Below are 57671 nucleotides of genomic sequence, written 5' to 3'. Positions count from 1 at the left end.
TTCTCCATGGACCTCATCTACTACAAGAATGGTGTTGTGTTTTTTACAGAGTTCTGCTGCCCTGTACAATTCCTCTTTACACCATATTCTGCCCGATGGATTATGGGGTGAACATAAGAAATAGAGCCGCGGTTTTTCTTCTTTCAGCTGCATTTCTAATCGTTCAAAATCTATATAGTATCGATTCGCTGCGATAGATAAAGGATTGTATATACACACTACGCCTTGCTTATCAGCCGCTTTATGAAAAGGGTCATAAACTGGCGTATTCAGTAATATCTTGTCATCCTCACTGCAAAAAGCTTGAATGACGTAATGTATTGTCGACACAGTGCCATAGGTAAGGGTGATAGCCTCCCTGCCCACCTCCACATGGTGCATATGTCTTTGCCAATCTATAACCGCCTCATAAAATTCATCATACACATAGGTATAACCAAAAGTCCCTCTTTGCACTGCTCTAAGAAAAGTATTGGCTATAGTTCCAGGCACTTTGAAATCCATATCTGCAATCCAAAGAGGAATAAAATTATCAGGTACTTTTCCAAAATGTTCTTCTATGATACTTCTATCCCATTTGCGGCAGTGCTCACTTATCCGATCTACTTTTTCATTAAAATCATACATGTGCATTACCCCTTTACGATCATCAGATCTCTACTGCTTTTCGTTAAGACAACACAGGAATTTTTATTTACTAACACATCATCCTCGATTCTTACGCCTCCAATGGATGGAATATAAACTCCGGGCTCCACTGTAACAACCATTCCTTCTTCAAGGACCACTGGGGAACCTGGTGACAAGTCAGGATGTTCATGGACCATGATTCCGATGCCATGGCCTAAATTATGTCCGAAGTATTCTCCCCATCCTGCTTCTTTAATTATATTTCTAGCAATTGCATCTATTTCTCCTGCCGTAACCCCTGCTCTAATATTCTGAACAGCTGCCTCCTGGGCCTTTCGGACGACTTCATAAATTTCTTTTAGCTGACGATCTTTAACATATCCCATGGCAAAAGTCCTTGTCATGTCAGAACAATAATTGTTGAAATTTACGCCAAAGTCAATCGTTACAAATTCACCTGTTTGGATTATTTTGTCAGACGCCTTCCCATGGGGAAATGCGCCTCTCTCTCCAGATGCAACGATGATATCAAAGGACTCCTTTTTTCCTCCACATTCTTTTATCATTCTTACAAGTTCGTTCTCTACCTGACGCTCTGACATGCCAGGTTCTATATATTCAAGAATATGGGAATACACTTTGTCCCCTATCAGTGCCGCTTCCTCTATCATTTTGATTTCTGCTTCACTTTTTAAACTTCTTAAAGACTTTAAAGAAATGGAGATCATCAAAGCTTGCAACTGCATATTTAAACAAAAAAATGTATCAAAAGTGATGTGCTCCCCTTCAAATCCTAATTTTTGAATATCTTCTTCCCTGATAATCCTATTTAATATATTTTCAAGGGTGTTTATTTTTGAAGTTTCAATCACTATAAAATCTTTTGCATTTTCTTTGACTTGGGCATAGTATCTAGCATCCACTATAACATATTGAGATTTGTTGGTTACAAACACATATCCTGATCCACTATAGAGGTTTGCTAAATAAAATTTATTATATGGAGAAGCTATAAGTATGGCATCCAGCTCATTGATTTCTAGTAGTTTCCTTAGATTTGAAAGTTTCGTCATAAGAGCACCTTCTTTTTATTGAAGGGTTGACTATGCTAGTCAACCCTTCATCCATGTATTTCTATTAATCTTCTATGACCTCTAATTTACCGTCTTTGATTAACTTATTTCTATAGAATACATTCACGACGGCAATAAATGATGCGCCAACGATGAGTCCAGCTATGTACACACCTAAATTGCTCACCAAAGGCCACGCCCATATTGCAGATTCTGGGAACCATTGAACAGCTCCTAATAGAACAGCTGTTAAAGCACCGATTACAGATCCCACTACATAAAGTGGAATTGTAAAACCTGGTCTTTCCAAAGCAAAAGGTATTGAACCTTCCGAAATCCCCATAAAGCCTAAGAAAATAGCTGTTTTCCCAGCCTCATGGAATTGTTTGTCATATACCCTTCTGCCAACTAATCTTTTATCAATGATTGCTGATAATCCAAGACCAAAGGATGGTGTTACGATGGCGATACATCTCGCTGTTATTGGAAGTACTTTTTCTGTTGTAAAGCCTAGGGCTACAAAGCCTGCTGCCTTATTAACAGGTCCTCCAAGGTCAAAGGCTGTAGTCGCTGCTAGGGCAATGGAATATGCGATTTGGCCCGCACTTCCAGCTGCTTGTAGTCCTGATCGAATAAGGGTGTTGATCCAACCTCCAAATGGTGTTACGATAAATACCATTGCGATCATACAAAACAAAGCGGATAATAACGGAACTAGAAAAGTAGCTTTGAAAGCCAGCCAATTGTGAGGCAGTACAATCTTCTTATTCAACCATTTCACAAAATACCCAATAGCAAAAGCAATAATGATTGCACCAAGGAACCCTGAAGGTACTGGCGCTTTTGCTGCCCATTGTCCCCCGTCTAAAGCCAATAATGCAATGGGCTTATTCGCAACATAACCGCCGATAAAACCTGCTGCTAAGGCCGTTTTTCCACCTATGGAATTTGCTGTAAATGCTGCAAACATAGGAATTGCAAAACCAAACAAAGTAAACCCGAAGCTTTCCATTGCAGATGCCAATTTTAGCATGCTTAAGGATGTATCTGTAAATTGCCCTGAGTTCATGGCATCTACAATAGATTGTGATGCATCAATTTTTAAGAATACGTAGGGAATCATCTGAGAAAATGCACCTATAAGTCCTCCCATGATAAGAATAGGAATCATATAAGAAATACCTGTCATAACATGCTTGCTAAATTCTCTCCAAATAGAAGTACCGGGTTTTTTTACACTGATTGTCATATAAATCCCTCACTTTATTTTTTGATTCTCATATTGTACTTATGAACATAATGGGTTATATTCTATTATAGGTAGTGCTTAAACCTCCTCATTTGAATGGCTGTTCAGAGGGGGTCTTTTTTTATTTCTCTGCTTCAATTCTTTGAATCACGCCTTTCGCGTCTTTGATCGCTTCTTGAAGTGTAATTTCATAAACTTCAACGTTATCAAATCTTTCAACATCCATTGGTGTAATCGCTATGGCGTGAATGATAAGATCGGCTTCTCTTATCTCCTTAACAGTTAGCTCATTTTGGGTCCCATCGGCTCCCTGGGTTTCTACCTTTGCCTCATAACCCAGCTCACTTGCAGCTTTGCTTATGGCTTGAGCTGCCATGAACGTATGAGCCAATCCCATAGGGCATGCGCATAGTGCTACTAATTTCTTACTCATTTTCATTCCCCCTTTACTTTTTATTCGTTTTCAAAAGCTACGAGAGCCTCTGTAACCATATGAAACAATTCCTCTTCATCAAAAGAAAGTATAAACTTTCTTTTGAAGTCCTCATCCATCAATTTTCTCGATAAGCTTGCCAGCAGTTTCAGATGAATAGCGCCATTATTTTCATTGGGAGTCAGTAGCCCGATGATAATGGATACAGGTCTTTCATCGATTGCCTTCCAATCAACAGAAGAACGCAGTTTTAATATAAATACAGCTGGTTTCTTAATACTGGCGCATTTTGTATGGGGTATAGCGAAACCATCCCCAAAGCCTGTTGAAAACTCATTTTCTCTTTTTAACATACTTTCATAGGTCTGCTCCGAATCATAAGATACGCCGGCTTTCTCAGCTAGCTTTGCTATATATCGCAACACTTGCTCCTTATTCACCATGTCAACATTTATTTGTATATAATTTCTTTCAAATATCGAAGTAACCATATCCATATGTATTTCTCCTTATCGATAATATATTAAAAGCTGTTTAAATACCGTCTTGAATGATGCGCATAAAACTTTGAAAGCTCTTACACTTTATGATGGATTTTACTAAATCAGCATCTTCTATCAAGTTATACATATATTTAAAGATTTGAAGATTTTTTCGCTCTGCCAGATTAAAACATATCATAAAGACTACTTGCACTTCGTATTTATCCCAAAGAATTGGTTTATCCAATACAGCTACCCCTATCACAGATTTATGTATCCCATTGATTGGCGAATGGGGTATGGCTACCATATGACCTATATCTGTAGCTGATATCTTCTCTCTATCTAAAACAGATGCCACCACACCCTCATCAATTAATCCAACTTGTGTCATTTTTTTGCCTATCTCGGCAATTATTTCTTCCTTTGCGTTGGCTTCAACACAATAAAAGGCGTTCTCATGAAACATATCATAGAGGATTTCTCGTTCTTTTATGGCTACAGATAGGGTTTCATCTATTTTTTTAATGGACTCATCGGATAACATATTTTCAACAATAATGACTGGGATATTGCCCTTTAAATTTTCAACATTTACGGTGGAAATGATATAGTTGACATTTTGGGTCAACGCCATATCTGCATACCTTACTGGATATATGCCAACGATCTCCACATTCTTTATACATCTTTTTATCCTCTCAGCAAATAATTGGGCGGTACCAATGCCATAATGGCATAAAATACATATCTTTTTGATATGATGAGTATTTATTCTTTCCTGAGCTGCACTAAAGTGCATTGCAATAAACCCGATTTCATCCTCATCCAACTTTACGTTAAATCGATCATTCATTTTCTTTGCCGTGAACATAGCAAAGTTCATCTCTACTGGATAATGGGACTTAATCTGCTGCAATAATGGGTTTTTAATATGCACTTCTGTTTTCGCTCTGTTTATCGCTATTTTTATATGAATAGAAAAGGCATCCATGAACTTCAAATCCTTTTCAAAATCGTTGCCCGTAATAATCTTTATTTCTTCCAGCAGTTCATGGATAAAATGATAAATATTGTCATCCATCACTTCATCAGGCTGAATATTCTTTTCCGTATAGTTATAGATCATAAATCCAGAGTAAAGCGCCACATATCTAAATTCCTTCTCATCAAATGGGATGCACAAACTTTCCTGTAGTTCGGTCATTATGTTATGAATCACCAAATAATTGTGCAGCGTGTAGCTGCTTGTTAAGAATAGATTTTCTATTGACTTCTTCTTTTTCGTCCTAGACATAGATACCAGTATTTTTGATAAAAGATTATTAAAATCCTTATCTGCAACAATAATATTTCTATTCTTCAAGTAGGTTGCCACCGTTTCTTCCGCTGTGACAATATCTTTATTTGTAATGTTGGAAAGGCCAACTCGAATGCTATTGTTATCATCGTATTTAATGCTATAATCTAAAATCAAGGATCGAATATTTAACTCATCCCCTTCAATACATGTACCTCGATAGGGTTTGGAAACTAACTTTAGATTGTACTTATCGAGGCATTCTTTTATTTGAGATGTCATCTTATGAACGCTGGATGTGCTTAGATTCAATCGATCTGCCAGTTCATCGGCACTCAAATAGTCATTGTTGATCAATAAGCATATGGCATTTTCAACTCTGCTTTCCATAGAATCATCTGATTCCAAGCCCTTAATGATTTTTAAAGCCTCTTTTAATATACTTTGAATGTACTTAGGCGGTCCGCTTAATTTATACCCTACCCCTTTTATTGAGACAATCTCTACTCTGGAATTCTTCATCTCATAATTGATATCTTCAATATATCGCTTAATTGTACGTGAGGATACGCCTATTCTCTGGGCTAACTCCTGGGATGTTAGGTATATATCTTTATCGCTAAGATAGTCAATTATTAAGTAATGCTTTTTGCTTAACACCCTAACCACCACCCCTGATTATATTGTAATACTTCTTGGACTAAAGTTATTGGTAAACAATGTCATTGCAAGTGACAATCTCCATGTTTGACAATTCAATCATTGCTTCCGTATAGATTGCCATGGCTTGCAGTAATCGTTCAATCTCCATATATTCGTTGGCGCCATGGACATTTCCTGAACTGCCATCGCCAAACTCAGCCCCAAAAACTACAGCGTTTTTCATTTCACTGGCATAAGTACCTGCACTCGTCACTCTAACCTTACGCTCGGTATCGCCAGTATGCTTAATAAAGATATGATGAAGCTTCTTCACCAAGTCATCTGACGGATCGACATAATGAGGCTTTTTTATGTTTTCCACCTTAAATTCCCATTGGTGAAGATCATTTTCGATGATGTACTTTTTTATTTTTTGATTAATACATTCCATCGTCACATTCTCAGGATACCGCATATTGAATATGATTGAAAATTCACCATTTGATAAACGGAGCATCGTGGGCACAATCGTTAGATCTCCACATTTCCCTACCGCACTTAAGGAAAACTTTTCTCCTCTTTCATTCCCATCCATGATCAGTTTTCCTAGTGCCTCTACCCATACGTCACTTACGTTTAAGGTTAAAAAACGCATTAATTTTGTTATGGGATTCCTTGCTTGATCCGGCTTTGATGAGTGTCCGCCAACGCCAATGAGTTCCATATATACACCTTCACCTGACCCTTCAAACGTTCCCCCAAGATTATTTTCTGTGATAAAATCATAGAAAGGTTCTTGTAGATATTTATATTGAGACGGCATCTTTACTTTGATAACGGACGGAATCGTATTCTGGGATACGCCTGCCATTATTTCTATATTTTCCCCATCTATTTCTCCTTTGAATTCCAAAGTCATTCCCCCCTTTTCTCCATGGATGACCGGAAATTTGGCATCGGGCGTAAATCCTAATTTAGGATGAGGTTCCTTTGAAAAATAATGTCGGATGCATCGAAAACCACTTTCTTCGTTTCCCCCTACGACTATCCGAATACGATTTTTCGTTTGTATATTTAACTCTTTTATGATTTTTAGTGCTAAATAACAACAAAGCACTGGCCCTTTATCATCCACCACACCTCTTCCATAGGCCGTATCGTTAATGATATGAAGCTTGTAGGGATCTGTTTTCCATCCTTCCCCGGCAGGTACCACATCACCATGACCAAACACACCTATGTATTCCTCACCCTGACCGTATTCTATATAGACAGCATGTTCATCAATATTTTTACTTACAAATCCATCTTTTCGCCCTAAATCCTCAAACCACTGTAACGCTTCTTTTATGCTTGTTCCGAAAGGCGCATCCTCCGTTGCTGTAGTCTGGTCATATACAGATGGTATAGCAACCCACTGAGCAAGAAGCTTGACCAGTTCATCTTTTTTCTTTTGTGCTTCCCCATAGAAATGAATCATATGGCTCCCTCCCATAAATTTGTTTTGTTCTTATAAAAACACTTTACAAGTAATTGGCATTGAATACTACAAAAGAACAAAATTGCCTATCGGCAATTTGTTTTCGCTAGGAAACCCTAGGTTTCCTTCGACGCCTGCAATGCAGGTTCCTGAGGACCTTCCTGAATACGGCAAAGGGGCATCCCCTCTGCACACCCCATATATAGGAAATTGAAAACCATAATTTCCTATATATAAATAAAGTCAAAAGAATTTACTCTTTTGACTCTACTCACAATTCATTTTTAATGGCCACAGTCATGCTGTGTACAACTATGACTGAGATCGAACCTTGCCAGTTCGTTTCTTTTTAATAACTCGATATTTTTCAGCACAGTTTCATTGGCAACTCTATATGCAGCTATGCCTTGATTGCTTAATTTCATCAATGCCCCTGCACCAATTCCACCAACCAAAATGGCATCTACCTTTTCTCCCCCCAGCGCTTTTAGAGGTTGGCACATTCCATGGGCATGATGCAAGTCTTCATTCTGAATGACCTTTATTTCTTCATTTTCTAAATCATAAATCAAGAAAAACGGTGCTGATCCAAAATGGTTATAAGCAATACTTTCTAATCCCCTGTTCTCTTTTACTGGAATACATACTTTCATATTTTTCTCCTTTCACCTTTTATTTATTTTTTTGACAGCATTTATTCTTATTGGCTTTACATGCTGCCATACAGTCCCCAGGTATATGTACACCCAATTTACAGCTGCCTAGGCTGTGATCATGGTTTATTTGCTCGACAAATCTTATGATTTCTGAAAGGATTGGCTCTTGCAAATCATATTGCACATAATACCCTATTTTTTCACCAGCAATGATTCCTGCCTCCTTGAGAACTTTTATGTGCTGTGATACCGCCGGTTCAGAAATGTCTAAATGTTTGGCAATTCCCTTGGCACAAATCCTCCTCCTGGAAAGTATGATCAATATTTTTAGCCTGGTTTCATCACCGAGAGCTTTAAAGATTTGTACGATTCTATCCATGATTCACCCCTTGTTTTAATTAAGTATTCACTTAACTAAATAATATTTTACTTAATCATATCTGTCAAGGGTAAAAGTAATTATATTTCATTTTTTATCTCTTGATTGCTTATTTTTTATAACTTGTAAATAGGTTGATTATCTTTTAGAATTTGGGGTATTTTAATAATGTTTTATGTACAAATCCATTTTCTTGTGCAATAATTGAAATCAATAGCACTTTTATTGATAAGGGAGGAAGTTTCTTTATGTTTAACTCTGTTTCAATTACAGATCAAATCTATTGGGTGGGCATAAATGATCGTAGAACTGCTTTATTTGAAAATCTTTGGCCCCTCGATCATGGCGTTGCCTATAACTCTTATCTGATCGTTGATGAAAAAATAGCCTTGGTAGACACCGTTGATGCTGGACAAACCAGTGAATATCTTGGGAAGATCAAGAAAATCATCGGCTCAGATAGAAAGATCGACTATCTTATTGTCAATCATATGGAGCCAGACCATTCTGGTACAATGCAAGCCATCGTTGAGTTGTATCCTGATATAAAAATTGTTGGTAATCCAAAGACCTTTGATATGATCCAAAACTTCTATGGAATTACAGAGAATCATTATTCCGTAAAAGAAGGGGACATCCTTGACCTTGGACAGCATAAGTTAAAATTCTATATGACGCCTATGGTTCACTGGCCAGAAACTATGATGGCTTATGAGGAAACCAATCACATCCTCTTTTCCGGAGATGCCTTTGGCAGCTTTGGCGCTTTAGATGGAGGGATCTTCAATGATGAAGTAGATATGCACTTCTTCGAAGAAGAAATGCGCCGATACTATTCCAATATTGTTGGTAAATATGGTGCAACCGTTCAAGCTGCCTTAAAGAAGTTGAGCAGCCTGGAGATTAGAACCATTTGTTCTACCCATGGTCCCATCTGGCGTAATGATATTGCAACAATTGTATCCCTTTATGATCAATGGAGTAAATATGAAGCGGAGGAAGGAGTAGTCATCGTCTATGGTACCATGTATGGCAATACTGGTAAAATGGCTGAGACGATTGGCAGAACCTTATCTGAGGAAGGAATCAAAAATATCAAGATATACGATGCATCTAAAACCCATGCATCCTTCATTCTGCGAGATATTTGGAAGTATAAAGGATTGATTATTGGCAGTTGTGCATACAATACGGCTATGTTTCCACCTGTACAGAATTTGACCGACAAACTGATTCATGTGGGCTTAAAAAATAGAATTTTAGGGATTTTTGGTACCTATAGCTGGAATGGTGGCGGAGTAAGTAATCTCATGAAATTTGCTGAACAAATCAAACTTCCTGTGGTTACTGAACCAGTAGAAGCCAAATGTGCTGCTTGCGGCAACGATATCGATGGCTGCATGGAAATGGCAAAACAAATGGCAAAAAAGCTTAGAGAGCAAGCATAATTATGTTGAAGTCATCCAAGAGTCAAAGAGGAACACTCCCTCTTTGACTCTTTTTATTATGCTTCATGCTGATATTTAATTCTTTTCATTTAAACCCTTAGATTGAATGGAAACTTGTTCATGATATAATAGAATCAATATTCTGAATAGGAAGGGAGGGATCTCTATCCCTATGGTAGATTTGATTTTTAAAATAGATCTTGAGCATCGACTCACTGAAATACGATGTCTAGGTAAAGCCAACGAATGGTTTGATGAACAGACGTGGTCAGAGTCCCTTGGACAAAAGATTGATTACATTCTGGGGACTCCTGTTCATCCTTCGGGAGGCATATTAGAAATTCAAAGTAAATTTTTCAAGTATCAGTGGATGGACGAACCACAAGGTGTAACCCTTTTTCTCAGCCGTGATGGAATTTTACTTGACCTTTATGAACAGACCATTCAGCAGGTAGCAGAGGGAATCCAAATCTATGATCGCAACGGTTACTTTTTGCATGGCAATCCTGCCAGCGAGGCTTTAGAACAATATAAAAATGTAGATTTTAAGGGAAAGCACATCATGGATCTTTATGATTTGAAGGAAGAATTCAGTACCGTTCTAACAGTTTTAAGGACACAAAAGCCTGTTCTCAATCGCTGTGATAACTTCAGAATGACAACTGGAAAGACATTAACCACCATTAATTCTGGGTATCCCTTAAAAATTAATGGTACGCTGTATGGTGCCTGCGTCTTCGAAAGTGATTTATCTGGATTAAAGCGAATGAAGAATCGCACCTTTGACCTGGAAGCCTATGTTGAGAGTCAGTACCCCATGCATCAAGAGCCCCTGTATACCTTTGATGATATCGTCCATGAATCTGAAAGCATGAGAGAGGCCATTCACTTTGCCAAAAAGGTTTCTCTTACGGATTCAAGCATTCTGCTTGTGGGTGATACGGGTACAGGGAAGGAACTCATGGCTCAAAGTATACATTCCTTTAGCCCCAGGAGACATAAACCCTTTATCGATGTGAACTGCAGCGCTGTCCCAAGCAACCTCTTTGAGAGTATGTTTTTTGGAACAGAAAAAGGTGCTTTCACCGGCAGCATTACAAAACAAGGTTTTTTTGAAATGGCAGAAGGTGGCACACTCTTTCTGGATGAAGTGAATTCTATTACGCCTGAGATGCAGTCCAAACTGCTAAGAGTATTACAAGAAAAGCGCTTTCAACGAATAGGAGGAAGTAAATATATCCACAGTGACGTGAGAATTATTACAGCCGCCAATGAAGACTTTTTTGAGCTTATGCAGCAACAAAAGATTCGGAAGGATTTCTACTATAGAATCTCTACGATCAAAATCGACATCCCCACCTTGCAAGAGCGAAAAGAAGATATACCTGCTTTGGCGAAATATTTCCTGGATGTGTTTTGTAAACACTACCACAAACCCAGTATGACCCTATCAGAAAAAGTTTTAGATCTATTTCTTCAATATGAGTGGCCGGGCAACGTACGAGAATTTCAACATACCATCGAGTATGCCTTTAACCGTGCTCCCGAGGATACCATAGTATTAGAGTTTAAACATTTGCCCGCTTATTTGCAAACAATAGAAAGTGTACAACATAAGACCAACCAACATACTGCCGCTCCTCTATGCAAGGCTGGTACTTTCGATATGCAAATGGAGACCTTTGAAAAAGAACTGATAGAAAATATACTATCAATCTATGGCAGTAACATCTCCAGAAGTGCGAAAGCATTGGGAATGAGCCGACAAAGCCTTCAGTACAGAATGAGAAAACTAGGTATCTAACCTGACGAGTGCAAAATTTTTTTGCTGCAATGCAAAATTAATTTGCATCTCTTTTTTTGTTGATTTCCCCCTTTTCAGTTTCCATATGCAAATTTTTTTTGCACAATCAGATCAGAATACATAGAATAATCTGAATAATATCCCCTAATTTTATTGTTTATTTTTCCTCCGCGCAAAACCGTATAAGCATTTGCAGTGGTTTCATCTTTTTTTCAAAAGCAGATCTGTTCTGGCACGGTAGTTGCTATAAATACATGCAAGTACTATCTCATTTTTAAATGGTGGTTCTTTGGAACACCATCTCTTATCCATTTCTAAAAACTTTCAGAAAAAACAGGAGGTGAACATAGTAAACATTTTCGAACTGTGGCAAAAAAATAAAAAAGGGAGGATATTACATGATCAAAGTAAACGAATCAAATCCGCAGAAGATTCGAAGCGGCGTCTTCTGGCCATCCTTTCTTGTAGTGGGTGGCGCAGCTTTACTAGGAATTTTCAATAACAAAATGCTGGCCGACGTAGCCATGAATTCTTTCCTAGGGTCTTTACGAAGTTTAGGATGGCTTTATCAAATCATATCTATTGTAGCTCTCATTCTTGTTACTATCATTACGTTTTCAAAGCTTGGGAATATTCGCTTTGGTGGAGATGATGCAAAACCAAAGTATCCTTTCATTACCTGGTTCGCCATGGCACTGACTGGTGGTATTGCCACAGGGGTAATCACCTACGGTGTAAATGAACCTATTATTTATTTTGGCAATATCTATGGCGAGATGGCCCAAACGGGTGTGGAAACAGGCACTCCTATGGCAGCAATCTATGCCCTTGCCCGTTGTTTCTACAATTGGACCTTTATCCCATATGCCATGTACTCACTCTGTGGTCTGGTTGTTGCGTACATGTATTTCAACAAGAAGAAGCCATTGTCTGTTACCTCTACCCTCATTCCCCTTTTCGGTGAAAAAGTAACCGATGGTATCTGGGCAAACATCATTGATACGTTGGCGCTTCTTGCTATCGCCCTCGGGTTAGCTTCTTCTCTCGGTGCTGGCCTTGCTCTGGTAAGCTCTGGTATCGAAGCAGCCTATGGTATACCTCAAGGCATCATGGTTTGGTTGATCTTAGCGATCATCACAACAGCAACCTTTACATTATCCTCTTTAATGGGAATTGATAAAGGCATTAAATGGCTGTCAGATTTAAACTCTAAAGTTTTTTATCTACTTCTCATCTTTTTATTTCTCATCGGCCCAACACTGTACATCTTGAGAATGTCAACCGCTGGAATGGCTTACTGGCTGCAGAATTTCTGGATATGGGGATTAGATCCAATCGATATGGGCGGCGAAGCATTGGTTATGTGGTGGACTTTATATGACTGGGCCATTTGGATCGCATATGCGCCATTGATGGGCTTGTTCCTAGCCATCATTTCTTACGGAAGAACTATTCGACAGTTTATGGTGATCAACTGGATTCTGCCCTCTATTTTCAGTATTATTTGGTTCGGTGTATGGGGTGCTACAGCCCTTCAATGGCAGCAACAAGGAAGTGTGGATTTGATTAAAACCATTACAGATAGTGGCGCAGTTGCTGGCTTGTGGGCTTTCCTGGGCAATCTGCCGCTAGGTGCTGTGATTATCCCGATCATTATGCTGACATTGATTCTATCCTTCTCAACAGCGGCGGATTCCATGACAAGGACCATTGCTTCCCTTTGTACTGCCAATATGAAACACGATGAAGAACCTCCAAGATGGCAGAAACTTCTTTGGGGTCTTTCCATCGGTGTTATCGCCTTTGTTATGGTAGCCTATGCCGGCGGGTCTCAAGGCGTTGATGGTGTTAAATATCTCGCTGCCGCCGGTGGTTCTTTGGTGCTATTCGTGTTTGTATTACAAGTGATTTCAGCTATTAAAATGTTTTTCTTTGATAAGATTGAAAGATAACTCTTTGAAATCATTATAGGCAAAGATGGGAATACATACTCTCCTTCAGGTAGGATCATGGAATTGGTAGAAGAAAAATTTAAGAGGCTGCTATAAATTTAATATAAGGAGGCAGTAACATTGATTGAAAAAAAATTTGAGAAAGCTATAGAAAAAGTTGTTCTTGGGAACAAGATTAGCATAGAAGAATTCGTTGCTGTTGCTCGTCATGGTGCCAAAGTAGAATTTTCTGATGCCTATGCGCAGCGTGTGAAAAATTCACGAAACCTCGTGGAGAAATGGATCAAAGAAGGACGTATCATGTATGGGATCACCACAGGCTTTGGCGCACTTTGTACCCAGACCATATCTCCTGAAGAAACCACCCAGCTACAGAGAAATATTGTTCTATCCCACGCTACCTCCATCGGTAACCCTCTTTCTATAGAGGAAGTACGAGGAACGATGCTGATGGTCCTCCAAAATGCAGGACAAGGTTATAGCGGGATTCGCATGGAAACCCTTGAGATGTATAGACAGTTCTTAAATCTAGGCCTAACCCCCTTCGCCCCAAAAGAAGGGTCCGTCGGTTATCTCTCTCCAGAAGCCCATATGGCCTTGGTTTTAATAGGTGAGGGCAACGCATACGTAGATGGAGAATTGATACCTGCCAAAGAGGCACTACACAAAATTGGCCTGAAGCCTACGACATTGTCTTCCAAAGAAGGCCTGATATTGGTATCAGGCACTACCAGTGTTACCGCCCTTGGAGCGCTGGCCCTCTATGATATGCTGCAAGCCTCCAAGACTGCTGATATTATCGGCGCCATGACCCTGGAGGTACTAAAAGGAACTACCAAGGCCTTTGATGATCGATTGATGGTTGTACGCCCCCATGAGGATCAAGGGAATACGGCATATAATGTTCGAAACATATTAAAGGATTCACAAATTGCAAAGCATCATGAAGATTACCGCCTTCAAGATGCCCTATCAATCCGATGTATCCCTCAGCTCCATGGAGCTGCAAAGAAAACCCTAAAGGATGCTTTAAAAACCATTGAAATTGAGATGAATTCCTGTTGTGACAATCCTATCCTATGGCCCGATGGCGATGATGGAGAGGCTATCTCAGGTGGGAATCCTGATTCCTCCTATATAGGCATTGAGATGGATTCAGCTTGTATTGCTGCCACCATGATCGGAAAAATGTCAGAGCGTAGAAATAATCGATTGATAGATGGAAATCTCTCAGAATATCCATGGTTTCTTGTGAAGAACCCGGGCCTTAACTCTGGTTTGATGATTCCCCAGTATTCTCAGGCAGGTTTATTAAATGATATGAAGATTTTATCCCATCCAGCCACGATAGACAGCATACCTACCTGCGGCAACCAAGAAGATTACGTAGCCATGGGATATAACGCTTCGAAGAAAGCCAGACAGGTCGTAGAGAAGCTTGAGTATATTTTAGCCATCGAACTATTGTCTGTATTTCAAGCTTACCAGCTAATGGATCATACTTTACAGCCAGGCACTGCTTCCAAGGCAGTTTTGGAAGAAATAGGCCTTACGGTGCCTATCATGGAAGAAGATCTATACCTATATCCTCATATCAATACTTTAAGGGAGTTGATCCATTCAGGCAGAATCATCGCATTGGTAGAAGAAAAAATTGGGAAGTTGGTGTGAGTATGAAAGTAAAAATCGATATCTTTAAAATTTTTACAAATCCACCCTCCACAATGTTTGAACGTATCACGTTATTTTTGATGTTGGTAATTAGCTTTATTATATTTTTCAGTCCGTTAAGATTCTCAAAAATATCTCCTTTTGAAGCTGCATGGATAGCAGCGCTTCCTTCCCTATCTATTTCTTGGGGATGGATTGTACTCCTCCGTTCTATCTTTAGAAAAAAGGATTTCTCAATAAAAACAAAATGAGGCATTTTCCTGTCCAAAACATAGTGGGTCTATATGCAATTTAAAGGAGAAATCAAAATGGTTTCTCCTTTTTTGATTGAACCTCATATGATGTATAAATACCAAAAATATGAGGTGAATCAATGATGTTTCCGTACTATCAATACTCCTATATTCCCATGTACAAAAATATGTATCCTTATAGGCTGGCATGTATTTTTCCTCAAGGCCTATATCGATCGACAGAAGATGTTTATGATACCCATCATAGAAGCATGTTCTCTTCAGCCTTTCCAGATCATCCATCGTCAACGAAAAACAATCATTCCAGCAATAAGGACTATTATGTATCCTTAAATTCCTTAGACAACCTGCATCCTTTCGATGAAATGAACTCCCACGGTGAAGCTTACAACATAGCAGCGTCATTTCATGAACTGATGAAAACTGATCAAGAAAAAGCAATAAGCCTAATCAATGGGGAAAACCTGCCCTTTTCCAGCCTGTTTTTGCTGAAACATGATATTGAAAAATATGAGATTTTTGATCAATTAAATCTACGGAATCGCGTGGCACTATCCATTGCTGACGAGATCATCATAGGCAGAAAAGATACTTCAGCCATTCAATGTTCATCCTGCGACTATATACAAACTGTTCATTCCGTTTTGAAATGGATGCTGGAAACAGGATCCATAGCTGACGGACTGTCTAATGAATATGATGAGATATTGGACATCACAGCAACACTGCTCATAAAAGTATACCGAGACAAAACCATTCTGCCAATGACCATAGATATGATTTTTAAACGATATGCCAAAGGGCTTTTTATCAATCATTTGGTTTGGACTTTTTTTCAGTCCCATGATCCTAACAGTTTGATTTCGATCGCAGCTCGATTAAAATCAGAAAACGCAAAGGATGTGGATCTAGCTCGCAAACTTCTAAGTTTTTGTCCCCTAATAGATATAAGGGACAATGCACCCGGAGAAAAACAATATGCAGCATTTGTTGATTGGATGAAAGAAAACTGCCTATTCTTGCATTTTACAGGCGAAACTTTTCAGCAATCAACGTATCCAATTCCATACGTTATTGTTTTAGAAGCTAAATATCTATACAAATCCATTGATCTTCTCACTGGCAAAACATTTGAAGCCTTTTCTGAAAAAGAATCGCAGCTTTTAGATGTATATACAAAGCTAGATATGGATACCAAGATATTGCTTGCAAACTTCTCCTATTTGCTCCATCAAAAGAATATATCTTCGTGGAAAACATGGATTCAATATCCAATCGCCCACCAAATAGCCATTGCTGGAGCAGCTATGGGGGTGAAACAATGATTATCATCTTTGATCGCGTGATTCTCCTTGATGACTTTGCCAATCAGTACCCGTTAGATCCTTTACAAAGAAAAATGATGGAGATATTAACCGCAAGTGAATATATTTATTCCTATTCGTCTTTGGATCAGCTCAAGTTTGAACTGGATTTACGAACAAATATCATTCAGGCAGCTAGAGAGCTTTATAACAGTAAGATACATTTTAAGACTTTTCGTAAATCCATCTGCAACCCTGATTATTGGGACCGCAGCGAAGAAGGAGGTTTCTCCCTGAAGAATGGTGTACACCCATCGGATGCAATTCTGGATATTTTCATAAACGGTCCAAAATATGGTACTGAATGCGCCACGGCCATCATCATTATTTATTACAAGGCTCTCCTCAACATACTTCCCAAGAAGCTTTTCGATGAAATGTTTTCTGAAATATATTTGATGAACTGGAAGGCGCTTGATAAAGATCTGGGCGTTACCACTTACAAAAAAAGACCTGATTACTTACCTGGCGATTGTAGATATATCGATAATCCCGATGTGGATCCATTAACTCCCCAATGGCAAGGAGAGAATATTATCGATTTAGGCAACGACACCTATTATGGTCATGGTATCGGCATAGGATCGGTTGATAAAATCATTCAGGTTCTCGAAAAATATCGAAAAAATGAGGCAACCGAACCAGCCAAATTGTTAGATTCCGTAACCCTTCCAGATTTTAAATATTTAGCCTACAGATATTTAAACTTTGTAGGCTCCTAATCCCGATTCAAACCATACAACAGTATCTTTCACAGTGAAAACAACAAAAGAGTCTGCTTTTTTCATGCAGGCTCTTTTGCATAATATTAAAATGATGTTTGATAATCAGGCGGAAAACCCCACCCTTATCATTATGACCACTATTTCGCAGAGATCGGTGCATCGTTCCCTACGCAAAACATGATTTTCTGTGATTTTGTAGGGATGGACGCCCCTGTCCATCCGTTGGTCTGATCACTATATGCCTATATTTTTAAATGCCTCTGCCTGTTGTTTGATTCCAACCTCCGTGGCAAATCTTTCAATACTGGATGCTCCAAAGAAACCTACCACTCCCTTTGTTCTGGAAAGCACATATTCGACATCTTCCGGCTCAGCAATTGGACCACCATGGCAAATAACCAATATGTCAGGATTTACGGATCTGCCTGCATCATGGATCGCTTGGACTCTCGCTACACAATCATCTAGTGTTAAAGCTGTTTTGGCTCCTATGGTTCCCTTTGTGGTTAAACCCATATGGGCAACCAAAATATCAGCCCCTGCCTCTGCCATTTTTCTGGCTTGCGCTTCATCGAAAACATAAGGTGTTGTCAATAGATCCAGCCCATGGGCCTGTCTGATCATCTCTACTTCCAGGTCATACCCCATGCCAGTTTCCTCAAGATTGGCTCTAAATATGCCATCGATCAATCCCACCGTTGGGAAATTCTGAACACCTACAAATCCCGCATCCTTTAACTGTTTTAAGAAAACATCCATCAGCCTAAAAGGATCAGTTCCACACACCCCTGCCAGCACCGGGGTTTTCTTCACCACTGGCAATACTTCATTCCCCATATCCATAACGATTTGATTTGCATCCCCATAGGGTAACAATCCTGCTAGAGAACCCCTCCCCGCCATTCTATATCTACCCGAGTTATATATGATGATCATATCTACTCCGCCAGCTTCTCCACTCTTTGCTGAAATACCTGTACCAGCACCCGCTCCAAGGATCATTTTCCCTTCAGCAATCTGTGCCCTTAAATTTTTTAATATTTCACTCCGTCCTAATCTCATTTTCAATCCCCCTTAAACTTTTCTATCTTCCCATCAACGCGATGAGCTCTTTTGCCATAAACAACGCTACTTCTTCATTATTGATATCTTTCTCAAGCGCTACAACCGTTACCTTCTCTCGATCAATATTCTCCCTTAAGGCATCAAACAGCGCTTGATCTTCCTCTGGTCCATAAAAGCTTTGTCCCTCCACATCTATTAAAGAGACCCCCTTCAGTGGCAGTACCAAAGTCGTTGGTGAATTTGTCATATTTAATTTACCAGCTATGATTCTGCCCAATTCTCTACATTCTTCCACAGTCGTTCTCATCAATGTGATGGATGGGTTATGCTTATATAGATTCCTGTGTTTGAACTTCTCTGGTACAGACTCATAGGGACCAAAGTTCACCATATCTAGGGCACCGGTAGATACCACTTGGGGCACCCCACACTTTCCAGCGGCTTCTAATCGACGGGGTCCTGCTGCCAGTATACCGCCCACCAGTTCATCACACCATTCCGTGGTGGTGATATCTAATACGCCTTTGATAAACCCTGCTTCTACGAGGCTTTCCATTGCCTGACCGCCTATGCCTGTGGCATGGAAAACAAGGACTTCATACCCTTCATTCTCTAAGTATTCCCTTGCCTTCGTGACACAAGGGGTGGTAACCCCAAACATGGTAGCTCCAATCAGAGGCTTTTCATTCTCCAGCTTAACCGTTTCATGGACAGTCATACCGACGATCGCATGGGCAGCATTTGAAAGGATGCTTGCTGAAATACTGTTAATCCCTGAGATATCCACTACAGAATGCATCATCGTCAAATCTGAGACACCCACGTAAGCCCTTGTATCGCCAGAAGCTACCGTAGAGACCATAAGTTTAGGAACGCCAATAGGCAATGCTCGCATTGCCCCACATGCGATGCTGGTACCACCAGTTCCACCTAAGCTGATGATACTGGAAAACTTACCTTGCCCATATAACTTCTTTACAATTTCAGCGGCACCTTTAGCCATGACCTCCATGGCATAGCCTCTGTCTTTCTTTACTTGCAGTTCTTCAACGGACACCCCGACAGCTTGGGCAACTTCTTCATTTGAAACATCCGGTGTAAAAGGTGCATCCCATACACCAACATGGATAACAAAAGTATTGACTCCAGCTTTTTCTATAGTATCCTTAATGAACTTAAACTCTGCTCCCTTTGAGTCTAAGGTACCTAGAATCGCGATCGTTTTCATAAATACACGCTCCTTTCCATTGTTAATGGGCTTTGTCTTTGTCCTTTGAGCCATATTTATGCCATCACATGAAGACTTATGTCTGTATATAAATATCTACTTTATATATGTCACTATAGCTTCAATGTTTTTTTTTCAAAAAAATAAAAGCAGGACTTCTCCTACTTATTGCATATTTCAGTTTCTTATAACTTGTGCATGGGCAGCTATATGGAAAAGCTATCCAAGCTTATTCATCCAATAGCTTTCCCATGAGCAAAGTATTAAGATATATTCCATCTCCGATATGATGATCTTTTATCTTCTTCCCTTCTATTTGAAATCCATACTTTTTATACAGCGCAATCCCTCGAACATTGTCTTCGATGACATTAAGTTCTATTCTCTTCAGCGTTGACAACCTAAACCATGACGTCACTTCATCCATCAATAACTTTGCAATGCCATATCCCCAATATGCCTTCTCTATTCCTATTACAAATCCAGCCATATGTTTCATTCTCTCAAATTTCTCGGGTAGGATTCCTAACTGACCGACAATTGCTCCATCAACAGACGCTACCAACAATAACCCATTTTCATGGTCGTTCAAATCCTTAATCCTGTTTTCCTGGTTCGTAATATCAATATCTATTTCATGAAGTTCTCTTACCATATACTTCGTTTCTACCGCCAGCTTTTTATTTAATTCTATTAATTGTGCTGCATCACTGGGGATAGCACTTCGTATTTCTACAGTTCTTTCATTTATAATATACTCCTTTGAATAGATAATAGCCAATTCAATTTCCCCCTTATTTTTCTTTCATCACATAAAATAAAAAATGCAACATAATGAATCACGTAAGCTAAGGTTAGAAAAAATCGTAGGGGCGAACATTGTTCGCCTGTATTTGTCGTATATGCGTCAATCCCTAGATCGTGTCATGTTGAGCACAGTGAAGCATCTAAGAACCTAAATGCAGATCCTTCACGATGTTCAGGATGACAGTTGAGGTGATATCTGTGGTCAAAGGGCGATTCATGAATCGCCCCTACCAATGTGTTCAGTATCTCGTAGGGATCGACGCCATTCCTTGGTTTTTAGCTGTATCCTACGGAACGACAGGGTCGTCGTTCCCTACACAAAACCATGATTTATTGATCTACCGTAGGGTCGGACGATCCTGTCCAACCGATGTTATTATGTCACATTTTTCTACTACTACGAACTGGTATAAAAACGTTGTTACTGCTCCAAATCGACTCCTAAGAAAATGTCTCTACCTATTTCTATGTAACTTCTCTATTCCACCGCTGGATCATATCTATTCCTATTTTGTATCCCAGATGATAATCTTGTCTTAAAATAGAAATATCCTTTGTTAACCTCTTCGTTTGGAATTCCTTAGGCGGGTTTACTTCTAAAATCTTTACGTCCTTCGGTGGATTACGCATAAATTCAATGGATTGATGATATACCTTCGGTCTATTTTTAATCGTGTTAAATAATTGGGGATGATTCTTAAAATACTACTTGCTTAAGAAATTATTAGAATTAGACTTCATCGTATAATCATAGGGCCTCGAACGAATAACCATAATATTTTTAGCATTACGCTTATACGCTTCCATCACTGGTATCGGATCTGCCAATCCCCCATCTGCAAAATCGATGTTATTAATTCTTAAAAAGTTTCTATAAAATACTGGAATAGAACTGGAGGCTTTCATGATCTCTTCCAAATTATTTTTATCAGGCTTTAAATAGACTGCTTTACCTGTTTTTACTTCAGTCACACCGACAAAAAATTGTTTTTTTGTGCTGAATATCCTTTCTAAGTCCAGCCTGATCTCCCTAATGGTAGCATCCCAGAGCCAATCCAAATCAACCAAATGTCCACCCTTCATAAATTTTATCCAATTTATAAAGTCAGGGCGAATGGAATAATCCGTATAAACTTTATAGTTTCTTTGGTACATTTCTGCCAAGTAAGATGCAATATTTGTTGCTCCTGCAGAAACGCCTATACATATATCAAAGGGATTAAATCCATTTTCTAAAAAAGCATCAAGGACTCCCGTGGAAAATATCCCCCTCATTGCACCGCCTTCCACGACTAAGGCATTGTATCCCCTATTGTCGAATACCGTTTCTTTATCCATGCCATCACCTCTGTTTTCACTGTACGTATATACTATTTTTATCTTGCGGACTTGTCCTTTAGATAGATGGGATTGGCTTGATGAGGAAGCATTGTGATATCCGCTTCAAAAATATAGCCCACACTCCTCACAGATTTTATATATCCCTGATCATTTTCATCACTTTTCAGTTTTTCTCTCAATCTCTTCACATAAGTAGTAACCGTATTTTCATCATAATGTTGGCTTTCCCATACATCCATCAATATCTGCTTTCTTGTCATGGCCATATAAGCATGATCAATAAAGTAAAGCAACAGTTTGAATTCTGTAGACGATAGATAAATTTCTTCTCCATTTTTTATAACTTTATGTGCGTTTCGATGAATACAAAATTCATCGAAACCAATTACCATGCTCGTTAGGCTGTTTTTATTATATTCTTCACGTCTTCGAATATGCGCTTTTACTCTTGCAACCAACTCTAATGGATCAAAGGGTTTTGTAATATAATCATCCGCGCCTACCCCCAGACCTAATACCTTATCATGTTGTGCAGTGTTTGCACTGAGAAAAAGGATCGGGACATTATAGTTTTGCCGAATCATTTTGCATACCTCAATCCCATTAAGCGCATTCATATTGATATCCAGGATAACAAGTTGAATAGATTCATCTAATAATTCGATCGCTTCCTTTCCATTAAAGGCCTGTATCGCTTTCATATCATGAATTTTCAAGAATTCAGTAATCATCAATACAATATTCTTATCATCATCTACAACCAATATTTTGTGCATCCCTAATCTTCCTTTCTCCTCATGCAAGAAGATAACGAGTTTCTTTGCAGTTCTCATCATAGATTTCCTACAATCTTTTTTTATCATATCATACGTATATTTCATTTACTCAATTCCCAAAAAATTATTTATGACAGTTTGGTGACATTTTTATTTAACTATTGTGAATTTTCAAATATATAATGCGGTTGATGCTATACTGAAACAAGATTGCAATAAACATATACGATATAAGGAGGTAATCATATGGAGAAAAATGCTGTTCAAACCCAAGCAGAATTTAAAACAACTGAAAATCTGCTAAAACTATTATTTTTTAGTGCAATTGGTATTTTTATGTTCTTTATTCCTGTCAGTATCGGCGGAAAGTCTACGATCCTGCTGGATCATCTCGTAACAGCAACTAGAAATCTGCTTGGCAGTACTGCTCCCTTTGTTGCACTTATTGTCATCATTCTAGGTGGTATACGCCCCTTTATTGTAAAGACATGGAATAAGGATAAAGTAACTGTTATTTTTTCTATTTTTAAACTTTTAGGAATCATTGTTGCATTTATGGCTTGCTTTCAATATGGCCCAAGCTTCCTCTTTGAAGCAGATATGATTCCTTTCCTGTTTGATAAACTCGTTATTCCTGTAGGGTTGATTGTACCCATTGGTTCCGTCTTTTTATCATTCCTAGTCGGATATGGATTGCTGGAATTTATCGGTGTCTTGGTACGCCCAGTAATGAGACCTATCTGGAAAACGCCTGGTAGATCTGCTGTAGATGCCGTGGCTTCTTTTGTTGGAAGTTATTCCATTGGTTTATTAATCACCAATAGAGTGTTCAAAGAAGGTAAGTATACAATTAAAGAAGCCGCTATTATTGCTACTGGTTTCTCTACTGTATCTGCAACATTTATGGTTATTGTTGCGAAAACCCTTGGCATTATGGATTATTGGAATATTTATTTCTGGTCTACCCTAGTTATTACCTTTATCGTTACAGCAATTACCGTCCGCATTTATCCATTAAGAAAAAAAAGTGACGCCTATATCACAGAAGTTGGCGACCCTGAACCTGAATTGAAAGGAAACATTTTTAAAAATGCCCTTTATGAAGGTCTCAAAGCTACATCCCATTCCCTTCCATTATTGAAAAACATAAAAGATAATCTGAAAGATGGTTTCATTATGGCGATGGGCATACTGCCTACAATACTCTCCGTAGGTCTATTCGGTTTATTACTTGCAAAATATACGCCAGTATTTGATGTCATAGGGTATATCTTCTACCCATTCACATTATTATTAAGAATCCCTGAACCTATGTTAGCAGCAAAGGCGTCTGCGTTAGAAGTCGCTGAAATGTTCCTACCTGCACTGTTGGCAGCAAGTGCGCCAATCATTACAAAGTTTATTATTGCTGTAGTCTCTGTATCTTCTATATTGTTTTTCTCAGCTTCTATCCCATGTATCCTGTCAACGGAGATACCTATTACCCTTACAGAAATCATTATCATCTGGATCGAGAGAACGATTCTAACATTGATTTTAACCACACCTATTGCATTCTTAATTTTCTAAGTAATTTCAATCAAACAATCATTGAAGAACTAAAACTATTCATTTTACATTATGGTAAAATAAAAGAGTCAATATCTATAATGACTTTTCGATTATAGATATTGACTCTTTTTAAATCTTACAAGTCGGGTGATGTCTATGAGTCTAAAGAGAAGAATTACTTTAACAATTTGCTCAATGATTATATTATTATTGACTCTGATCAGTTATATCATCTACAATAAGTCTGCCTCTATTATTAATAAAGATGCAGAAGCATATATGGAATCCCAGTTAGATAGAGCGCAAGAAAACATCGATCTACTCATAAAGATCAATCAATTAGAAACAGAAAAACTGTCATTAGATTTAAATGTTAAAAGTTTTTTAGATCATAAAATGAGTGTCCGCGCCTTAAATAACCATCTCACTGCAATGATGCAGGAGAAGAATAATTCGAGCAATTATTATATGGATCTATTTATCATCAATAAGGAAGGTCATATCGTTGCAACGACGATGCCCAGCGCAATGGATTTAGATTTATCTACCAGAAAATACTTTCAAGAAGCAAAAGATTTCAAAAAAACCGTTACAAGCGACATACTGACTGCTAAATCTGATGGTTCTTTAATCATCATTACTGTTAGTCCTATCATAAATGACGCCAAACAAGTAATTGCCTATGCTGGCACTGCAATTTATGCTGAGTTTCTTTCAAACTTTATTAAGACTTTTGAATTAGGTAAAATAGGATATTATGTGATTATTGATTCAAACAACTTAATTTTGTCTCATCCAAATGAAAAGCTTATTGCAACACAGGCAACCAACATAAATTATGATATTCCCGATGAATTTAGATTGAATAGACAAACAAAAGTTATAAGTACCATCAATAAAAAACATTTTTTCAATAACAATGGTTCAAAAGAACTACAAATGTATAAGCTCATAGAGAGCAACAACTGGGTACTCACCGCTGTATTACCTGAATCGGAATTGCGAGAAAAATCCTTGAGTCTGCTCATCTATGTCATCGTCATAGGTATTCTTGTAACCATATTGGCCGTATTTATTGGAACCTATATTTCTGATAAAATCTCTATTCCTATTGTTGCGATTACAAGATATATTAATCATGCAGCCCGTAGTAGTTTATTAATTTCCAAATCGATTTCAGATTCTATAAACGGTTTTAAAGATCCTGAAGAACATTTCGTCCATGATCATCATGAGAATCATGTTAAGCCTGACGATGAGATTGGTAATTTGACAAGGTCTTTTAAGAATTTAAAGGAATACCTTGCTTCTGCTGTACATCAATTTAATGATGAAAGCGAGCAGCTTATTAAAACTTCACAGGAGTTATCATATACCATCGAAGCAACAAGTGGTAGAACTGCAAAATTTATCTCTGTCTTATCCCATGATCTGAAAACTTCCATTACATTGATCAAAGGGTATGCTAAAGGTATTCTTTCGGGAATCATAGACAGCGACGAGGTCAAAAGCAGATTTTTAGAAGGAATTTATAACAGCGCGGAAGATATTGAAAGAATCACTTGCGATATTCTTGATTCTGCATATGAAGCTCAGAATATTCCAAAGCTTTACACTGAGAAAGTAGATATGAAAAAGTTCGCATCAAAATTATTTGAAACTGCAAAACAATATGCAAAAGATTCTCAAAGACAATTTGAAGGTCTATTGCTTTGTGAGGAGGGAATGCTCCTAATTGACTCAATCAAAATTAGCCGTGTATGGAATAACCTATTAAATAATGCAGTCAAGTTTTCCCATGAGGGAAGTAAGATCCAGGTACATATTATTCAAGAAAATAACAAAATAACCTTTAAGATCATAGATGAAGGTATCGGCATTGCTACAGATGATATGGATAAAATTTTTGATATATTTTACACAGGGCAGTATGATGATAAAAAAGGATATGGACTAGGCCTATTTATCGCCAAATCATTCATTGAAGCCCATGATTCTAAGCTCTATTTCACTTCACAGCTGCAGAAAGGGTCGACATTTTGGTTTAGTTTAGACATTAGAGAGGATATTTAGATGTATTCGACTGCAATTTTTTCATATTAAACGAAGTAGGTCTCAGGGACTTATAATAATGGTATGAGATTTTTTTGACAAATGCGTCAGTTCTTAATCCTATTTGGTTTATATAAAGAATAAATATTGATAAATACAAAAGCCTCAACAATAGCTTTCTGCATATCCTCATATTCCTCAACCAGAAGTTTAATATAATCCAGCAGTACAATCCCATTGTTAACAACAACCCCCATCAAACTGATTGCACCTAAAAGGGCCATAAAACCTACGGGATATCCCATCCATTTTAGTCCCCATATGATAACTATGAAAGATAAAGGAAGGTAGGCTTGACGAATTAGCGTAGTTTTCTAAATGCTTCTGTCAATTTGGCAAGCCTGGTCCTATTGCTTCTACTTAAATGGAAAGCACTTGAGATAATGCATATAATTCCCGATTAAACTTCTTTTTCGCTGAGAGGGCTTCATCGATTGAAAGATGAATTAATTGATTGCCTTTTACACCGATGGCTCTTCCTGATTGCTTATTCAACAATAATTCTACTGCTTTTGCACCCATTCTACTGGCTAATATTCTGTCCGAAGCCGTAGGATTCCCTCCTCTTTGCGTATACCCTAAAGTGGTAATTCTAGCTTCAATACCCGTTTTATCGAATACTTCTTTTTGCAGTTCACTGGCATTTCCTATTCCTTCAGCTAGAACGATGATGTGATATAATTTTCCCCTTGCTTTCCCTTTTATTAGCTTTTCACAGATTTTTTTCAAACCCGATTTTTCTTCAGGTATTAAAATATTTTCTGCACCCCCAGCCAGGCCTGCATATAAAGCAATATCTCCACAATGCCTTCCCATGACCTCAATGATACTCACTTTCTCATGGGACATGCATGTGTCTCGTATTTTATTGATAGCGTCTAACACTGTGTTAACCGCCGTATCAAAACCAATCGTATAATCTGTATATGGCATATCATTATCAATCGTTCCTGGAATGCCTATGGTCGGAACACCTTCATGGCAAAGCTTTTGCGCGCCAAGGAAAGAGCCATCTCCCCCAATAACCACAAGCCCCTCTATGCCAAATCCTTTCAATACGTTATGTCCTTTATTTCTCCCATCGACAGTTTTGAATTCTTCACATCTCGCTGTCTTAAGGATGGTTCCTCCTCTGTGAATAATATCGCCTACAGAGGATAGATTCATTTCTTTTATCTCGCCATTTATGAGCCCACTAAATCCCCGCTCTATCCCCATTACCTTGATCTTGCTGTTAATGCCGGCTCTTACTACAGCCCTTATGGCCGCATTCATTCCCGGCGCATCTCCGCCGCTAGTCAAAACAGCTATTTTCTTCAATGGTATTCACCTCTTCATACTACTTCTACAAAACACATCCTTTATTTTTTTATATTTGTTGCTACAAACAAACGCACGATATTCTCAGATGCATTTTTAACCAGCTCATCGGTATGATCCATGGCTTCTTTAAGACTCATATCTTTATTCACAGCGCTGAAAAGGGCTGTGATTCCATGATCGTACAGTTTCTCTGCGCCTTCCGTCAAAGCTCCCGAAAGGCAAACCACTGGTACATTGTACTTCTTAGCGATCTGAGCCACACCAAAAGGAACCTTCCCAAAGGCTGTTTGCTCATCGGTTTTACCTTCACCAGTCATCACGAGATCCGCGTTTTTAATTTTCTCTTCAAGCTTGCTGGATCTTATCACCATCTGAACACCACTTTCTAATCTCGCATTCAGAAAAGCTACTAATCCACCGCCTAGACCTCCGGCAGCACCGGCACCGGGTAAATCTGCTATTTCCTTGCCTAATTCCTTTTGAATTACAGAAGAAAGGTGCTTTAGTCCTTTATCAAGCCTTTCAACGATTTCAGGGTTGGCTCCTTTTTGGGGTCCAAAGACGTAAGCGGCTCCCCTCTCCCCCCATAGCGGATTTGTTACATCACAAGCAACCTTTATTTCTACATCCGCTATATTGGGATGAATGCCTGACATATCAATTTGTTGTATTTTCTCAAGCTCTTTTCCACCAAGCGCCAATTTGTTGCCTTCTTTGTCAAAAAATCTGACGCCCAATGCCTGTGCCATTCCCATGCCACCATCATTTGTGGCGCTGCCTCCAATCCCCATCATCACCTTTGTGCATTTATTCTCAATGGCATGCTTTATCAGCTCTCCTGTTCCATAGGTTGTTGTATAGAGAGGGTTTCTTTGGTCAATAGGAACTAAGGGGAGTCCAGAAGCAGCAGCCATTTCTATTACTGCCGTTTCTCCATCTCCGAGAATACCATAAAAAGAATGAACTGTATCCCCCAAAGGTCCTGTTACATCAGTATATACCATTCGGCCTCCCGTAGCTTCAACCATAGCCTCTACAGTACCCTCACCTCCGTCAGCCATTGGTACTTTTATGATCTCCACATCTACTAATGTCCTTTTTATACCTTCTTCCATGGCATTGGCTATCTTTATGGAAGATAATGCCCCTTTAAAAGAGTCTGGTGCAATAACAATTTTCATACTTTTCACCCCCATTTAAGCTAACGAAACGAATTTACAAATACTTTCCCATTTTATTTCTATATTTGAAAATGCCAATAGGGAGCCAGCGAAAACCTCTTCACTAACTCCCATATTCATGCTACTTATTCACAATATTAACAGGTGCTCCTTCTAAGAATGCCTTTAAATTGTTTACTGCAATTTCCATCAGCCGTATCCTAGATTCCTTTGGCGCCCAGGCAATATGAGGGGTGATGATGCAGTTTTTAGCACCCAGCAATGGATTGTTCATTTTGATAGGCTCTGTGGATACTACATCGGCGGCGGCTGCATATACTTTTCCGCTGTTTAATGCTTCTGCCAGATCCTCCTCCACAATCAACGGCCCCCTGGAGGTATTGATAATCATTACGCCATCCTTCATTTTGGCAATGGTATGCTTATTGATCATTCCTCTTGTATTTTCAAACAATGGACAGTGTAAACTGATCACATCGGATTCTGCCAACAATTCGTCCAGTGTTACATATTTTAACGTATCACTTTCCAATGCTTTATTTGGATGCTCATCATACGCCAATACTTTCATACCTAATGCCTGGGCAATTTTTCCTGTAGCTTGCCCAATTCTTCCAAATCCGATAATACCCATGGTTTTGTCAGCCAATTCTATGAGCGGATAGTTCCAGAAGCACCAATCTGGATTATTTGTCCATGCACCTTTCCGAACCTCTTCGCTGTGTACCCCCACATGGTGGCAGATTTCCAGCAATAAAGCGAAGACAAATTGAGCCACTGCCATCGTCCCATAGGTCGGAATGTTTGAGACAAGAATGCCCAATTCTCTGGCAGCATCCGTATCTACAATATTGTAGCCGGTGGCCAGTACCCCGATAAATTTTACCGATGGCACTTTTCTCAGGGTTTCCTTTGTAAGGGGTACCTTATTGACGAATACAATTTCCGCATCTTGTATCCTTTCTAGAATTTTTTCTTCTGGCGTCCTGTCATAGACCGTAAGCTCACCTAACTTCTCCAGCTCTTTCCAGCTTATATCTCCTGGATTCAAGGTATATCCATCTAAAACAACAATTTTCATCCTCATGATCTCCTTTCTATTAAAGTCTTGCCCAAGCTTCATTTAAAGTCCTTTTTGCATTGGCGATAACCAATTCTGGGTCTTCATCTCCCCATGGTTTTACCTCAAAACTTACGATTGGAGGATTTTTTGTATTTAAGAATCCAATATTCATCAATACCTTTAAGAACTCCACCAATTCCTCCACATCGTTTTCTCCATTGGGGAATCCGAACCTTGGATGGGTATCACCATACGCTTCAAAGCTAGGGTCCTTGATTACGGTATTCCCCATATGGGCATGCACCAGATAGTCCTTGATCGGTAGTATCGATTCCTCACATGTTTCATAAATCATAGGAATGTGACTTAAATCTACCATTAACCCAAAATTATCATACTCTTTCATCATATCTTCTGCAAATCGTTTTGCCAATGGTGCAGGTCCAATTAGACTTTTTTTATCAATATCATAATCAAAAACTTCTAGTACGATCCTTAGATTACCTTTAGACTTGGCATAGGCACACAGCTCTTTGGTAGACGCCAGTAAGGCCTGATAGGATTGCTCTTTGGTCTCCTCCTGGTATTTACCACTTAAAAAAGCCAAGCCTTTGGCGCCTATTTCATAAGCTTCATCAATTCCTTCCTTCAAGGAGGCTACAGCTTTCGCTCTTCCTTCCTCATTCAGATCATTGATATTCATACCTGTCGTCAGCAATCTAGGCTGCGCGCCATAGCCCACGGCCATATGACTTGATGTCAGAATCTTCTTCACTTCTTTTCGTACTTGCGGATCTTTTATCCAGGTTAACTCAATGGCTGAGAAATAATCATCACAAGCAATTCTTTTTATGGTTTCAACGATGGGACCTTCACCCTTCATCGTGGACGGAAAGGCCATAAAATGGATAAGTCCCACCTTCATATACTTATGCATTGATTCATTCATATATAATCCTCCCCACTTTATCTTGTTTCTAAAATTCTTTCTACAGCTTTCAGGATATGCGGTGTTGTAAGCCCATACTTATCAAGCAATGCACTGTAGGCTCCACTCTCACCGAAAGTATCCTTTAATCCCACTCGTTCAAGTTTGGTAGGGCATTTCTCTGAAAGGCATTCTGCGATCGCTCCTCCAAGGCCTCCAATAATTGTGTGCTCTTCCACACTCACTACGGCACCTGTCTTCTTCGCATAGGTGACCAGTGTTTCACTGTCGAATGGCTTTATTGTAGGAAACTCTACTACAGCAGCACTGATTCCTGCTTTGCTTAACGCGTCGGCAGCCGCTAAAACAAATGGAAGCAAAGTTCCGCACACTGCCAATGTAACATCATTACCATCACGGAGCACTTTTGCCTTTCCTATTTCAAACGTCTCACTTCCACCGTGAAATGAACCTACATTGTCACGGGAGAGTCTCAAGTAGACTGGTCCGTCGTGTTCAATCATTGCTCTTACTGCGCCACGGGTCGTTTCAATATCCGAAGGAACAAGGACTGTCATATTCGGCATAGCACGCATAATGGACATATCCAGCACCGATTGGTGGCTGGCGCCATCTGCGAAATCTGAAAGACCTGAATATCCTCCTGCCAGCTTTACATTTAAATTGTTATATGCAACAAGACTTCTGACAGGATCTCCTGCCCTCAATGTTAATAAAAATGCAAACGTGGATGTCACAGGTATCAAACCACAGGTCGCCATACCCGCAGCTGCACTAACCATATTGGCTTCTGCAATCCCGAAATTAAAAAATCTATCCGGGTATTTTTGTCCATATAGCTTGGTTTGCGTGCTGCTGGATACGTCACAGTCCAGAACAACCAACTGGGGAAACAATTCGCCCAGCTCGCAAAGCATCTCTCCAAACACTAGTCTCATTGGTTTTGGTGTAATCATGCCAGCACCCCCTTTAATTCCTTTATGGCTTGCTCATAGTCCTCTTTGCTTATTGGTTTACCATGCCAAGCAGACTGTCCTTCCATAAATGAGACACCCTTACCCTTCACTGTTTCTGCTATGATTGCAACAGGGCCATTTATGCCAAGGGCTGTATCAAAAGCCTCCGTCAAAGCTTGGACATTATGTCCATTGCAGGTTAATGTATGAAGTCCGAAAGATTCAAGCTTTGCTCGCAGATCTCCCATAGGCAATACCTCATCTACGGAGCCATCCAGCTGGACATGATTTCTGTCGATGATAACTACTAAATTATCCAGTTTCCATTTTGATATGGTCATCATTGCTTCCCAGTTCTGTCCTTCTTGTAGTTCTCCGTCTCCACAGAGGACGAATGTCTTGCAGCTCTTTCCTTGCAGTTTAAGTGCCAAAGCCATACCAACGCCAACAGATATTCCCATCCCTAAGGATCCTGTGGACATTTCTATTCCTGGAAGCTTAAACATACAAGGATGACCTTGCAGACAACTTTCTATCTGTCTTAACGTATGAAGATCTTCTGCCTCAAAATATCCTTTCTTAGCTAGGATGGCATATAAAGCCGGTGCACCGTGCCCTTTGCTAAGAACAAAACGGTCCCTGTCTTCCCATTGGGGCTCATTTGGCCGAATATTCATTACCTTTTCATATAAAACGGTTAATATTTCAGCACTTGAGAGGCTTCCGCCAGAATGCCCGCTGCCAGCTTTATGTATCATGTTGATGATGGTAACACGGAGCTCTTGTGCTTCCTGTTGTAGTTTTTCAAATGTTGACATATCGCTTCCCCTTTCAAATTTATTTATTGGCAATTCTATTTCTGTTATATGCTTCGATCCTTGGGAGAATAAATTCTGCAGCCTGCCTTGCTGCCGTATCTGGATCCGGTTTGGCCAATATTTCAATGGAGGCCCAACCGTCAAACCCAGCATCCCTCAGTCCATTGAAGACATCATCAAAGTCCAGATGCCCTTGCCCAGGGGCAAGTCGATTGGAGTCTGCAAAATGGATGTATTTTATCATGGAAGCATTACGTACTAAGCTTGCACCTATCCGATCATCTTCAATGTTCATATGAAACACATCCGGCATAAGCCCAATATTCTTATGCTTCAATTTTGATGCCAGTTCCGCCCCTTCATCCAAACTATTAATAAAATTAATCTCGTATCGATTAACTGGTTCTAAAATGATGGTTACACCGTTTTTTTCTGCAGTTTCACAAATACGCTCAGCCGTATCGAGAAAAAGTTTCTCCGCCTGTTCGTATGTCTGTCCTTCTGCGATAAATCCCCTTGTTCGTCCTACGTTTATAATTTTTCCAAAGTCTTTTGCCAGATAAATAAGACCATTAAATACCTCTATCGCTCGCTCTCTCACAACCCTATCTGGATGTGTAAAGTACAATCCTAATGCAGCAAAAACCTGTCCTGTACTGATACAACTCACTTCCAAATTGTACTGACTCAACCATGTGTGAAGTTCATGGGGATTAACATCATCTGCTGTCTTTAATGCAAGCTCAACACCATGATATCCGAATTCAGAAGCTTTCCGCATGGATTCACGAAATCCTCGCCATACGACAAATGCCGAAGGTAACGCATTTTCACCTGCAATTGCCACTGCTAATTTCATTACATTGCCTCCTTTTTCTAACGCATCGGTCCCGTAGGTTCCCACGTATCTCCATTACATAATGTGTCTTCAGCCTCACTGATTAGTCCTAGTGAAATCCCATGCCTTCCCCCTTCATATTCTGTTGTAAGCCATGCTTCGAGTATGTCCAACGCCTCCAATGTCCCAGTTACTTTACCACCGAGTACTAGCAGATTTGAGTTGTTATGGGCTCTCGTCATCTTACCGGCAAATGTACTGGTGCATAGAGATGCGCGAACACCCTTGAATTTGTTTGCGATGATACTCATCCCAATTCCTGTTGAACAGATCAGTATACCTCTCTCTGCTTCGCCTCTTGAAACTGCGCCTGCCACCTTCGCTGCAAAATACGGATAACGGACGATTTCAGTGGAATCGGTACCAATATCGTTGTATGGAATTTCCTTCTTTTTTAAGAATTCTATAATGTGCTGTTTCAGCTCATAGCCTCCATGATCATTCCCGATCCAAATCGTACTTTTGTTCATTTTCAACCCTCCTAAATTGTGAAGTCTATTTCTCCTGCTTTTATTCAACAATATCGTATGCAATGCCCTTTATCTCACAGAACTTCTTCAGTTCGTCGATATAATTCCCTGCAACGCCATGGATATGATTGTTCTCATATCGGTCGATTAGTACCTCTGAATCGACTGAAACTTCGACAAACCCATGGGGCCATACATTACACGTTTCATCAAGCTTTTCAATAGACATGTTCTTAAAATTGCCCCGGAACATGGTAAATTTATATTTATCCAAACATCTTGTCAGTCTGCCAAAGGTCATTTCACCCTCTTTGGCTATATAGCGCACATGACATCCCCTGCCCCCATATTTAGGTATAATCGGGCATAATGCGGTTGATTTTAGGTTCACCAGGGCATTTTCGCTTCTTTCCGAATACCAGGTGGCCATTGCCCCACAGTTGCAGAAAGCAAAGACCTTGTCTTTTTCATCATAGTGCCTAAAATCAAAGAACAAAACGGGCTTATTGGAAATGAGCTTCATGATTTGCATGGTTAATGCCCCATCAGAATCGGCTTCGCAGGAATACACGACAGGCTCCTTTGGCCCTTCCCAATCGTATGGGTCATTGAAGAAGGAAGCCGAAAGGCATTGTGTTACGTGATATTCACTTAGCTCATAATGGCACTTTACACCAACAAAATTTAATTTTCGATCCTCAATGATTTCTTTGGTTGCATAATAGCATCTTATCTGCCACTTGAGAGATTCATTTGTAAGCTTATCTTTATCATATTGAATGCCACCCATATTTTTTTGCAGCCAGTGAAAGGCATGCTCAACTTTTTCTGGTTGTATATTTTCGGCTCTCCGTATGATCTCCAGTTGGTCGATATGCTCAGTGTCTACCCCAAACACCTTCATCCAGATATCCGGATTTACTGAGCCCGACCCCATACCAATGCTTCGCCCGCCAAAAACTCCGTAGATTTGACCGCTAAGCCGTGTAGCAGCATGTGCAGCCCTTAAAAAACTTAGAACTTTTGTGATGGTTTTCGGGTCCTCTATATTCCCCCAAACCTTTTCACACCGCAGGCCTACCTGTCTGGCCATGTTTACAGCCGCCTGAAGACCTCCTAGACCTGGCATTTTCCCGTTTACAGGAGCTATTGCCAAGCATGGGACCTTTTGCAGACTCACTGCAATAGCTGAGAAGTTTGGAAAGGCAAAAACAGGAACATTCAATATGACCACATCAGGATTCTTTGATGCAACCTCTATGGATTGTGTACGGGCTAATTCATTATTGCACACGATGTGTAAAGCTTTGAAAGTTTCAACCTCTTTCGTATCTTTAAGGCATTTTTCAATTCGATCTGCACATTCCTCAATATATCCTTTGAGGCTGCCATGAACCCTTTCTCTTCCATCAGAAAAGGATAGAATACCCACTCTAATCATAAACTCCCTCCTTAAGATCAACTGATTCTTAACGAAAACATGCTGCGTATTATGGTACCATATTTGGAACTAGAAGCCTTGGGAGGAATAAGGCCACATCAGGGAAATATGCCAGTACTAAAATAACAAGCAACATCGAAGCAAACATCGGCGTCAGAGGTTTTATTGCATCTGTCAATTTGACCTTTCCAATGGCACAACTGATCAGTGTACAAAGACCATAAGGTGGGGTCAGAAGGCCAAGGGCTATTGTGAGGCAAACAACCAGTCCAAGATGCACGGGATGAAAACCTGCAATCTGCCCGAGCTTTTGTGTGATCGGCAGCATCACGATAATGGCAGGCGTACCGTCCATAAATGTTCCTATGATTAGAAAAGAAACGATAATGAACGTCATGATGGCATTGGGATTGGTTGTAACGGATGCAACAGCATCTCCTACATAATCCGGAACCTTGTAGTAAGCCAGCAGATATCCATATATACCTGCACAGGCAAGGCAGAAAAGGGGTATCGCTGAACCCAGGGCATTATGGGTGATGATGCCTGGAATGTCTCTTAACTTCAAAGTCTTATATACTAAAAATATAATTGCCAGCGTATAGATAACGGTCACCATGGAAGCTTCTGTTGGCGTGAATATACCTCCTACCATACCACCGATAAGCAGCACTGGTACGCCTACAGGCCAAATACCTTTCTTGACAGCATCGAACATCTCTTTTGGCTTGGCAATTCGGTCCATCTCTTTAGGGTAGTTGTATTTTTTAGCATAATAGGCGGATATGGCCATAAGGCTCAAGCCTATCAGCACCCCTGGAAGAATGCCCGCTACGAACAGCGCCACAACAGAAACATTGCCGAATGAACCGTATATGATCATGAAGGTGCTAGGAGGAATGATAATCCCGATAACGGAAGCGCATGCCACAAGGGCAACTGAGAATCCTCTATCGTACCCTCTTTTCGTAAGATTTGGAATGAATACCGAGCCTACTGCTGCCGATTCAGCAGCTGAGCTACCGGTTGTACCAGCAAATATCATGGATACAATGATAGTAAAATAAGCGAGGGCACCCCTTATCCAACCGACAAAAACAAGGCAGAGGCGTATGAGATAATCGGAAACCTGCCCTCTGTTCATCAGGTCTCCAGCGATGAAGAATATGGGGATCGCCAATATAGGGAATGAATCTATCCCCTTCTGCATCTGCTGCATGATGAGGACCGAAGGAAGATCGCTGGCTGCGGCCATTGCCAATGCTGATGAAAGAAACAATGAATAAGCAAGCGGTATGCCCATGCCAACTAATATAACAAAGCTTAAAAACAGCCATAATAAAAATGACGTTACCATAATACACCTCCAGCGATATATTTCAGCATTTTATTTATATATTGAGTTCTATTTCTTGATTTCTTAGTTCTTCTTCAAGGCTTACTTCTTTTGAATAATCTTCAAATATAATGTTATATAAAGCAAACACTAACATAAAAACGCCTGTTAAGGGTATGGATATAAACACCCAGGTCATTGGCACTAAAAATGTAGGCGATACCCTTGTCATTCCAAATTGGATAGCAAAATCCCAACCATAAAAAACAATAATAATGGAACATATGACGATAGTGAGGTTTACTACATATCTCATGTATAAATCCCTTGCCCTCCCCTTCAATCTATCCGTGAACAAGGTCATACCAAAATGGGAACCCTTTTTTACACCCACAGCCGCTCCAAACATTGCCATATAGATAAAGGAGTATCTTGCAATTTCCTCAGTCCAGATGGATGGTGTTTTTACAATAAACCGAGTAAATACCTGCCACATGATGGAGATCAACATGATAGATGCACAGAAGCCGGTAAGAAACTCAAGCATCTTCACAATCTTATCAACGACCCTCGTAGCCCTTTCCTTCATTCAACAAACCCCCTTATAAGACTTCCGGGAATCTTTTGTTATTTACTTCAAGATTCCCGGATGTTAAACACTTTTTTGATTTGCCCATGTAAAACGATTAATAATTTTTCCCTATTTCTCTTATTTTCTCTAGATCAGCTTCCATTTTTATTCTTGCTGCATTTTCGTTCTGTACATTATTACAAAGCTCTAAAGCTTTTTCCTTATCTTCCTTACTCATTTCAACGATCGTAATACCATGTTGCGTTACTAATATTTCCTCCGCCTTTTTGTCGTTCTCTATGGCCCAGTCAATTTGTTCTTTACAGGTATCCATGCCAGCCTGGATAACGATTTCCCTTAAATCAGCCGGAATCTTTTCTATTGCCTTCGCACTGATAAAGAAAGGTAATGTCAAGTAATTGTGTTGCGTCTTATAAACATACTTACAGCTCTCGTAGAATTTCATGTTTAGGATTGCTGCCATTGAGTTTTCAGCACCGTCAACAACACCACTCTCTAATGCAGCGTAAAGCTCTGTATAAGCCAAAGGTGTTGGGTTTGTACCTAATGCCTTCCATGAATTCGTCTCATTAGGTCCAGTCATTGTTCTTAATTTTAGTCCCTTAAGTTCATCCAGTGAATTTACAGGCTTTCTTGTAAATACATTACGCACGCCATCTGTGAAAACGCCAAGATATATGTCTCCACGTCTTTCTTTAACTGCATTCGCTATTTTCTCATTTACATCGCTTTTTACAACAGCTTGCATATGTTCCCAACTCTTGAATGTATATGGAGGGCTGTATAAATCCATTTCAGGAACGAAGTTGGCATATTTTGCTGATGCAGCCATCATTGCATCCACAGTGCCCATCTTCATGCCTTCTGCCATCTGCTCCTCATCACCAAGAACTGCATCACTGTAGAGCTCAACTTGTACTACACCATTTGTTCTTTCTTCAACCAGCTTCTTGAAGATTTCAAGACCTTTGTAATGTCCGCTTGTTTTAGGATTGTTTGTTGCAGCTTTTAGGATGACAGTTTCTACTTCAGCATCTGTCGATTTTGTTTTAGGTGCTTCTTTTGGTGTCGTTCCACAGCCTGTCAAGAGTGTGCTTGCCATAATTAGAATACATACAATCAGTGCTAGTTTTCTCATTTTATAACCTCCCCATTTTTTGGTGCAACCTGTCTTATTTAAATTATAATGATAGGGTTCTCGTTTCGTAAGGCGTATTTTTTATACACCCCCTATGTAATGCCCTCCTAGCAAATTTCACATGTTGTTATGGTTATTTTATTGTCATACAATCCTCAAGCTTGTTGAGATCAGTGCTCAGTGAATCATTCTAATCATATATCGATTATATTTTCTCCACCCTCCGTTTATCGTCTTTCCTTAAGAGAGAATCAGTCTTTGTTATAGGACGTATTTATATTAGTCGACAAGCAGTTTTAACTATGGTAAAGTAATGTTATATTACGAGCAGAAATTTTCTTTATATGGTTTCATAATGGATCTATTTCTTTTGGGTCGTTACATTATAAATGATCAGACATTCATACTCATAACAATATTGAGGCCAAATATATCTACCAATTGTTGCAGAACGAAGTAAAATCTGTAATTGAAACTTTAAGTAATCTAAAAAAAATTTACTTTGGAGTGATTATTTTGGCAGATACGAATACTAAAATTAAAGTTCTTGTAGTTGATGATATGGAGTCCTTTCGAGTAAGATTCAAAAATGCTTTGTCTAGCGACAAAAATATCGAGCTTATTGGATTGGCCAAGAATGGATACGAGGCAATCGTTCTCACAGCACTGCAAAAGCCCCATGTTATCATCATGGATGTAAGAATGGAAAATGACATATCCGGCATTGAAGCTTCGAAAGAAATCATCAAAATGCTGCCCGATACAAAAATCATCATTTCTTCAGTTATTGATGATGATGAGATCATCTTTAAAGCCTATCAAACTGGTGTAGCAGACTATATTATCAAGAAAAATGCGAAAACGAAAGATGTTTTAGATGCTGTCTATGCTGCGTATAATAATCAATCCCCCATTCGACCTGAAATAGCAGAACGACTTCGAAAAGAATTTCAGAAAATGCGTAATTATAAGGATAGTGTACTCATGACATTGTGTATTCTATCAAAATTAACCCCCGTTGAGGTAGATATTTTAATCTTACTAAGCGAAGGGTATTCTCGAGAGCAGATTTCCCAAACGAGGCACATCGCATTTTCTACAACGAAAACCCATATAAACAATATCCTTGGAAAGTTTAACAAAGAATCCTCTAAAGAACTGATCCAAATGCTAACAGAAACCAATATTATAGAAATGATTAAACAAACAAAGTCCGGGCAGGTAAGCCTATGATGTATGCAATCGTTTCCATAATCGTATTTGGAATCTTTATTATGGTGAAAGAAAAGGGGACCACAAGGTATTTTCTTTTCTTAATGATATTAGGTTGGGTGGCTTCCATTCTAGGCTTTACATCTTATCTGCTTTATCTTCAAAAAAGAGAATTATATCTTTTCATGTTCGCCAAAGTATTCAGTCCGACGCTTATCCTTTGGGGTAATCTTGACTTTTTACAAATGGATGTAATCTCAGCAATATCTCAAATGAGTTTTGGAACGTTATGCTTCATCTATGCATGTTTATGCTTTTCAATTTCTCTGACTAATTTAAACAGGTACGGTTATAAGCTCTATCTAGCCCTTGCAATTTTACCTGTACTAGAATTTATTATATATAATCCCTATACGTACTCAGCTTTTTATAACTGGTATTTTATGGGTAAAAGCCTTAGTTCACCGGATTTTCAAGTTTTGCTGAATTTGGAGCCCAAAATATATAATATTACACTTGCTATTAACTATATTTATCTTATCGTCTCAATCGTAATTATTATCTATTACTATATTAAAACGCCTGCAATGAAGTACTTTAACACCTACATTTTGACCATTCTTGTAGGATTTTCCACGAACATCATAACCTTTGCAACAGTATTCTGGTGGGCTCCAAAGAGGCTTATCAGTGTATCGGTCTTTACAGGCTATACTCACGTTTTACCGGTCTCCCTTTTTTGGGAAGGTAAAATTCTTTTTATTTTTCCCTATATCTCTTTTATTTCTTGTATCACGCTGCTTGCAGCATTATTTAAATACAATAATGATCATCTGATTATGAAACAAACCAGTCGCCTTATCGTGAAAGGATTTGATACCGCAGGTCTAGGCACTAGGATGATCTCCCACAACTTTAAAAACTATATCATGGCAACCATCCTCGATGCTGAATTTTTAAAGGAAAAGTATGAGGATGATCCTGAATCCCTGGAATACATTAATAGAATTTTAACTTTGAACCATGAATTTATGGAGAGTCTCAATTATCTTAATGATAAATTCAAAACACTGTCTCTTTATATACAACCTTTTGACTTAAAACTAGTACTTAAAAGCGCCCTCAAAAAACATAATCTCTCAGCAATAAAGATAGATATTCAGGAACCTCCAGAGGCCGTATTGACACTAATAGATCCTAATCAAATGACTGAAGTTTTATGTAATATTATCAAAAACGCAGTAGAAGCAATGCAATATACTGATAAAAATTTATCTATACAGCTGTTCATCCAAAAAAAATGGTCCATCATCACCATATCCGATTCTGGTTGCGGAATGAATTCCGAGCAGATAGACAGGTTGTTTATTCCCTTCTATAGTACAAAGTCAAGCATCAAAAATTGGGGAGTAGGACTTAACTATTGCTATAAAATCATCCATTCCCATAAGGGGAAAATCATTGTTAATAGCAAACCTGGTCTCGGTACATCTTTTAGAATATTGTTGCCTAGAGCATAAGACTTGAATTTTCCCAGTTTGATAATATTTTGAGATAAGAAAAGGCTGCTGGCTATATAGCCAGCAGCCTTTTCTTTTTATTTGGCTCGACCTTCATCTTCATTCACTAGTGCCATTCAATCGCTCTGAACGGTTTAATGAATAGATATGCAGCATAAGCATCAGTATCGATGCTGTCCCAGCTACGGCTGCAGTCAGGGGCCAAACAGCTCTGACTCCCATGATTCCCATATATCTACCCATCAGAGACGTTCCCAGGGCACTTCCTGAAGCCCAGCTTAATGCCCCGATAGAATTGAATCTACCACGGAAATTTTTCGGACTGTTATTGGCCATATAGACGCCATGATTCGTTACCACTAGAATTTCTCCAACGGTCCAAAGAATGGTAGAAATTGAAAATAGTGTAAAAGATTTGATCATGCCGATCATTCCAAACCCTATGGCATATAGCACACCTGCTATGATGATATTGACCAGAGGTTTAAGCCTCTTGGTGATACTAATAATAAACACCGTCATCACAATTACGGTAAATGCATTGATACTCATTAAATAACCGAAGGCTTCTGCCCCTTTATTCTGAAAGATATCATCCAACATTAATGGCAGTGAGAATCTGTGCTGGGTATAAGCAAAGGTATAGCCAATATCGATCACTAAAAATGCAAGAATCTGAGGCCTTTTCCAAAGAACCGTCAAAATATTGCCAGCTTCTTCGCTCTCTTCTGGGATGCTATGTGCCTCTTCCTTATGTATGGGATTCGTCTCCTTTATATTCATAAAAACAAGTCCCACAGCAATAAAAGATGTTAATGCATCTCCTATAAAAAGGAGAGATAAATAATTATTAAATAAAAATCCAGCTACAATAGGGCCTAAAGACACGCCTATATTTATGCCCTGGTAAATCAGTGAATATCCCAATTGTCTTTCTTCCGGAGGTAAGAGATCAGCAACAATAGCACTAATGGATGGTCTTACAGCCGCATTACAAAAGGTTGACAAAAATAATAGGATAACGATGATTCCTGGTTTCTGAACAAAAGCACAAGGTACGAGGAAGATCCCTGCCAATGTCTGGGCCATCAGGTAGGTCTTTCTCCTGCCGATTTGATCAGCAAGCTTTCCTCCCACCAATGATCCCGGAATGGCCAACAAAGAACTGATCATGGCAATAATACCAGCGGTTCCGTAGGAATACCCCAATTTTTTTGTTAAGTATAGCGTTAGAAACGGTAAAACGAAATCTCCAAACCGGTTGATCACTTGGGCGAAAAACAAGATATATATGCTTTTCGGCAGTCCCCTATAGGTTTTAAAAGGATTCATGGTATACTCCCCCTTTCGTTAGATAAGAACAAAAAAACTGAAGGACATAGCTCATATCATTGAGACTCGTCCTCCAGGCTTTTTTCCTAGAAGTGTAGCTGTTAGCCTGCATCGCTCGGACCTGATCCTGTCAAGTAGTCGGAACCCTAGATGCACTCTCAAAATAATTTTTTATATATAACTTTAATTATCTACTATTGTATGGAAATCCCCTAAAAGTGTCAATCTTTTTCATCAAAATTTGAAAATCCAATGAAAAATTCATATTCTATTTACTTTGCATCATCAAACTTTTGTATTCCCCTATTTATACGAATACGAACACCCTTCAATTCTCAACAACCTCAAATTTCACATATTCTTCTGGATCGTCGGATCCAAATTCACTATTTAGTTGCATTTCGATATTTTTCTTTATTTTATCTTGAAATTGTTTTTCTCCCAAGGTCGCAATAGATTGATTGATGCTTTCGATACTCAATCGATCCTCTACACGCAGTTGCATTTTTATATAGAACGTCCATTCCATATCCATTCCTCCCCTTCGAAATTAAAATTCTTATCAATAAGTAAGTTTTTCAGAATGAACTCAGTTTATACCAGTAAACTCGCCAACTTTTATCGTAAAATTATTATTTCATAGATGTCTTTATTCGTTAGTAGCCATATGCTATTCCTATGCATTCCTCCTTTTCATAGCTGCTACCTGAACATCTCAGGTAGCCTTATTTTATTAAGATGAATTGTCCAAGGCATTCCTTTTATTAGCAAATATCACTTCAAATTGCCTATGCCATAATCATTCTATTGTTTAATTCGTTTTGGTATATTATAATGGTGATTGTTCTTGAAAAAACATCATTATTCAAAGCAAAAGGAGAACCGCAAATATGTCTAATTCAGAAAATAAATCGCAAGATACAAAAAATGCTGAGAAAAAAAAGATAAGTTTGCAAGATGCCATGAAGCAAATGCTTGCAAATAAAAAACAAGGAAAATCAACGAATAAATTTGGCTCCGATTCTGGCAATACTAGCACAATGAAGCAAAGCCAAGTAACAAGAAAACCAAATACTCAGAACAGACGGACAGGTGGCGCATAAACGTTCGATGCCTGATACTGTTATCTCCCAGCTCTCCCTTGTTGGAATACCGAGGGAGAGCTGCTTTCTTATAGAAAAATAACAGCTTCAACGTATTCGTTGAAGCTGTTATTTTCAATTTATTAGAAAGAAATAAATTTTAAGGCCTCCAGTACATTCTTAATGACAACCGCTGCCTCCGCTCTTTTGGAAGTATTTTTCGGTCTAAAGCTTCCATCTGTATATCCATTAAGGAGCTTTGTTTGAGAAGCATATTGAATCGCTTCCCTTGTCCAACTGCTCATTTGGCTTTCATCAATAAATGGATTATACTGTGCCGGATTATTTTTCACCTCACTTTTCGAGGTGTCTTTACTTTTTGCTAAAGCATCCGATACAGCCTTCATGGCAGCCTTACTGGATATAGTCGCTCCTGTATAGACATCTACCTCAGTAGATTGGGCATGGATTATTTTTTCAATAGTCTTCTCTACACCCACACTGCCAATATTCGGTGTTTCATTCATTTCTAATGCATCAATTTTTTGAATCTCACCACTTTTAACCTGAACCTTTAAACGAAGCGGTGTTCCATAGGCCCCTGTTGCAGTTCCCTCATATGCTCCATCAGTCCATTTCACTTGCGTCACTCCCGGGAGAATTTCAAGTTTCTCCAGCCCCTTTACCAACTCAATTGCCCGCGTGGCCATCACAGCCATTTCTTCTCTCGTAATGAGTTTTTCCGGCCTAAAGGTTCCGTCTTCATATCCACTGGTGATTCCAAAGGAAGTTGCAGTATAAACATAGTTTTCATACCAGCTGCCTGGCACCACATCTGAAAATCTATTCATTGGTTCTTCGATCAGCTTTAATCCTAGTCCCTTGACCAGCATTGTTGTAAACTGCGCCCTTGTCAAAAAACCTTCGGGCTCGAAAGCGTCACCCAATCCATTAAGAATCATTTTTGAAGCAAGCAGTTCAACGACTTCCTGACTCCAGTGATTCTTAATGTCTCCAAAAGTCTTATTATATCCTACAACACTATATATGCTGTTTGAATTTCTTTTGATAGTAGCGATCGTTTTTCCGTCTTCTATCCTAAAGATTGTAGGTACTGGTTTCCAACTACCATTTTCAAATACGACACCATTACTCTTCTTAAAATCAATGATTGAATCGATTATAATACTTCTTTCAATAAACTGTTTCCCAAAATCCGAAATCACAGTTGTGCCTTTTTCAAACTGTGCCTTCAGTATATATTCCCACGGCTGTGCCAGTAGCTGATAATCTCCTATCATGGCATCTGTAGCATCTACCTTCTTCACAATCAAAGTCATATCTGACAATACACCCAGTTCTTTTGACATTTCATCCAAAGCAGCTAATTGTAAAGGAAGGATATAATTTCCACCAGGATATGTAATGATCAGTGAAGCTTCTTTATTCCTCATTTCCTGATAGGCTGCCCTATCAATCTTAAGCTCTATTTCTGGGAAGTCTCCAGAAATAACTACTTCGATAACCGCATTGTTACTATTTCCCTCAAATGCTTTTCTAATATGATCTTGTGTAAGCGTTACAACAGCTTTTCCGGAAGAATCTTTCACAATGTCTTTTTCTGTCAGGGTAATTTTTCCCGCACCTTTATTATCGGTTTCTCCTGTGCCTCCTGTATTTCTCCCTGAAGGAGTAGCTCCTGATGTGCCATCCGTTTCATCTCTATCATCTGAAGGTGTGGCTCCCGATGTACCGTCTGTTTCATCTCCATCATCTGAAGGTGTGGCTCCCGATGTACCATCTGGAGGCGTATCTACCTGAAGTAAATCCTTGATTTTTACTAGACCGTACTTATGGGCAGCAACAAAATATCCGTCTGCATAATCCATACTCTTCGGATCTTCTCCTGAAATAGCAGTGGGTTTGTTTCCCATGGCTTTTAAAACCCCGCCCTGTAGATAATACATAACTAAATTTTTAGCAGCTAGATAAATTCGCTCTCCGACTGCCATGATTTTTCTACCTTCACCGCTGAAGCCAGGAACTTGTGTCCAGCCACTGGTATCATTGACATTAGTTGTCCACATTCCATTTTTACCCGTCATATAAAGGGTATTACCATCTTTGTAAATATCCCAAACATCTTTTCCCTCAGAGGATAATCCATCTTTCTTATACGGAATCCAACTAATGCTATCGGCAGAAGTAAGGAGTCCCTGCTTTTTAGTACCTATATACCATGACCCATTGATTGTATAGATTTTACGCACATCATATTCACTATCTTTTTCTGGATTTTTAGGAAGATCATTATTGAATAGCATCCAGTTACTTCCTCCATCTATTGAACGATACAATCCATATTTACCTACACAGATATACATTTCATTTTCAGATAGAACCAATAGGGATTCCACCTTTTCTGCTCCTATCCCATATGGTTCGATAGGATTACTCCATGTTTCTCCCCCATCATGACTAACTGTGAAGATGGCGCCTTCTTTTCGTCCTATTAAGTAGATGCTGTCCGTGCCAGGCACGCGATAGCCGCTTTCTATTTCATTGACATTTTGCAGTTTTACTTCGAAATTCCCGTTTTCACTGCGCAATCTAATCGTAGATTTCTTACTGTCTTTATCTTTGCTGACATACAGATATTTTCCTTTTACGGCAAAGACCAAAGTACCTTCTTGTCCATCTGGTGTAAGGTCTTGCCATTCATCCCCTGGAACACTGACAAAGGAGGTTTCCCTTAAAGCATTAGCAACTGCTTTAATAATTCCGGCACTGGTTAGCGTAGCTCCAGTAACAGTATCTACCTCAACCTTCTGTTCATTGATAATTTTTTGAGGAATCAATGTCAATACATTGGCAACATCACTACGTTCTATAGACTCACTGTGCTCTAATAGTTTGATGGAAACGATTTGATTTCCACTGATAATTACTTCAACCCGAATGACTCCATTTCTTCCGTTGCCAATCCCTTCATATATTCCATCTTGATCTCCACCTACTCCTTTTTTAGGAACTACCACTTGAATTGGCTGCGTAAGAGCTTTGGTTCCATCATGGGTATTGATGACTTTCAGTACGAGGGTAACCACCGTCTCAGCCTCCGGCGGCGCAATAGTTCCATTGAGGTTAATCACCTCAGGATTACTGGAAGAATCAATCGTAAGAGTAAAACCTTGTGGTACAGTTGGTAGTACCAACGTGGTTGCATTCATATACGGAGCTTGGATGTTGGTAATAGTGTCTGCTATACCAGTAGCTGTTAACTCCATATACCCATCCGCGATTTTCAACAGCCCCTTCTTGTGGGCAACAACAAAATATTGCCCATCATGATCCATATACTTCAGTTCCTCCACGCTCAAACCCGAAGGCTTGTTGTTGAAAGGTCTAAAAGTTCCAAAGGAATCATAATAGTACAGGTTTTTACCTTCCTTTGCTGTAGCATAGATTCGACCAGATACTTTCTTCATATTTTTCACTTCATCGTTCAAACCACTGATCTTGCTCCATCCCTGGGTCTGATCAGATAAGTCCGTCTGATACACACCATCCTTGGTGCCGATGTATACAATATTACTTTGAAAAGATACATCAAATACTTCTCTTGCCTTTTCTGTGGTTAAACCTTGATTATTCTTCAACGTGCTCCAGTTGAGACCATCAGCGGATTCATATAATCCCTGCTTTTTAGTCGCCACATAAAGCTTTCCATCGTATTTCCATAAGGCCCTAGCATCATAATCACTTTTCCCTGGCTCAGGTGGAAGATTACCATTTCTCGATTGCCATGTTTCTCCCCCATCAGCAGAGTAGTACAATCCTTTCTTTTCCACCACTAGATATATATTTTGATTCTCTACATGAAGTGCTTCAATTTTGCTTCCACTTACGCCTAAAGGCAGTGTTCTGCCGTTTTGAAGAAGGTCCACCCAAGACTCTCCTCCATCGCTGCTCTTGTAAAAAGCTTGTCCTATTTTACTGCTTATCATATGCACTTCGTTGCTGGATCTATACGCAGCATCAATTTCAGGAATATTCACGAACTTGTCGGCCCATATTCCTTCCAAATTTCTTAAGCTGACAGTTGATTTTTCATCTTTTTTTCTGATCAGCAAATATTTATTCCCAATGGCAAAAACATGGCTACCATCCATCTGATCAGGCCCGATTTCCTGCCAAGCATCAGGATTTAGGGAAGCTTCAAATTGCGCCAATGCTGAATTCAAGCCGATTATCGCCTGATCAATTTCTTCTTGGGTAGTAGCATTATCCCTAACATCAGCAGCTGCATCAATAGCTGCCAGCAGCAGTGCCTTTGATCCTGGTCGATACTGCCCTGCCCCAGACCCTTCTACCGCAACATTGTATTTTGACTGGATAGTATTAATCAGGGATGTGATGGCCCCTTTATTGACTACCCCTTCTGTTTCTTCATTCTCTTCATCAGAAAACGGGTTCAAGACTTTAAGGATTCCCTTTTTATGGGCGACGATAAAATGCGGTTCATCGTAGTCAATATATCTAAGTTCATCTATCGTAACGCCAGAAGAAGGCTTCGTAAAGGCCACAAGCTTTTCTTGCTCCGAATCGTAATAATACAGATTTTTTGCATTCTTTGCCATGGCATAAATTCGATCAGCTACTTGGAATAAATCTTTCACTTCATCATTGAGCCCTGCAATTTTGCTCCAGCCCTGGGCTGAATCCGAAAGCTTCGTTTGATATACGCCATTTTTCGTACCAATGAACATATCATCTCCCATGAATACCGCATCAAATACTTCTTTTCCATCACCGCTGAGTCCATCTCCTCCCTTCAAAGAGACCCAGTTTTCCTCATAAACAGCTTCATATACTGCTTGTTTTTTCGTGCCTGCATAAAGACTATCATTATATTCCCAGATAGCCCGGACATCATAATCAGTTTTTCCAGGCTCAGGTGGTAGATTGCCATTCTTTATCTGCCAAGTGGTTCCCCCATTATCGGAATAATAGAGTCCCTTCTTTTCTACTGCAAAATAAATCTCATCATCATCTACGTAGATCCCTTCCACTTTATTACTGCCGCTAATTCCTGAAGGAAACTTACCGCTTAGATTACTCCAGCTCTGACCTCCATCTGTACTCTTGTAGAAAGAAGTTCCATTTTTACTGCCTACCAAATATACGTCACCACTTTCCGTACGAAAAGCAGCTTCAATTTCATTAACATTATCCAGCATTACTTGCCAGGATGTTCCATTTCCTACATATACCGTAGATTTTTTATCGTTTTTCCGAACGCCTATGTATTGATTTTCAACGACAAACACATGGGTAAACTCTCCTGCGTTAGGCCCTATCTCCTCCCATTGATTTTCACTTGCTGCAAATGTTTCATGCACTGGAATAACTAAGAATAAGTTCATTAAAATCACCAACGACAGCATGAAACATATTTTTCTTTGATAAACTATTTTCACCAACACTCCTCCTTTTATTGATAATGATTTTCATTATTAATCTTTATCAATATAGCATGCCCTCTTTCCTATTGTCAATTCTTTTATGATAAATTTTCTCATTCACTTTCAACCTTTTAAATTTTATATAAACAGTGTTATAATGTTTACACATAACTTTTTTTGTTCTATATCTCTTTTCTGCATAAAAAATGTGGACAAAGGCAGCGTGAAATCTGCTCATTATCCACATTTTTCTCAAATTTTTATTTTCTTTTTTTGTATAAATTTATTTTTTAGAATCAACCGTACAGTATACTTCGCATCTACCATAATAAATAATAATTATCCCATCACTTAATCAATGTAATAAGCATGTTCTCCATGAAGTTCTATATCTAATCCAAAATTCTGAACTTCGTCTGTCACACGTACTGGTGTCATATAGTTTATCAATTTTAGCAACGCATAAGAGATTACGAAAGCATAAGCTGCTGTAAAAATAACTGCACCTATTTCAACTAAGAAAAATTGAGTACCTCCATAAATTAGTCCGTCCGCACCAGCACTATTAACAGCAGTGCTACCGAAAATACCTAAACAAATAACACCTAAAATACCACCTACACCATGTACCCCCCATACATCAAGGGCATCATCCCATTGGAGTTTATTTTTTAGTTTAACTGCTAGATAACATACCACACCTGCAATAATACCGATGAGCGCTGCAGTATGTGTACTCACAAAGCCTGCTGCAGGTGTAATCGTCGCCAAGCCTGCCACCGCACCTGTTAACAGCCCAATAAATTTAGGCTTACCTGTTTCTTTCCATTCAATAATCAACCATACAATTGCTGCGAAAGAGGCCGCAATATCTGTATTTAAAAATGCCAATGCTGTGATGCTGTCTACGCGAAGCTGACTCCCGGCATTGAATCCATACCAACCAAACCACAACAAAGCTGTTCCTGTTGCAATGAGCGGAATGTTATGGGGTTCACTCGGCTTAGTACATCGTTTTCCAACGAAGAAGACAGAAGCTAATGCCGCCATTCCAGCAGTTACATGAACAACAATGCCGCCAGCAAAATCAAGAACACCCCATTGAGCCAAAATGCCACCACCCCAAACCATATGGGTAAATGGGAAATACACTAGCATTAGCCAAGCAATTTGAAATATCATATACGCCTTAAAGGTTACACGGTCTGCAAAAGCGCCTGTAATCAATGCGGGTGTGATGACTGCAAACATCATCTGATAAGCAATAAACACGATTAATGGAATATTGTTTGTAGGAGATAAAGCATCTGTAATAGACACACCCTTCAAAAACATCATATCTAAATTTCCAATAATCCCACCAATATCTCCACTAAAGCTTAGAGAATAACCAACCGTGTACCAAAGGATTGTCGTAATCCCTAATGACACAAAACTTTGCATCATGATTGTGATAACGTTTTTTCTGCCTACAAGACCACCATAAAAAAATGCCAATCCTGGTGTCATAAGCATAACCAAGCTTGTAGCAATTAACATAAATGCGGTACTGCCAGTATCAAAACCCATATTATAATTCCTCCTTTATGTTTTTATATGATGCATTATCAAATTAAGCAAAGAATGTGCCAAAAAAAGAAGTAGGTTTCTACCTACTTTAGCGCATAATTGCTTGCAAATGAATGGGACAAAGTTGTCACACTGTGACAGCTTTGTCCCATTTAATATTGAATTAAACCATCCGATTATCGTCAATGCCGTATTTGTGAATTTTACGATACAAGGATCTTCTCGAAATGCCAAGTTTTTCTGCAGCTCTTGTCATATTGCCTTGCGATTCAAGAATCGCATTACGAATAATACGTTCTTCTACTTCATCCTTATGGACATCCAGGCTATTCGTTTTCCCATTGTCTATTCCTGTGCGAATATATTCTGGTAAATCAGATAGCTCAATAATAGGTTCCTCACTAATTACAATAATCCTTTCAACAATATTTTCTAACTCACGAACATTGCCAGGCCAAGGATAATTGAGCAAAGCTTCTAATGCCTCATCAGATAATTTTTTTATAGGGGTTTTATTATTCTTACTAGCTATCCTTATAAAGGTATTCAATAATTCTTGGATATCTTCCTTTCTTTCCCTCAATGGCGCTACTTCAATAGGTATTACATTCAATCTATAATACAAATCTTCTCTAAACTTCTTTTCTTTCACAAGGGCTTTCAGATCTTTATTGGTTGCTGTAATCACACGAAGATCTAAAGGTAAAGTCTTTGTGCCTCCCAGACGTTCAAACTCTTTTTGCTGAATCACTCTCAAAAGTTTTAGCTGAATGACCGGTGAGATGTCACCTATCTCATCTAAAAAAATAGTTCCGCCATTGGCAAGTTCAAAACGTCCAAGTTTACGGGCAAATGCTCCTGTAAAGGCACCTTTTTCATAGCCGAATAGTTCACTTTCCAAGAGGGTCTCAGGAAGCGCAGAACAGTTCACTGTAATAAAGGGGTGCTCCCTACGGTCACTTAATTCGTGGATTGCTTTCGCCACCAGCTCTTTCCCCACGCCCGTTTCACCATATATGTTTACAGTCGCCGTACTGCTTGCAACTTTTTCAATAAGCTTTTTCAAACTTTTCATAGATGGACTGTTGGCAACTAAAATTTCATCACTTTTGAGTTTATGAACATCATATTCTGAATGATGCCCTACTAATAATGCTGCTTTTTCAACTGCCTCCAGTACTTCATCAATATCAAAAGGCTTGCGAATATAGTCCCTTGCGCCCATCCTTATTGCATCAATAGCTGTATCTAAGTTTGCAAAAGCGGTCATCACAAGGACTTCAATATAAGGATCACAAGCTTTAATTTCTTTTAAAAGAGAAATACCATCAAGTCCAGGCATACGTATATCGGTTATCACAATATCAATATGCTGAGTTTTAACGATGTTCAGTGCTGTTTCTCCATTATTTACAACATAGGTCTTATAGCCATTCCTCTCAAAAATTCGATCTAATAACTGCGCTAGATTTTCTTCATCTTCAGCAATTAAAATTGTTATGCCCCTCACATTAAAGTTCTCCCTTCATTGGTAATTTAATCAATACCCTTGTGCCTTTACTCAGTGTATTGTCTATTTCGAGGACGCCTTTATGATTTTCAACAATTCGAGTAGAAATGGATAAACCCAGTCCTGATCCTTTTTCCCTGGTGGTATAAAAAGGAGTAAAAATCTTATCCATCATTTCTTCTTTGATTCCATCTCCTTGATCAATGACTTCAATAATAAAAAATGATTTTTCTTCAAGTCGATTGGTTCTTACAAGGATTTCGTCTCCTTGAGAAGAAGCTTGAATCCCATTGATTAAAATATTAATGAGCACTTGTTTCATCTGCTCGTAATCTATCAGCAACTTATCATTCTTACATCTGATAAAACGCACTTTTACTTGTTTTTCCATAAATTCGTTGCGTATGAGTTTAATCGTCTCATCAATTAAATCACCCATAGAAACCCAGGTTTTCACTGGTTGATTTGGTCGTGCAAAAGCCATAAATCGCTCGATGATTCTATCTAATCTTTCCACTTCATTGAGCACAATGGTTAAATCTTTATAGCTCTGATGATTTTCATCCAATTCCATCCGCGCAATCTGGGCATACCCTTTGATCGATGCCAATGGATTTCGAATTTCATGGGCAACGCCTGCTGACAATTCACCAAGTTCCGATAATCGTTTTGCTCTAAAAATGCGCTCTTGAAACCGTTTCTTTTCTTCCAAATGGTTAATTATTACAGTCATCCCTATCAGAACTCCATCTGGATCTGTCTGCCTAAGGGTATTGAAGATGATGGGGGTACATCCATCTTGACCATCTGAAATATAGCAAATTTCTCCACTATATTTAATGTCATTCATCAAACTGTTTTTGAGAATCTTAAAAAAATCTCCAAGCCCTGGCACTTCAGTATCATAAACGGATATATAGCTTTGATTCTCATTATTCAATTTCAAAATCTGCCCTGCCGATCGATTAATGGATGTGATCTCACCTTTTGCATCTATTGTCAAAATACCGTTTGGAATACTTTCAAAGATCTCTTTGATATTCTCATTGATTTCATCCATGTACGCAGCTTCTCCTGTCTTCTCCAAAACCATCTGCATCATAAAATTCAATTGTTCAAGCAGAATATCAAAAGAAAAAGTTAAATTCTTTATTTCATCTCTCGTTTGATTTTTCATATTATATCTCTTATTGTTCTTCATCAATTGATTCATTTTATCCATCAAATTTCTTATAGGTTCAGTGATCAGTTTAGAAATAATGATTGATAAAAAAGAAAACAGAATAAAAATTACAAACAATACCAGCAAAAGATACTTGGTAAAATCATCTATTACCTTGTATGCTTCCCCTTCTTCTTGTAGAATTTTCACACGCCATTGTGCTTTATGTGATTGAAAATCTTGAACAGGCGTGTTAACTGAAATATATTTGATCCCGCGATCTGTTATTTCTGTCATCTTTTCATTTTGATCTACATTAACGCTGGAATCTACTATCTCTAGTTGGGCATAGCCAGTCTCTCCAATCGCTACATTGTCTATAATATCTTCAATCGAATGAAAATTCATGGCCTCTACAACAGCACCAATATGAATCCCATCTTCATTGATCAATGGTCTAGAAAAAAATATTAAACTTTCACCATTGTCTTGCTTAAATATATCTGATATATAGAACTTTGTACCTGTAAAATTCTCTTGTATCTCTTTAATATCTGGCACATTACCAGTAGACAGCATTACATTGCCTTCCAAGTCAATGACAAAGATACTATCATAGGCCTTATAAGCGCTCATCACATTTTCTAAGAAGTGGCGCCGCGTACTATCTTGTACTTCAGCCATTGTTAGAATTTTTGATTCTGATAGAACGTTGATATCTGCTGAACGCTCAAATAGAAACCGCTCGATTTTATTGGCAGTTTCAACGGCAATCGTGGTCATTTCTTTTTCTTTTGACGCCTTAAAGGTCTCAATGCTATTTGTATAGAATGTCACGCCCAAAATGAATAAAATGAACAAAGTCATTGTCACAAAAATAAATGTGATTTTCACTTGTAGTGATGTATTTCTTATTTTTTTTAGCAAGATATCACCTTCAGTCCTGCCGATGTTTATCTTCTATGACCGATAACCGATAAATCCACCTGGCATTGTTTTGATATATTCCTCTGCGTCACAAATGTCTAATATAATAATGCCATTCTTTATAGGGGCTACAATCAACCAATATTCTTAATCTTTATTGTATTACGATGCCCCTAATATAGCAAATGATATCTTGTCCACTGTCCCCCTAATCATCCGTAAAAAATAAATTCAGGTCTTGCAGGGAAGTTCATACCTACGGTTATAATACAGTAGAGCAAATATAATAAAGCACCTACAGATTATCTGTAGATGCCCTCGATAAATCAAAATAAGATTTGTATTTTCTTTACAATATCACTAGAGAGATTACTAACCTCAACCTTGGTAAAACCAGCTTTGTACACATTCTCCACAGTGCGCCTATTGATATTTGCACCATAAAGGTTTACAACCAGTGGATTGAATAGATCCATCACCAACCCTAATACCGCGCTTTCACTTCTTACATGCTCGATCATGATGATTTTTCCGTTTGGTTTACATACCCGTCCCATCTCTTTCAGCCCTTTTATCGGATCAGGTACAGAACAAAAAACACAAGTTGTGAATATGGTATCAAAGGTCTGGTCTGGAAATTCTAACTTTTGTACATCCATGTGTCGGAGATTTACTTTCTTTCCAAGTCTTTCTGCTTTATCCTTTGCTTTGGCCAACATCTTCTCACTAAAATCAATGGCTGTTATATCTAATCCTTCAGGATAGTATTCTATGTTTTTTCCTGTACCAACCCCTACTTCGAGTACTTTCCCACTTAACTCCTTCATTACTTCCAAACGCCATTTTTTAAGTGCCATTAATTCCATAGGACTTTCAAAAATATCATATATAGCTGATACCCTATCATATCTTCTTCTTATTTTCTCCGTATGGTCATCCATTTTCGTCACTCCCTTTGAACAATATAAGTCAATTAGCTATTAATAGCTTATCCCATTCCGTCATCAAATCTGTTGTTCTTATGAATGAATGTTGTAATATATCCATGTGCCTATCAAGCCAATAGCAGCAATGAATACATATTCCAAAATTGAAACATTGGCTTCACTGCCTACTAAATCCTTCTGAAAATCTGATTGCTTACGCTTGATAATTCTTCCAATAAATAGCGCCAAAACAATGATAACAAAGCTCGTCATATGCGCTATTGAAAAAGGTTGAATTACGATAGGGTTACTTCTAAAAAATTCAACGATAGCCCTATTTATTGAAAATCCTATAATATATTTGATAAATAATTCTCCGTTGTATTTTATCCTGGTTCGCCCTCTCCAAAGATAGGCAAATAATATTAGATCTAAAAACATTTCATATAACTGTGCAGGGTGCAATAATTGATTGCCAACTTTCACTGCCCATGGATAGATATTTTTCATCGGAACCCCAAATACATCGCAACCTATTCTCCCAATGGCCTGTCCAATGATAATCCCTGGCGCAAAAGTATCCGCAGCTTTTAAAAATGAAATATTGTTTTTCTTCGTATACCATAGAGCATATAAAATACCCGATATTAGCGCCCCTTGTATGGACAAGCCTCCACTGCGGAAATGAAATATTTCTATAGGATTTTGAAGGTAATGGTCAAAATTAAAGGCCAAAATATAGTATATTCTTGCCCCAACAACAGCAGCGATCATGGTATATAGAGCTAAATCTAGCATTTTACTGCTATCCATCCCTTTTCTTCTGGCTTCTTTCATCATAACCCATAATCCAGCTAGCATACCGAAAGCAATTGCTACACCAAATACATATATTCCAAGATTTCCAACCCTAAATAATTCTTTCACTTTTTTTCCTCCTCAATCCAGTATTACAAATCAGCCCTCTTCGTATTACAATAAGGACAGCTTCTCCAAGCAATATTTATTAATTTGTTACAGCCTTCGCACTTTTCTTTAAGTGCTACTTTGCATTTTGGGCAGTATACAAAATCGTCTTTTATTAAATGTCCACAATTATAGCACTTCGCACGTGCATTTTCTGTTTCGCATGTGCATTTATTTGAGTTTTCAGAATAGATAAGATAAATGATTAAGGCGAATATTATCATTCCTACCAATATCATCGCAGATCATCACCCCTTCTTTCTAAGCCACAATAAGGACACATAACCCAATCTTCCTCCATTTCTGCTGCACACCCTAAACACAACGTTTTGTACATCATGGACCGCTTGAAGTCTAGCAATACAGATCCTAGTATCATTATTCCAATTATGATTCCAACGGTTCGCAGTGCAAGCATCCCTGAACCACAAACACCATTTTGCAGCGGATGATACATAGTCCCAATGTATAGAATCAACGCAACGAGTACTAAACAAATGATAGAGATACTGATTTTCTTTTTCATATCTCCCACCTCTTTCTAATGTCCTTATAAATACTGCATCTATCACCAACTGATTTTTACATATATCGTTTAATTGCAACAATCATGCCAAAAATGACAAAAGAATGGAGATCATTCGTTATCGACACTCCATCCTAACATCCTGGAAACATTCTGTATTCTAGCACTGCAAACCATTGATCCCTTTTATTGCTGTAGCTTTGCTTTCATATCATGTGGAATTGAGTTTTCATGTGCTCCATATGATACACCATATGTTGCATTTCAAACAAAAAGCTATCCTTTTTTCCAGGATAGCTTTTCTACATTATCTTATTGTCCGAGTAGTTCTTTTAGCCACTGGTTTCCATGTTCAAATACCAGTCTCTGCTTTCTGCCCTTTTTTACTTCGGTTTTACAAAACGGGCAAAATCTCCAATTTGCTTTTATCTCTTTAGAACAGCAATTACATCGCTGCATTTCTACTTTTGTTGTACAATGGGGACAGAAATGCCACTCATCTTTCATGGGTCTTCCACATCCTTTACAGGATGCTATATGAATAACTTTAAGTTCCCTACTATTTTCCACAAGAACCACCTCATCATTCGTTTTATTATCTATTTTCATAATAAAGGATGGTTTTCTCATTTGTCAAAAACTAAGATTATCGAAAAACCACTAGTTTTATAAGTATATAAGAAGTTTTGTCGAACCCTAGTATTTTCAACATTTTTTATTGATTCGACCTATTTTAAGATATATAATTATGCTATCAGACAGGGGGATACAGCACTCTACAATAATTTTTTTCAAGGGGGATACATATGAGGAATAATTTGTTAACTGTTGGAGCAGATTTGGGAAATGACGCTTTCAAAATTATAGGTCCTACCAAAAGGGAATTG

50 protein-coding genes and 1 pseudogene (1 of these 51 running past the window's edge) are annotated in these 57671 nt (G+C 38.8%); 12 read left to right on the top strand and 39 right to left on the bottom strand.

Features of this window, described 5'->3' with window-relative positions; all coding sequences use genetic code 11:
• The 9 genes from HNQ80_RS16720 to HNQ80_RS16680 form a co-directional block, all read right to left on the bottom strand.
• On the bottom strand, positions 1-627 hold the 5' portion of the coding sequence (locus tag HNQ80_RS16720) for a MalY/PatB family protein (protein ID WP_184311816.1). 564 nt of this gene lie to the left of the window's left edge; 627 of the gene's 1191 nt are visible here — the first part of the coding sequence; the start codon lies at positions 625-627; its stop codon lies off the left edge, out of view.
• Between the two features lie 5 nt (positions 628-632).
• The gene (locus HNQ80_RS16715) at positions 633-1703 is read right to left on the bottom strand and encodes a M24 family metallopeptidase (protein ID WP_184311815.1); all 1071 of its coding nucleotides are present in this window, start codon (positions 1701-1703) and stop codon (positions 633-635) included.
• Between the two features lie 64 nt (positions 1704-1767).
• Entirely contained in the window at positions 1768-2952 is a 1185-nt protein-coding gene (locus HNQ80_RS16710; protein ID WP_184311814.1) for a PTS fructose transporter subunit IIC, read from the bottom strand.
• A 121-nt stretch (positions 2953-3073) separates the two neighbouring features.
• On the bottom strand, positions 3074-3385 hold the full coding sequence (locus HNQ80_RS16705; protein ID WP_184311813.1) for a PTS fructose transporter subunit IIB: 312 nt from the start codon (positions 3383-3385) through the stop codon (positions 3074-3076).
• 20 nt (positions 3386-3405) lie between these two features.
• On the bottom strand, positions 3406-3882 hold the full coding sequence (locus tag HNQ80_RS16700; RefSeq protein WP_184311812.1) for a PTS sugar transporter subunit IIA: 477 nt from the start codon (positions 3880-3882) through the stop codon (positions 3406-3408).
• Between the two features lie 37 nt (positions 3883-3919).
• Positions 3920-5827, bottom strand: coding sequence for a BglG family transcription antiterminator (locus HNQ80_RS26515; RefSeq protein ID WP_184311811.1), 1908 nt, complete (start codon positions 5825-5827; stop codon positions 3920-3922).
• Positions 5828-5873: 46 nt separating this feature from the next.
• Positions 5874-7289: a Sapep family Mn(2+)-dependent dipeptidase gene (locus HNQ80_RS16690; RefSeq protein ID WP_184311810.1), complete on the bottom strand. Its 1416-nt coding sequence runs from the start codon at positions 7287-7289 to the stop codon at positions 5874-5876.
• A gap of 284 nt (positions 7290-7573) precedes the next feature.
• On the bottom strand, positions 7574-7942 hold the full coding sequence (locus tag HNQ80_RS16685; protein WP_184311809.1) for a NifB/NifX family molybdenum-iron cluster-binding protein: 369 nt from the start codon (positions 7940-7942) through the stop codon (positions 7574-7576).
• Positions 7943-7961: 19 nt separating this feature from the next.
• Positions 7962-8324, bottom strand: coding sequence for an ArsR/SmtB family transcription factor (locus tag HNQ80_RS16680; RefSeq protein WP_184311808.1), 363 nt, complete (start codon positions 8322-8324; stop codon positions 7962-7964).
• Positions 8325-8572: 248 nt separating this feature from the next.
• Between HNQ80_RS16680 and HNQ80_RS16675 the strand changes: the two genes are divergently transcribed.
• From HNQ80_RS16675 to HNQ80_RS16650, 7 genes are all read left to right on the top strand, one after another.
• Positions 8573-9772, top strand: a complete 1200-nt coding sequence (locus HNQ80_RS16675; protein WP_184311807.1) for an FprA family A-type flavoprotein — start codon at positions 8573-8575, stop codon at positions 9770-9772.
• Positions 9773-9944: 172 nt separating this feature from the next.
• A complete protein-coding gene (locus HNQ80_RS16670; protein ID WP_184311806.1) occupies positions 9945-11576 on the top strand; it encodes a sigma-54 interaction domain-containing protein in 1632 nt (543 codons plus the stop codon).
• Positions 11577-11974: 398 nt separating this feature from the next.
• Positions 11975-13528, top strand: coding sequence for a BCCT family transporter (locus HNQ80_RS16665; RefSeq protein ID WP_184311805.1), 1554 nt, complete (start codon positions 11975-11977; stop codon positions 13526-13528).
• A gap of 120 nt (positions 13529-13648) precedes the next feature.
• Positions 13649-15199 (top strand): HAL/PAL/TAL family ammonia-lyase, encoded by a 1551-nt coding sequence (locus HNQ80_RS16660; protein WP_207727061.1) that lies wholly within the window; start codon positions 13649-13651, stop codon positions 15197-15199.
• A gap of 2 nt (positions 15200-15201) precedes the next feature.
• Positions 15202-15450, top strand: coding sequence for a hypothetical protein (locus HNQ80_RS25670; RefSeq protein WP_207727060.1), 249 nt, complete (start codon positions 15202-15204; stop codon positions 15448-15450).
• 122 nt (positions 15451-15572) lie between these two features.
• Positions 15573-16778: a hypothetical protein gene (locus HNQ80_RS16655; protein ID WP_184311804.1), complete on the top strand. Its 1206-nt coding sequence runs from the start codon at positions 15573-15575 to the stop codon at positions 16776-16778.
• The gene (locus HNQ80_RS16650; RefSeq protein ID WP_184311803.1) at positions 16775-17539 is read left to right on the top strand and encodes a protein-glutamine gamma-glutamyltransferase; all 765 of its coding nucleotides are present in this window, start codon (positions 16775-16777) and stop codon (positions 17537-17539) included. Before HNQ80_RS16655 ends, HNQ80_RS16650 begins: the two co-directional genes overlap by 4 nt.
• Positions 17540-17776: 237 nt before the next feature.
• On the opposite strand, the gene HNQ80_RS16645 is transcribed toward HNQ80_RS16650, so the two are convergent.
• From HNQ80_RS16645 to HNQ80_RS16625, 6 genes and pseudogenes are all read right to left on the bottom strand, one after another.
• Positions 17777-18604, bottom strand: a complete 828-nt coding sequence (locus HNQ80_RS16645; RefSeq protein ID WP_184311802.1) for a phosphoenolpyruvate hydrolase family protein — start codon at positions 18602-18604, stop codon at positions 17777-17779.
• A gap of 22 nt (positions 18605-18626) precedes the next feature.
• Positions 18627-19835 (bottom strand): Tm-1-like ATP-binding domain-containing protein, encoded by a 1209-nt coding sequence (locus tag HNQ80_RS16640; RefSeq protein ID WP_184311801.1) that lies wholly within the window; start codon positions 19833-19835, stop codon positions 18627-18629.
• A gap of 229 nt (positions 19836-20064) precedes the next feature.
• The gene (locus tag HNQ80_RS16635) at positions 20065-20616 is read right to left on the bottom strand and encodes a GNAT family N-acetyltransferase (protein WP_184311800.1); all 552 of its coding nucleotides are present in this window, start codon (positions 20614-20616) and stop codon (positions 20065-20067) included.
• 491 nt (positions 20617-21107) lie between these two features.
• Positions 21108-21323 (bottom strand): annotated as a pseudogene (locus HNQ80_RS25665) (DUF6363 domain-containing protein); the annotation flags it as partial.
• A gap of 24 nt (positions 21324-21347) precedes the next feature.
• On the bottom strand, positions 21348-21980 hold the full coding sequence (locus HNQ80_RS16630; protein WP_207727058.1) for a patatin-like phospholipase family protein: 633 nt from the start codon (positions 21978-21980) through the stop codon (positions 21348-21350).
• Between the two features lie 38 nt (positions 21981-22018).
• Positions 22019-22759 carry a response regulator transcription factor gene (locus HNQ80_RS16625; RefSeq protein ID WP_243183340.1) on the bottom strand — a complete coding sequence of 247 codons (741 nt, stop codon included), beginning with the start codon at positions 22757-22759 and terminating at the stop codon, positions 22019-22021.
• A 246-nt stretch (positions 22760-23005) separates the two neighbouring features.
• Between HNQ80_RS16625 and HNQ80_RS16620 the strand changes: the two genes are divergently transcribed.
• Both HNQ80_RS16620 and HNQ80_RS16615 read left to right on the top strand, forming a co-directional pair.
• Entirely contained in the window at positions 23006-24328 is a 1323-nt protein-coding gene (locus HNQ80_RS16620; protein WP_184311799.1) for a YjiH family protein, read from the top strand.
• Positions 24329-24505: 177 nt separating this feature from the next.
• On the top strand, positions 24506-26383 hold the full coding sequence (locus tag HNQ80_RS16615) for a sensor histidine kinase (protein WP_207727057.1): 1878 nt from the start codon (positions 24506-24508) through the stop codon (positions 26381-26383).
• Between the two features lie 86 nt (positions 26384-26469).
• On the opposite strand, the gene HNQ80_RS16610 is transcribed toward HNQ80_RS16615, so the two are convergent.
• The 13 genes from HNQ80_RS16610 to HNQ80_RS16550 form a co-directional block, all read right to left on the bottom strand.
• Positions 26470-26724, bottom strand: coding sequence for an efflux RND transporter permease subunit (locus HNQ80_RS16610; protein ID WP_330602919.1), 255 nt, complete (start codon positions 26722-26724; stop codon positions 26470-26472).
• 58 nt (positions 26725-26782) lie between these two features.
• Positions 26783-27742: a 6-phosphofructokinase gene (pfkA, locus tag HNQ80_RS16605; RefSeq protein WP_184311797.1), complete on the bottom strand. Its 960-nt coding sequence runs from the start codon at positions 27740-27742 to the stop codon at positions 26783-26785.
• 41 nt (positions 27743-27783) lie between these two features.
• Entirely contained in the window at positions 27784-28926 is a 1143-nt protein-coding gene (locus tag HNQ80_RS16600) for a glycerate kinase family protein (protein WP_184311796.1), read from the bottom strand.
• Between the two features lie 121 nt (positions 28927-29047).
• Positions 29048-30007, bottom strand: a complete 960-nt coding sequence (locus tag HNQ80_RS16595) for a D-2-hydroxyacid dehydrogenase (protein ID WP_184311795.1) — start codon at positions 30005-30007, stop codon at positions 29048-29050.
• Between the two features lie 19 nt (positions 30008-30026).
• On the bottom strand, positions 30027-30938 hold the full coding sequence (locus HNQ80_RS16590) for a sugar phosphate isomerase/epimerase family protein (RefSeq protein ID WP_184311794.1): 912 nt from the start codon (positions 30936-30938) through the stop codon (positions 30027-30029).
• Between the two features lie 17 nt (positions 30939-30955).
• On the bottom strand, positions 30956-31894 hold the full coding sequence (locus tag HNQ80_RS16585; protein ID WP_184311793.1) for a transketolase family protein: 939 nt from the start codon (positions 31892-31894) through the stop codon (positions 30956-30958).
• The gene (locus HNQ80_RS16580; protein ID WP_184311792.1) at positions 31891-32712 is read right to left on the bottom strand and encodes a transketolase; all 822 of its coding nucleotides are present in this window, start codon (positions 32710-32712) and stop codon (positions 31891-31893) included. The genes HNQ80_RS16585 and HNQ80_RS16580 overlap by 4 nt, the downstream gene beginning before the upstream one ends.
• A gap of 19 nt (positions 32713-32731) precedes the next feature.
• Positions 32732-33571, bottom strand: coding sequence for a sugar phosphate isomerase/epimerase family protein (locus HNQ80_RS16575; protein WP_184311791.1), 840 nt, complete (start codon positions 33569-33571; stop codon positions 32732-32734).
• A gap of 17 nt (positions 33572-33588) precedes the next feature.
• The gene (rpiB, locus tag HNQ80_RS16570) at positions 33589-34080 is read right to left on the bottom strand and encodes a ribose 5-phosphate isomerase B (RefSeq protein WP_184311790.1); all 492 of its coding nucleotides are present in this window, start codon (positions 34078-34080) and stop codon (positions 33589-33591) included.
• Positions 34081-34120: 40 nt separating this feature from the next.
• Positions 34121-35521: an L-fucose/L-arabinose isomerase family protein gene (locus HNQ80_RS16565; protein ID WP_184311789.1), complete on the bottom strand. Its 1401-nt coding sequence runs from the start codon at positions 35519-35521 to the stop codon at positions 34121-34123.
• 49 nt (positions 35522-35570) lie between these two features.
• On the bottom strand, positions 35571-36878 hold the full coding sequence (locus HNQ80_RS16560) for a TRAP transporter large permease (protein ID WP_184311788.1): 1308 nt from the start codon (positions 36876-36878) through the stop codon (positions 35571-35573).
• Positions 36879-36912: 34 nt separating this feature from the next.
• A complete protein-coding gene (locus tag HNQ80_RS16555; RefSeq protein WP_184311787.1) occupies positions 36913-37446 on the bottom strand; it encodes a TRAP transporter small permease in 534 nt (177 codons plus the stop codon).
• A gap of 97 nt (positions 37447-37543) precedes the next feature.
• The gene (locus tag HNQ80_RS16550; protein WP_184311786.1) at positions 37544-38587 is read right to left on the bottom strand and encodes a TRAP transporter substrate-binding protein; all 1044 of its coding nucleotides are present in this window, start codon (positions 38585-38587) and stop codon (positions 37544-37546) included.
• A 516-nt stretch (positions 38588-39103) separates the two neighbouring features.
• On the opposite strand from HNQ80_RS16550, the gene HNQ80_RS16545 reads away from it, so the two are divergent.
• Positions 39104-39820: a response regulator transcription factor gene (locus tag HNQ80_RS16545; RefSeq protein ID WP_184311785.1), complete on the top strand. Its 717-nt coding sequence runs from the start codon at positions 39104-39106 to the stop codon at positions 39818-39820.
• Positions 39817-41319 carry a sensor histidine kinase gene (locus tag HNQ80_RS16540; RefSeq protein WP_184311784.1) on the top strand — a complete coding sequence of 501 codons (1503 nt, stop codon included), beginning with the start codon at positions 39817-39819 and terminating at the stop codon, positions 41317-41319. Before HNQ80_RS16545 ends, HNQ80_RS16540 begins: the two co-directional genes overlap by 4 nt.
• Positions 41320-41418: 99 nt before the next feature.
• Here HNQ80_RS16540 and HNQ80_RS16535 read toward each other — a convergent pair whose 3' ends face one another.
• Positions 41419-42651 carry an MDR family MFS transporter gene (locus HNQ80_RS16535; RefSeq protein ID WP_184311783.1) on the bottom strand — a complete coding sequence of 411 codons (1233 nt, stop codon included), beginning with the start codon at positions 42649-42651 and terminating at the stop codon, positions 41419-41421.
• Positions 42652-42979: 328 nt separating this feature from the next.
• Complete coding sequence (locus HNQ80_RS16530; protein WP_184311782.1) at positions 42980-43180, bottom strand: hypothetical protein; 201 nt, start codon at positions 43178-43180, stop codon at positions 42980-42982.
• A 361-nt stretch (positions 43181-43541) separates the two neighbouring features.
• Here HNQ80_RS16530 and HNQ80_RS16525 point away from each other — a divergent pair, with 361 nt between their 5' ends.
• On the top strand, positions 43542-43754 hold the full coding sequence (locus tag HNQ80_RS16525; RefSeq protein WP_184311781.1) for a hypothetical protein: 213 nt from the start codon (positions 43542-43544) through the stop codon (positions 43752-43754).
• A gap of 122 nt (positions 43755-43876) precedes the next feature.
• Here HNQ80_RS16525 and HNQ80_RS26510 read toward each other — a convergent pair whose 3' ends face one another.
• From HNQ80_RS26510 to HNQ80_RS16480, 9 genes are all read right to left on the bottom strand, one after another.
• Positions 43877-49213, bottom strand: a complete 5337-nt coding sequence (locus tag HNQ80_RS26510; RefSeq protein ID WP_184311780.1) for an S-layer homology domain-containing protein — start codon at positions 49211-49213, stop codon at positions 43877-43879.
• Between the two features lie 336 nt (positions 49214-49549).
• Positions 49550-50767, bottom strand: coding sequence for an ammonium transporter (locus HNQ80_RS16515; protein WP_184311779.1), 1218 nt, complete (start codon positions 50765-50767; stop codon positions 49550-49552).
• A gap of 163 nt (positions 50768-50930) precedes the next feature.
• Positions 50931-52277, bottom strand: coding sequence for a sigma-54-dependent transcriptional regulator (locus HNQ80_RS26010; RefSeq protein ID WP_184311778.1), 1347 nt, complete (start codon positions 52275-52277; stop codon positions 50931-50933).
• A 1-nt stretch (position 52278) separates the two neighbouring features.
• A complete protein-coding gene (locus HNQ80_RS16505; RefSeq protein WP_184311777.1) occupies positions 52279-54366 on the bottom strand; it encodes an ATP-binding protein in 2088 nt (695 codons plus the stop codon).
• Between the two features lie 326 nt (positions 54367-54692).
• Complete coding sequence (locus HNQ80_RS16500) at positions 54693-55307, bottom strand: class I SAM-dependent methyltransferase (RefSeq protein WP_184311776.1); 615 nt, start codon at positions 55305-55307, stop codon at positions 54693-54695.
• Between the two features lie 78 nt (positions 55308-55385).
• Positions 55386-56219, bottom strand: a complete 834-nt coding sequence (lgt, locus tag HNQ80_RS16495; RefSeq protein WP_184311775.1) for a prolipoprotein diacylglyceryl transferase — start codon at positions 56217-56219, stop codon at positions 55386-55388.
• Between the two features lie 23 nt (positions 56220-56242).
• Complete coding sequence (locus HNQ80_RS26690) at positions 56243-56482, bottom strand: double zinc ribbon domain-containing protein (RefSeq protein WP_408626321.1); 240 nt, start codon at positions 56480-56482, stop codon at positions 56243-56245.
• An 11-nt stretch (positions 56483-56493) separates the two neighbouring features.
• Positions 56494-56784, bottom strand: a complete 291-nt coding sequence (locus HNQ80_RS16485) for a hypothetical protein (RefSeq protein ID WP_184311773.1) — start codon at positions 56782-56784, stop codon at positions 56494-56496.
• Between the two features lie 312 nt (positions 56785-57096).
• The gene (locus tag HNQ80_RS16480; protein ID WP_207727056.1) at positions 57097-57414 is read right to left on the bottom strand and encodes a zinc ribbon domain-containing protein; all 318 of its coding nucleotides are present in this window, start codon (positions 57412-57414) and stop codon (positions 57097-57099) included.
• Positions 57415-57671 lie beyond the last annotated feature (257 nt).

The sequence above is a fragment of the Anaerosolibacter carboniphilus genome (assembly GCF_014205875.1).
Lineage (GTDB): Bacteria > Bacillota > Clostridia > Peptostreptococcales > Thermotaleaceae > Anaerosolibacter > Anaerosolibacter carboniphilus.
The sequence above is the reverse complement of the archived record's forward strand: the minus strand, read 5'-3'. Positions and strand labels throughout refer to the sequence as shown.

What these genes read in the sequence shown, in the direction of transcription:
- HNQ80_RS16715 (WP_184311815.1), bottom strand. Translation starts at nt 1,703, where the DNA reads ATGACGAAACTTTCAAATCTAAGGAAACTACTAGAAATCAATGAGCTG.
- HNQ80_RS16710 (WP_184311814.1), bottom strand. Translation starts at nt 2,952, where the DNA reads ATGACAATCAGTGTAAAAAAACCCGGTACTTCTATTTGGAGAGAATTT.
- HNQ80_RS16705 (WP_184311813.1), bottom strand. Translation starts at nt 3,385, where the DNA reads ATGAGTAAGAAATTAGTAGCACTATGCGCATGCCCTATGGGATTGGCT.
- HNQ80_RS16700 (WP_184311812.1), bottom strand. Translation starts at nt 3,882, where the DNA reads ATGGATATGGTTACTTCGATATTTGAAAGAAATTATATACAAATAAAT.
- HNQ80_RS16690 (WP_184311810.1), bottom strand. Translation starts at nt 7,289, where the DNA reads ATGATTCATTTCTATGGGGAAGCACAAAAGAAAAAAGATGAACTGGTC.
- HNQ80_RS16685 (WP_184311809.1), bottom strand. Translation starts at nt 7,942, where the DNA reads ATGAAAGTATGTATTCCAGTAAAAGAGAACAGGGGATTAGAAAGTATT.
- HNQ80_RS16680 (WP_184311808.1), bottom strand. Translation starts at nt 8,324, where the DNA reads ATGGATAGAATCGTACAAATCTTTAAAGCTCTCGGTGATGAAACCAGG.
- HNQ80_RS16675 (WP_184311807.1), top strand. Translation starts at nt 8,573, where the DNA reads ATGTTTAACTCTGTTTCAATTACAGATCAAATCTATTGGGTGGGCATA.
- HNQ80_RS16670 (WP_184311806.1), top strand. Translation starts at nt 9,945, where the DNA reads ATGGTAGATTTGATTTTTAAAATAGATCTTGAGCATCGACTCACTGAA.
- HNQ80_RS16665 (WP_184311805.1), top strand. Translation starts at nt 11,975, where the DNA reads ATGATCAAAGTAAACGAATCAAATCCGCAGAAGATTCGAAGCGGCGTC.
- HNQ80_RS25670 (WP_207727060.1), top strand. Translation starts at nt 15,202, where the DNA reads ATGAAAGTAAAAATCGATATCTTTAAAATTTTTACAAATCCACCCTCC.
- HNQ80_RS16655 (WP_184311804.1), top strand. Translation starts at nt 15,573, where the DNA reads ATGATGTTTCCGTACTATCAATACTCCTATATTCCCATGTACAAAAAT.
- HNQ80_RS16650 (WP_184311803.1), top strand. Translation starts at nt 16,775, where the DNA reads ATGATTATCATCTTTGATCGCGTGATTCTCCTTGATGACTTTGCCAAT.
- HNQ80_RS16645 (WP_184311802.1), bottom strand. Translation starts at nt 18,604, where the DNA reads ATGAGATTAGGACGGAGTGAAATATTAAAAAATTTAAGGGCACAGATT.
- HNQ80_RS16640 (WP_184311801.1), bottom strand. Translation starts at nt 19,835, where the DNA reads ATGAAAACGATCGCGATTCTAGGTACCTTAGACTCAAAGGGAGCAGAG.
- HNQ80_RS16630 (WP_207727058.1), bottom strand. Translation starts at nt 21,980, where the DNA reads ATGGATAAAGAAACGGTATTCGACAATAGGGGATACAATGCCTTAGTC.
- HNQ80_RS16625 (WP_243183340.1), bottom strand. Translation starts at nt 22,759, where the DNA reads ATGCACAAAATATTGGTTGTAGATGATGATAAGAATATTGTATTGATG.
- HNQ80_RS16620 (WP_184311799.1), top strand. Translation starts at nt 23,006, where the DNA reads ATGGAGAAAAATGCTGTTCAAACCCAAGCAGAATTTAAAACAACTGAA.
- HNQ80_RS16615 (WP_207727057.1), top strand. Translation starts at nt 24,506, where the DNA reads ATGATTATATTATTATTGACTCTGATCAGTTATATCATCTACAATAAG.
- HNQ80_RS16600 (WP_184311796.1), bottom strand. Translation starts at nt 28,926, where the DNA reads ATGAAAATTGTTATTGCACCAGACTCTTTTAAAGGGGCATTATCTTCC.
- HNQ80_RS16595 (WP_184311795.1), bottom strand. Translation starts at nt 30,007, where the DNA reads ATGAAAATTGTTGTTTTAGATGGATATACCTTGAATCCAGGAGATATA.
- HNQ80_RS16590 (WP_184311794.1), bottom strand. Translation starts at nt 30,938, where the DNA reads ATGAATGAATCAATGCATAAGTATATGAAGGTGGGACTTATCCATTTT.
- HNQ80_RS16585 (WP_184311793.1), bottom strand. Translation starts at nt 31,894, where the DNA reads ATGATTACACCAAAACCAATGAGACTAGTGTTTGGAGAGATGCTTTGC.
- HNQ80_RS16580 (WP_184311792.1), bottom strand. Translation starts at nt 32,712, where the DNA reads ATGTCAACATTTGAAAAACTACAACAGGAAGCACAAGAGCTCCGTGTT.
- HNQ80_RS16575 (WP_184311791.1), bottom strand. Translation starts at nt 33,571, where the DNA reads ATGAAATTAGCAGTGGCAATTGCAGGTGAAAATGCGTTACCTTCGGCA.
- rpiB (WP_184311790.1), bottom strand. Translation starts at nt 34,080, where the DNA reads ATGAACAAAAGTACGATTTGGATCGGGAATGATCATGGAGGCTATGAG.
- HNQ80_RS16565 (WP_184311789.1), bottom strand. Translation starts at nt 35,521, where the DNA reads ATGATTAGAGTGGGTATTCTATCCTTTTCTGATGGAAGAGAAAGGGTT.
- HNQ80_RS16560 (WP_184311788.1), bottom strand. Translation starts at nt 36,878, where the DNA reads ATGGTAACGTCATTTTTATTATGGCTGTTTTTAAGCTTTGTTATATTA.
- HNQ80_RS16555 (WP_184311787.1), bottom strand. Translation starts at nt 37,446, where the DNA reads ATGAAGGAAAGGGCTACGAGGGTCGTTGATAAGATTGTGAAGATGCTT.
- HNQ80_RS16550 (WP_184311786.1), bottom strand. Translation starts at nt 38,587, where the DNA reads ATGAGAAAACTAGCACTGATTGTATGTATTCTAATTATGGCAAGCACA.
- HNQ80_RS16540 (WP_184311784.1), top strand. Translation starts at nt 39,817, where the DNA reads ATGATGTATGCAATCGTTTCCATAATCGTATTTGGAATCTTTATTATG.
- HNQ80_RS16535 (WP_184311783.1), bottom strand. Translation starts at nt 42,651, where the DNA reads ATGAATCCTTTTAAAACCTATAGGGGACTGCCGAAAAGCATATATATC.
- HNQ80_RS16530 (WP_184311782.1), bottom strand. Translation starts at nt 43,180, where the DNA reads ATGGAATGGACGTTCTATATAAAAATGCAACTGCGTGTAGAGGATCGA.
- HNQ80_RS16525 (WP_184311781.1), top strand. Translation starts at nt 43,542, where the DNA reads ATGTCTAATTCAGAAAATAAATCGCAAGATACAAAAAATGCTGAGAAA.
- HNQ80_RS16515 (WP_184311779.1), bottom strand. Translation starts at nt 50,767, where the DNA reads ATGGGTTTTGATACTGGCAGTACCGCATTTATGTTAATTGCTACAAGC.
- HNQ80_RS16500 (WP_184311776.1), bottom strand. Translation starts at nt 55,307, where the DNA reads ATGGATGACCATACGGAGAAAATAAGAAGAAGATATGATAGGGTATCA.
- HNQ80_RS26690 (WP_408626321.1), bottom strand. Translation starts at nt 56,482, where the DNA reads ATGATAATATTCGCCTTAATCATTTATCTTATCTATTCTGAAAACTCA.
- HNQ80_RS16485 (WP_184311773.1), bottom strand. Translation starts at nt 56,784, where the DNA reads ATGAAAAAGAAAATCAGTATCTCTATCATTTGTTTAGTACTCGTTGCG.
- HNQ80_RS16480 (WP_207727056.1), bottom strand. Translation starts at nt 57,414, where the DNA reads ATGAGAAAACCATCCTTTATTATGAAAATAGATAATAAAACGAATGAT.